Origin of the sequence: Raoultibacter massiliensis (assembly GCF_900199545.1) — a bacterium.
In the GTDB taxonomy this organism is placed as follows: domain Bacteria; phylum Actinomycetota; class Coriobacteriia; order Coriobacteriales; family Eggerthellaceae; genus Raoultibacter; species Raoultibacter massiliensis.
Genome location: NZ_LT962671.1, coordinates 1,991,851 through 2,049,521, shown reverse-complemented (window position 1 = coordinate 2,049,521; position 57,671 = coordinate 1,991,851). Strand labels below are relative to the sequence as shown.

At 59.1% G+C, this 57,671-nt stretch carries 44 protein-coding genes; 39 read left to right on the top strand and 5 right to left on the bottom strand.

Annotated elements, in window-relative coordinates; genetic code table 11:
• The first annotated feature begins 1,025 nt into the window (after positions 1 to 1,025).
• The 12 genes from C1719_RS13020 (at position 1,026) to C1719_RS12960 (ending at position 16,889) form a co-directional block, all read left to right on the top strand.
• Entirely contained in the window at positions 1,026 to 1,616 is a 591-nt protein-coding gene (locus C1719_RS13020) for a VanZ family protein (protein ID WP_245874522.1), read from the top strand.
• 242 nt (positions 1,617 to 1,858) lie between these two features.
• The gene (ade, locus tag C1719_RS13015; protein ID WP_102375501.1) at positions 1,859 to 3,673 is read left to right on the top strand and encodes an adenine deaminase; all 1,815 of its coding nucleotides are present in this window, start codon (positions 1,859 to 1,861) and stop codon (positions 3,671 to 3,673) included.
• Between the two features lie 450 nt (positions 3,674 to 4,123).
• A complete protein-coding gene (gene lepB, locus C1719_RS13010; RefSeq protein WP_245874582.1) occupies positions 4,124 to 4,678 on the top strand; it encodes a signal peptidase I in 555 nt (184 codons plus the stop codon).
• A 14-nt stretch (positions 4,679 to 4,692) separates the two neighbouring features.
• Positions 4,693 to 5,910 (top strand): DUF7601 domain-containing protein, encoded by a 1,218-nt coding sequence (locus tag C1719_RS13005; protein WP_102375499.1) that lies wholly within the window; start codon positions 4,693 to 4,695, stop codon positions 5,908 to 5,910.
• 48 nt (positions 5,911 to 5,958) lie between these two features.
• Positions 5,959 to 6,879, top strand: coding sequence for a class B sortase (gene srtB / locus C1719_RS13000; protein ID WP_102375498.1), 921 nt, complete (start codon positions 5,959 to 5,961; stop codon positions 6,877 to 6,879).
• Positions 6,876 to 7,610, top strand: coding sequence for a hypothetical protein (locus C1719_RS12995; protein WP_102375497.1), 735 nt, complete (start codon positions 6,876 to 6,878; stop codon positions 7,608 to 7,610). The genes srtB and C1719_RS12995 overlap by 4 nt, the downstream gene beginning before the upstream one ends.
• Positions 7,611 to 8,672: 1,062 nt before the next feature.
• Positions 8,673 to 10,010, top strand: a complete 1,338-nt coding sequence (locus C1719_RS12985; RefSeq protein ID WP_180963602.1) for a hypothetical protein — start codon at positions 8,673 to 8,675, stop codon at positions 10,008 to 10,010.
• Positions 10,011 to 10,113: 103 nt separating this feature from the next.
• On the top strand, positions 10,114 to 11,448 hold the full coding sequence (gene mobB / locus C1719_RS12980) for a molybdopterin-guanine dinucleotide biosynthesis protein B (protein WP_245874521.1): 1,335 nt from the start codon (positions 10,114 to 10,116) through the stop codon (positions 11,446 to 11,448).
• Positions 11,449 to 11,455: 7 nt separating this feature from the next.
• Positions 11,456 to 12,607, top strand: a complete 1,152-nt coding sequence (locus tag C1719_RS12975) for a 4Fe-4S binding protein (RefSeq protein WP_102375494.1) — start codon at positions 11,456 to 11,458, stop codon at positions 12,605 to 12,607.
• 131 nt (positions 12,608 to 12,738) lie between these two features.
• Positions 12,739 to 14,052 (top strand): cytosine permease, encoded by a 1,314-nt coding sequence (locus C1719_RS12970; RefSeq protein ID WP_102375493.1) that lies wholly within the window; start codon positions 12,739 to 12,741, stop codon positions 14,050 to 14,052.
• 151 nt (positions 14,053 to 14,203) lie between these two features.
• On the top strand, positions 14,204 to 15,343 hold the full coding sequence (locus C1719_RS12965) for an S-methyl thiohydantoin desulfurase family protein (RefSeq protein WP_102375492.1): 1,140 nt from the start codon (positions 14,204 to 14,206) through the stop codon (positions 15,341 to 15,343).
• Positions 15,336 to 16,889, top strand: a complete 1,554-nt coding sequence (locus C1719_RS12960) for a hydantoinase/oxoprolinase N-terminal domain-containing protein (protein WP_102375491.1) — start codon at positions 15,336 to 15,338, stop codon at positions 16,887 to 16,889. Before C1719_RS12965 ends, C1719_RS12960 begins: the two co-directional genes overlap by 8 nt.
• Positions 16,890 to 17,026: 137 nt before the next feature.
• Here the strand turns inward: C1719_RS12960 and C1719_RS12955 are convergent, their stop codons facing one another.
• Positions 17,027 to 18,997 (bottom strand): flavocytochrome c, encoded by a 1,971-nt coding sequence (locus C1719_RS12955; RefSeq protein WP_102375490.1) that lies wholly within the window; start codon positions 18,995 to 18,997, stop codon positions 17,027 to 17,029.
• A gap of 168 nt (positions 18,998 to 19,165) precedes the next feature.
• On the opposite strand from C1719_RS12955, the gene C1719_RS12950 reads away from it, so the two are divergent.
• The 7 genes from C1719_RS12950 to rhaD all read left to right on the top strand — a co-directional run bounded on the left by C1719_RS12950 (position 19,166) and on the right by rhaD (position 28,174).
• A complete protein-coding gene (locus C1719_RS12950; RefSeq protein ID WP_102375489.1) occupies positions 19,166 to 20,638 on the top strand; it encodes a response regulator transcription factor in 1,473 nt (490 codons plus the stop codon).
• A gap of 253 nt (positions 20,639 to 20,891) precedes the next feature.
• Positions 20,892 to 22,508, top strand: a complete 1,617-nt coding sequence (locus C1719_RS12945) for an FAD-dependent oxidoreductase (RefSeq protein ID WP_102375488.1) — start codon at positions 20,892 to 20,894, stop codon at positions 22,506 to 22,508.
• A gap of 104 nt (positions 22,509 to 22,612) precedes the next feature.
• Positions 22,613 to 24,028 carry a response regulator transcription factor gene (locus C1719_RS12940; RefSeq protein WP_102375487.1) on the top strand — a complete coding sequence of 472 codons (1,416 nt, stop codon included), beginning with the start codon at positions 22,613 to 22,615 and terminating at the stop codon, positions 24,026 to 24,028.
• A gap of 606 nt (positions 24,029 to 24,634) precedes the next feature.
• Complete coding sequence (locus tag C1719_RS12935) at positions 24,635 to 25,486, top strand: transporter substrate-binding domain-containing protein (RefSeq protein WP_102376078.1); 852 nt, start codon at positions 24,635 to 24,637, stop codon at positions 25,484 to 25,486.
• Between the two features lie 171 nt (positions 25,487 to 25,657).
• Positions 25,658 to 26,311, top strand: coding sequence for an amino acid ABC transporter permease (locus C1719_RS12930; protein ID WP_102375486.1), 654 nt, complete (start codon positions 25,658 to 25,660; stop codon positions 26,309 to 26,311).
• Positions 26,312 to 26,341: 30 nt separating this feature from the next.
• On the top strand, positions 26,342 to 27,115 hold the full coding sequence (locus tag C1719_RS12925; protein ID WP_219717914.1) for an amino acid ABC transporter ATP-binding protein: 774 nt from the start codon (positions 26,342 to 26,344) through the stop codon (positions 27,113 to 27,115).
• A gap of 84 nt (positions 27,116 to 27,199) precedes the next feature.
• Positions 27,200 to 28,174, top strand: a complete 975-nt coding sequence (gene rhaD, locus C1719_RS12920) for a rhamnulose-1-phosphate aldolase (protein WP_102375484.1) — start codon at positions 27,200 to 27,202, stop codon at positions 28,172 to 28,174.
• On the opposite strand, the gene C1719_RS12915 is transcribed toward rhaD, so the two are convergent.
• Positions 28,137 to 29,591 carry a helix-turn-helix transcriptional regulator gene (locus C1719_RS12915; RefSeq protein WP_102375483.1) on the bottom strand — a complete coding sequence of 485 codons (1,455 nt, stop codon included), beginning with the start codon at positions 29,589 to 29,591 and terminating at the stop codon, positions 28,137 to 28,139. The two genes, rhaD and C1719_RS12915, sit on opposite strands and share 38 nt — an antisense overlap.
• Positions 29,592 to 29,872: 281 nt before the next feature.
• On the opposite strand from C1719_RS12915, the gene C1719_RS12910 reads away from it, so the two are divergent.
• Positions 29,873 to 31,492: an FAD-binding protein gene (locus C1719_RS12910; protein WP_102375482.1), complete on the top strand. Its 1,620-nt coding sequence runs from the start codon at positions 29,873 to 29,875 to the stop codon at positions 31,490 to 31,492.
• Positions 31,493 to 32,106: 614 nt separating this feature from the next.
• Here C1719_RS12910 and C1719_RS12905 read toward each other — a convergent pair.
• Positions 32,107 to 33,807 carry an FAD-dependent oxidoreductase gene (locus C1719_RS12905; RefSeq protein WP_180963601.1) on the bottom strand — a complete coding sequence of 567 codons (1,701 nt, stop codon included), beginning with the start codon at positions 33,805 to 33,807 and terminating at the stop codon, positions 32,107 to 32,109.
• A 214-nt stretch (positions 33,808 to 34,021) separates the two neighbouring features.
• Here C1719_RS12905 and C1719_RS12900 point away from each other — a divergent pair, with 214 nt between their 5' ends.
• On the top strand, positions 34,022 to 35,413 hold the full coding sequence (locus C1719_RS12900; protein ID WP_180963600.1) for a response regulator transcription factor: 1,392 nt from the start codon (positions 34,022 to 34,024) through the stop codon (positions 35,411 to 35,413).
• A gap of 220 nt (positions 35,414 to 35,633) precedes the next feature.
• Here C1719_RS12900 and hpf read toward each other — a convergent pair whose 3' ends face one another.
• Positions 35,634 to 36,209 carry a ribosome hibernation-promoting factor, HPF/YfiA family gene (gene hpf / locus C1719_RS12895; protein WP_102375479.1) on the bottom strand — a complete coding sequence of 192 codons (576 nt, stop codon included), beginning with the start codon at positions 36,207 to 36,209 and terminating at the stop codon, positions 35,634 to 35,636.
• 284 nt (positions 36,210 to 36,493) lie between these two features.
• Here hpf and nhaA point away from each other — a divergent pair, with 284 nt between their 5' ends.
• The 11 genes from nhaA (at position 36,494) to C1719_RS12840 (ending at position 51,155) form a co-directional block, all read left to right on the top strand.
• Positions 36,494 to 38,143, top strand: a complete 1,650-nt coding sequence (gene nhaA / locus C1719_RS12890; RefSeq protein WP_180963599.1) for a Na+/H+ antiporter NhaA — start codon at positions 36,494 to 36,496, stop codon at positions 38,141 to 38,143.
• 375 nt (positions 38,144 to 38,518) lie between these two features.
• Positions 38,519 to 39,742, top strand: a complete 1,224-nt coding sequence (locus C1719_RS12885; protein ID WP_180963598.1) for a helix-turn-helix transcriptional regulator — start codon at positions 38,519 to 38,521, stop codon at positions 39,740 to 39,742.
• Positions 39,743 to 39,976: 234 nt separating this feature from the next.
• Complete coding sequence (locus C1719_RS12880) at positions 39,977 to 40,576, top strand: cytochrome c3 family protein (RefSeq protein WP_102375477.1); 600 nt, start codon at positions 39,977 to 39,979, stop codon at positions 40,574 to 40,576.
• A gap of 56 nt (positions 40,577 to 40,632) precedes the next feature.
• The gene (locus tag C1719_RS12875; protein WP_102375476.1) at positions 40,633 to 42,306 is read left to right on the top strand and encodes an FAD-dependent oxidoreductase; all 1,674 of its coding nucleotides are present in this window, start codon (positions 40,633 to 40,635) and stop codon (positions 42,304 to 42,306) included.
• Between the two features lie 158 nt (positions 42,307 to 42,464).
• Positions 42,465 to 43,826, top strand: a complete 1,362-nt coding sequence (gene glmU, locus C1719_RS12870; protein WP_102375475.1) for a bifunctional UDP-N-acetylglucosamine diphosphorylase/glucosamine-1-phosphate N-acetyltransferase GlmU — start codon at positions 42,465 to 42,467, stop codon at positions 43,824 to 43,826.
• A 118-nt stretch (positions 43,827 to 43,944) separates the two neighbouring features.
• The gene (locus tag C1719_RS12865; protein ID WP_102375474.1) at positions 43,945 to 45,303 is read left to right on the top strand and encodes an AAA family ATPase; all 1,359 of its coding nucleotides are present in this window, start codon (positions 43,945 to 43,947) and stop codon (positions 45,301 to 45,303) included.
• Positions 45,304 to 45,432: 129 nt separating this feature from the next.
• Positions 45,433 to 46,404, top strand: a complete 972-nt coding sequence (locus tag C1719_RS12860; RefSeq protein WP_102375473.1) for a ribose-phosphate diphosphokinase — start codon at positions 45,433 to 45,435, stop codon at positions 46,402 to 46,404.
• A gap of 30 nt (positions 46,405 to 46,434) precedes the next feature.
• Positions 46,435 to 47,001, top strand: coding sequence for an aminoacyl-tRNA hydrolase (pth, locus tag C1719_RS12855; protein WP_102375472.1), 567 nt, complete (start codon positions 46,435 to 46,437; stop codon positions 46,999 to 47,001).
• 5 nt (positions 47,002 to 47,006) lie between these two features.
• Positions 47,007 to 48,371, top strand: a complete 1,365-nt coding sequence (locus C1719_RS12850; RefSeq protein ID WP_102375471.1) for a sodium-dependent transporter — start codon at positions 47,007 to 47,009, stop codon at positions 48,369 to 48,371.
• A gap of 68 nt (positions 48,372 to 48,439) precedes the next feature.
• Positions 48,440 to 49,816, top strand: a complete 1,377-nt coding sequence (locus C1719_RS12845; protein WP_102375470.1) for a DHA2 family efflux MFS transporter permease subunit — start codon at positions 48,440 to 48,442, stop codon at positions 49,814 to 49,816.
• Positions 49,817 to 49,952: 136 nt separating this feature from the next.
• Positions 49,953 to 51,155: an amidohydrolase gene (locus C1719_RS12840; protein WP_102375469.1), complete on the top strand. Its 1,203-nt coding sequence runs from the start codon at positions 49,953 to 49,955 to the stop codon at positions 51,153 to 51,155.
• An 80-nt stretch (positions 51,156 to 51,235) separates the two neighbouring features.
• On the opposite strand, the gene C1719_RS12835 is transcribed toward C1719_RS12840, so the two are convergent.
• Positions 51,236 to 52,171 carry a CPBP family intramembrane glutamic endopeptidase gene (locus tag C1719_RS12835; protein ID WP_102375468.1) on the bottom strand — a complete coding sequence of 312 codons (936 nt, stop codon included), beginning with the start codon at positions 52,169 to 52,171 and terminating at the stop codon, positions 51,236 to 51,238.
• A 213-nt stretch (positions 52,172 to 52,384) separates the two neighbouring features.
• Between C1719_RS12835 and C1719_RS12830 the strand changes: the two genes are divergently transcribed.
• The 7 genes from C1719_RS12830 to C1719_RS16105 all read left to right on the top strand — a co-directional run.
• Entirely contained in the window at positions 52,385 to 53,107 is a 723-nt protein-coding gene (locus C1719_RS12830; protein ID WP_102375467.1) for an ABC transporter ATP-binding protein, read from the top strand.
• Between the two features lie 9 nt (positions 53,108 to 53,116).
• Positions 53,117 to 54,721 carry a hypothetical protein gene (locus tag C1719_RS12825; protein ID WP_102375466.1) on the top strand — a complete coding sequence of 535 codons (1,605 nt, stop codon included), beginning with the start codon at positions 53,117 to 53,119 and terminating at the stop codon, positions 54,719 to 54,721.
• Between the two features lie 10 nt (positions 54,722 to 54,731).
• Complete coding sequence (locus C1719_RS12820; protein WP_102375465.1) at positions 54,732 to 55,127, top strand: GntR family transcriptional regulator; 396 nt, start codon at positions 54,732 to 54,734, stop codon at positions 55,125 to 55,127.
• Positions 55,128 to 56,246, top strand: a complete 1,119-nt coding sequence (locus tag C1719_RS12815; protein WP_102375464.1) for a DUF1648 domain-containing protein — start codon at positions 55,128 to 55,130, stop codon at positions 56,244 to 56,246. It begins immediately after the preceding gene.
• Positions 56,247 to 56,335: 89 nt separating this feature from the next.
• Positions 56,336 to 56,623 (top strand): type II toxin-antitoxin system RelB/DinJ family antitoxin, encoded by a 288-nt coding sequence (locus tag C1719_RS12810; protein ID WP_102375463.1) that lies wholly within the window; start codon positions 56,336 to 56,338, stop codon positions 56,621 to 56,623.
• Positions 56,604 to 57,047: a type II toxin-antitoxin system VapC family toxin gene (locus C1719_RS12805; RefSeq protein ID WP_102375462.1), complete on the top strand. Its 444-nt coding sequence runs from the start codon at positions 56,604 to 56,606 to the stop codon at positions 57,045 to 57,047. Before C1719_RS12810 ends, C1719_RS12805 begins: the two co-directional genes overlap by 20 nt.
• A 373-nt stretch (positions 57,048 to 57,420) precedes the next feature.
• Positions 57,421 to 57,671 (top strand): MATE family efflux transporter (locus C1719_RS16105; RefSeq protein ID WP_245874519.1); only part of this gene is annotated, 251 nt, incomplete at its 3' end.

Sequence of the window (57,671 nt, the reverse complement as noted above, 5' to 3'; positions counted from 1 at the left end):
TTTAGGTAAAGCGCCTGGTGAAATAGTTGAACAGGGTCTCTCTATCGTTGAAGAAGCGATCGGAGTGGCCTTCGGGTGTCTTTCTGGACGGCGTGTTCGCCGTTTGGGTTTGCGCGGGAAAAGACGGGTTCGGGTACAGGTATTTGCGGTTCGGGCTCTTGCCGATAGAGGTGCTGATGGCCGTTTGCGTGGGAGCTTCTGAAAACGCTAGGTCAAGAGTTCGGCTTTGGAAGCGTCCTCTTGGGGGAGGGTTGCTTGTTGCGCGATTCGGCTTTCGCAGGCATTTTCGGCGCCCAATCCGCAATTTTCTGTCTCGAGATCAAGGCTTTTCTGCGCGGAACGGATTGTCGGCAATAGTCTGCGCCCAAAGCGATGCGGGCGCGGCTTACGTGAGGAATGGCGCAGTTCGCGTTGGGCTGGTGGTGCGGGTTGTGCCCAGGGTGCGCGCGGCTTGGTGGGAGGTTGGAACGAGGGGCCTGCGCGCCGTTGATTTCGTATCGAAATGGCTGCTCGTGAGAAAAAATGCTGTCTGGGTACAGATTATTTCGGTTTTGTACGCTCTTTTCGCTCGGGCTGTTCTGCTTTTTACCATCGAGGAAAAGGGTAAATCGGTAAGGTCGGAAGGGTACCTGGTCGATGGGTTTCCTGTCAGCATGTTTGCGATTCTCAGGGCGGAGCGGTAGGCCCCGAGCATGCAAAACCGAAATAATCTGCACCAAGGTCGTCTTTTTTCTCACGAACGGGATGGTGGCAGGCTGACGTTCGCTTATGCAGGCGAGCTGGAGGTGGCAGGCTGACGTTCGCTTATGCAGGCGAGCCGGAGGTGGCCGGGCGCTTCGGTTGCGCGGGCGGTTTGCCGGGCATCGGTTGCTGGAATGACCTGCCGGTAGCTGAGTATCTGGTTGTGCGAATGGCCTGCCTCCGTCTGGATGCTTGCTCGGGGATGATTTGGCAATGCTGGCGCTTGATTGCCAAGCGGCGTTGGCCGGCCGTTTGGACCAAAGCGCTGTGGTAAGCTTTATCCCATGAAGATGAAAAACGACATACGGTCTGCAGGCGCTTCCGATGGCGACTTCGGACATGTTGTCGCGGGCGATTCGGGCAACGGCGCTACGGGCGTTGGTGGGGATGCTGCGGGTGACGCTGTCGATGGCGGCATGGGCGAGGGTGCGTCTCGCGCCGGTCGTTTCCGGCGCGCACGCATCGTCAGCTGGGCGCTTGTCGTCCTCTGGGCGGGCCTCATCTTCCTCATGTCGGCGAATACGGGATCGAACCTCAACAACGACCTGGGATTTTTCTCGAGTATCTACCAAGCGCTCAAAGACGTGCAGGCGCAGTTGCTCGGCCCCGATGCCGACGCCATCAACTCGATCGCTCATTTCTGCGAGTACGCCGTCTTCGGCGCGCTGCTTGCAAACGCGCTGCGGTTCCATATGCCGCTGCGTCGCGCGTGCATCGTGGCGCTGGTTTGCGCGAGCGCCTATGGGGCAACCGACGAATTCCACCAGTACTTCGTGCCGGAGCGCATGTGCGATCCCGTCGACTGGGCGGTGGACACGCTCGGCGGCGCGCTCGGTTCGGCGTTGGCGTTCGCGGTGCTTCGCAAACGGAGCTAGACCTTCGCCTGCGTCGGCGGCCCGACGCTTCGCCGGCGTCGACGACATTTGGGCGACCGTCTGAATGCCGTGCGCCTTGCTTGCTCGATGCTCCCCCCCCCCGGGGGGGGGCGATTCCTGCGCGACGCATCTGCGGTCTGTCGAGAAGATGGGCGAGCGCGCATTCTCATTGACGAATCGCCCGCGCTCGCGTAGCGTTCGGGGTATCGGATTTCGAACCACTTCGAGCGAAAGAGGCTGCCATGATCAATCGTTTTTGCAAGCATCAACTGTGGGAAGTCGCGCCGACGCTTTCGGCGGTCGCGCAGGGCATTCAACCTGCTGAAACGGTTATCAAGAACGCAAAGCTCATCAACGTGTGCACAGCTGAGATCCAGGAGGGCATAGATGTTGCCATTGCCAAGGGGCGCATTGCCTACGTGGGCGAAAACGCCGATCACTGCATCGGCGACGAGACGACGGTGATCAAGGCCGATGGGTCCTATATCGCCCCCGGCTTCTTGGACGGGCACATTCACGTGGAGTCTTCGATGCTCGGCGTGGCCGAGTATGCGCGCGCAACGGTGGCGCACGGCACGACGGGCATCTACATGGACCCGCACGAAATCTGCAACGTGCTCGGGCTCGATGGCGTAAGGATCATGGACGAGGATGCGCGCCGCGTTCCTCTGAAAACGATGATAACCACCCCTTCGTGCGTGCCTGCCGTGCCTGGGTTCGAGGATACCGGCTCGGCCATCGGTCCCGATGACATCGCTGAAACCATGACGTGGGATAGCGTTGTTGGCCTCGGTGAGATGATGAACTTCCCGGGCATTCTTTCGGGCTCCGAGCACGCGCACGGCGAAGTGGCCGAAACGCTTAAGGCGGGTTATTCCGTCACGGGTCACTATTCGCTTCCCGAAACCGATCGCGGCTTGAACGCTTACATTGCATCCGGCATCTGCTGCTGCCATGAATCGACGCGCGCGGAAGATGCGCTCGAGAAGATGCGTCGCGGCATGTACGCGATGATGCGCGAGGGAAGCGCCTGGCACGATCTTGCCGCACTCGCCCCCGTGGTAGCCGAAGGCAAGGTCGACAGCCGTTTCGCCGTGCTCGTATCTGACGACAACCATCCCAACACGCTTGTTGAGAAGGGTCATCTCGACTACTTGATCAGGCGTGCGATGGAGGAGGGTATCGATGCCGTTACCGCCATCCAGATGTGCACCATCAACTGTGCGACCTGCTTCAAGATGAACGACGATTTGGGCAGCATCGCGCCGGGCAAGTGCGCCGACATCGTGTTCCTCAAGGACCTCGATAGCATAGAGGTTGCCCGCGTGCTGATTGATGGCGAAGTGGTGGCCGAGAACGGACGGGTTCTGTTTGCGCCCGAGCCATTCGAGTACCCTGAGTGGGCGGTGCACTCCGTCCATGTCAAAGACGCCATCACGTCCGCTTCGTTCGCCATCGCCCCGCAGGGGCTTGCTGCCGACGCGGCCGAGGCGAAGGTGCGCGTGATCGGCGTTATGGGCGGCCGCGTCGACGATGAGGAGCGCCACCTGACGGTTCCCGCGCACGACGGCCTCATCGAGAGCGACGTCGAGGCGGACATCCTCAAGACGTTCGTGTTCGAACGCCACCACGAGACGGGCACGTTCGGCTACGGCCTCACCCAGGGGTTCGGCATCAAGCGGGGCGCAATGGCTTCGACCGTCGCGCACGACGCGCACAACCTGCTCGTGGTCGGCACGAACGACGAGGATATGGCGATGGCCGCCAATACCCTGATCGAATCCGACGGCGGCATGGTTGTTGTGGCAGATGGCGAAGTGCTCGGTCACGTGCCGTTGCCGGTTGCGGGCCTCATGAGCGAAAAGCCCGCCGAAGAGGTGAGTGCGCTTGTCGGCCGCCTCGAAGAGGCGTGGGCCGAAATCGGCTGCACCATGCCTTCGCCGTTCATGACGATGGCGCTCATCCCGCTTGCGTGCCTGCCCGATCTGCGCCTGACGAACCGGGGCCTTGTCGACTGCAATACGTTCTCGTTCGTAGATCTGCTGGTAGAGGAGTAGCTCGGCTGCCGTGCGCGGGCGCCCCGGGGCGCCCGCGCAAGCCGAGGAGCCCGATCGAAAGAGCAACTCTGTCCCTATGCGAGACGTCCTTCCTTTGCGAGCAAGACCCTGCGGGGCCTGCTTCAGACGAGTGCGCTTCCGTAAGCGCACGATAAGGCGCGTGCGGGGGCTTCTGCGAAACAACCGCGCTGCATACTGAACGAAGGCGGATCGACATCCCGATCCGCCTTCGCCTTTCTGCAACGCAAAGCCTTCCCCTCACAGATAATTCATAAGAACTTCAATAACGCTAAGACTCTGAACTGGGAATATATCTACAATTATCACCGCTACAGTAGGATTTGTGGAGTCGGCCGATCCACTATGTAATAAAATACCGAATTCGAGTACACTGAGTGACCTTGAATAGGTAATAAGTTTATTAATTATGCAGGTGCCCCTTTGCAAACGGTGGTTGCGGGCATCGTGGAAGCGATAGATAGGGTGGCGGTGGCCGAGACGAGCAAAAAGCCCAACAAGCTCTTGCTGGAGATCTTGTATCTGGTGATCAAAATCGCCGTTGTGGTTCTGCTGTTCGCGCTGGCGTTCACCTTCGCGTTCGGTATAGAGAAGGCGGAGGACAACTCGATGGCTCCGTCTTTCAAGGGGGGCGATCTGGCTCTGTTCTCCCGTTTCGATGATTCCTTCGTTTCAAGCGACGTCGTCGTCATCGACTACGAAGGCGATGCCCAGCTGCGCCGCGTCGTCGCCGTGGCGGGAGATACCGTCGACATCACAAGCGATGGCCTGGTGGTCAACGGCGCCCTCCAGCAGGAGCAGAACGTCCACACGGACACGCTGCTTTACGAAGGGGGAGTGACGCTTCCCCTTACCCTCAAGGAAAACGAGGTGTTCGTCTTGGGCGATAACCGTCTCGAGTCTCTCGATAGTCGCATGTACGGTCCGGTCGATACAAGCATCATTGCCGGTAAAGCCATATTCGTTGGAAGAACGAAAAATCTATGAGGAAAGGTGAAGGCATGGAAACTGCAAGAAAGAAGAACGGGGTAATCGCTATCGCGATGGCGGCCCTGCTGTCGCTCGGGCTGCTGCTCGGCGGCGTATCGAGCGCGTTTGCGGCCGATATCCCGAAAGACGGCGGCAGCTCAAGCGAGACGATCACGGGGGTGTTCGGCTCCGGGGCGACCATAACCAAAAAGCTGATGATCGCTCCTAACGTCGAGGCGCCGGATGCGGGATTCGCGTTCGATGTGGCGCTGAAAAGCGTGTCCGATCATGCCGATAGCGAGGTTTCGACCAACGCTGCGTACGATTCGGTGCGCTCGTGGTCGACCGCTGCGGTCAACTTCGCCGGGATGAAAAACACCACCGGCGATAGCATGATGAAGCAGACGTCCGCCAACATCCCCGCTGCAACTGCGTTTCCGCATGCCGGCGTGTACACCTACCAGGTGACCGAGAAGGCGGTAAGCGCATTGGGAGTGACCAGCTCGGGCGAAAACTACACGATGAACGTATACGTGAAAAACGGCGCATCCACCCTCGAGGTGTATGCAGTGACCGTCATCCTGACATCGGATATCGGCGACGACAACAAGAAGGTCGATCCCGAGCCCGGCGACGACAACGGCTTTATCTTCGTTAACAGCTATACGCCGACGACCACGCTGTCGGTTCAGAAAACCACCGACGGCGATTTCGCGGATAGGACGCTCTCGTTCGGATACACCGTAACGATCACGACCCCCTCGAACACTCCGGCGAATTCCGAGATCCGCTACATCAAAAACGGCGATCCGGCCGACAGCGGTGCGACGGTGGAGCCCATAGGTCCGGGTGCTACCACCAAGACGGTGACGATGGACCTCAAGCACGAAGATGCGATCAACTTCTCCGGCCTTCCCGCCGGCACCGTCTACACCGTGACCGAGGCGCAGAACCCGAACTACCGGCTTACGGCGAGCGTTACCGAGGGCGGTACGGGAGCGAGCAACGTGACGGTTGAAAGCGGCAGCGTAACCGTTGGCGACTCCCGCCCTGTTTCGACCAACCTTGTTGCCACCACCGGCACCGGCGAGAAGCCGAACGTCACCGCCGTGACGGGTACGTACCGTGCGATCGAGATTACCGGACTTGTCACCGAGAACCTGCCGTTCATCCTCATCGGCGCAGCGGCTATCGGAGGCTTGGCGTTCTTCTTGGTCAGCCGCGTCCGTCGTGCGAACGAAGAAGACTAACCGCCAAAAATCCGTCCGAGCGATCGTCGGAAAGCGAAACAGAACGCTATGAGCAGTAAAAACGATACAAGCAGCGCGATCGGCCTTAAGGCCATCCGCACTCTGGACAAGATCGTGGACAACGTCTTGCTGGTCGCGCTCGTCATCGTCTTGCTCTTCAGCGTCTACATCGTATACGACAACAGGCAGACGGTGCAGACCGCGAGTGCGTCGAGCTTCGAGCAGTACCGGCCGAGCGAAGAAGAGTCATTTGCCGGGCTCGTCAGCGAAAACGACGAAGTGTTCGGATGGGTGAGCGTATACGGAACGGGCATCGACTACCCGATCGCCCAAGGCGAGAACAACTACAAGTACGTGAGCACCGACGTGCGCAACAAGCCGTCGCTTGCGGGGAGCATTTTCCTCGACGCGAAGAACGATCGGGCGTTTACCGATTTCAACAGCATCATCTACGGGCACCACATGGCGGAAAGCGCCATGTTCGGCGACATCGACAAGTTCGGTGCAACCGAGTACTTGGAAGAACATGCCTACGGCGAGCTGTACACGGCGGTTACCGACACCTATTACGGCGTCGAATTCTTCGCCTACGTCATGGGCGACGCCTATGATTGGAAACTGTACGATCCGGCAATCGCGGGCGAGGCCGAAGCGCAGGCGTATGTGGACTACCTCGATTCGATTGCGGTCGCATCCCGCGATGTGGATGTGTCGGCGAGCGACAGGATCGTGCTTTTGAGCACGTGCGCGTCGGAGCCGACGAACGGAAGGCACGTGATCGTCGGCAAGCTGACAGACGAGCGGTTCGAAAACACGTTCGGAACCGAGCGGGCGGACCAAAGCGGGCTCGCAAGGATCGATGCGCTAAGCAACGTTTCGCTGGTCGTCGTCTCCCTGATCGTGATAGTGCTTGCCTCGGTACTGGTATACGTGCTCAAAAGAAGGAAGGATGCAATTACGGCTCCATGATGCGGTTCGGCGTCCATAGGCAACACGGCAGGAAGCGCATCGCTGCGCTTGCGGCGTCGTGCGTCGTCGTCGCGGTGGCGCTGCTGGGCTTTCCGCCACACTCGTTTGCCGATGCCGATCGAACGGGAGCGCTCGAGCTGACGGTGTCCCAGGAGGTGAGGGGGCGCGCAGCCGATGCAGACGTAACGGTGCGCTATGAGCTCCGTGCGGACGATCCGGGCTCGCCCATGCCCGACTCGTCGCCGGCATACGGGTTTTCGCTAACGAACGACCAGACGCTGGTTCTTCCTGCGATTCGGTTTCAGTCAACGGGCACTTACACGTATGCGCTTGACGCGATCTCGGCTGCAGGCGGGGCTTCGGGCGTCGAACTCGACGCGAATCGCTATACGATAGCGGTTCACGTCGTCGATCACGGGATCATCGGCGTCGAGATGCAGCCGATCTTCAAAGACGCCGACGGGTACAAGACCGCATCCCTTCGTTTCGCGCACACTGCACCGGCGGCACCGGTCGACCCGGCTGATCCGATCGGTCCGGAAGGCTCGGCGAGCCCGGGCGACCCGATCGGCTCAATCGGAATCGGATCGTTCGCGCCGAAAACGGGAGACCAGATCGTCGCCGCTTCGTTGCTGTTGCTTTTATTGCTGGCGGCGGCAGCGGTGGCGGCATCGGAAGTCCATCGCAGGAGAAAGCGAGGTGAGGGCCATGGCGACAGCGTGCAACATTAGGAAAGCGGCAGTGCGGTTTTTGGCGGTCGTGCTCTCCGCGTGCCTTCTGACGCTGAGCGTTCCCTTCACGGGTGTGGCGGAGAATTCGGCGGCTTCGCCGATGGCGATCGGCTCTTTTGCGGCTCAAACGGCAAGCGGCCAAGGAGAAGCCGGCGAACCGTTGGATCCCGAGGGCGAAACGGCGGCTCCCGTTGGTGATGAGTCGGAAGGCGCCGACCCCGAAATCGACCCTGAGATGTCTGAGGTGCCTGAGGTGCCCGAGACGCCTGAGACGCCTGAAGAACCCGAGGCGGTTCCCCAGGGCGATATCATACCGCTTGCCGCCGTATCGGTGGGAACCTACCAAGAACTGGTGAACGCCATCTACTCCGCCACCACCGTAGACATTACCGTGACCAAAAACATCGTACTCGAAAACACCTTGTGGATTTCGGGGCGGACCGTCAGCATCACCAGCGCGCCCGGCGTTACCCTGTCCTTGAGCAACGCAAGTCCCTTCAACGCCACGCCCTCCGATTCAAGCGTTGGCCGCCACTTCGGCGTCAACGAAGCGGGAAGCCTGACCATTGCCAATCTCGTCTTAGACGGCACGGGGGCAAAGGGCAACGCGGGGGGCATTTACACCGCTGACGGCGCAACGCTCAGCTTGACGAACGTCACGGTTAAAAATTGCGCCAGCAATGCCGAAGGCGGGTCCATCCGTGCGGACGGATCAACCGTTACCTTGACTAATTCGACGATCACCAACAGTGCCAGCAAGGCTTCGGCTGGCGGAGGCATCTGGGCGCAGAACACCGCGCTGAACCTGATCGGTGCCACCATCAGCTACGCTACGGCCGCGCAGAACGGCGGAGGCATCTGGGCTTTCGGCGGCACGACGCGTTTGGGCGGCTCTCTTGCCAGCACTGTAGCCAACTGCACCTCCGGTGGAAACGGCGGCGGCATTGGGGTGCAGAACGGCAAGGTCACGTTAGACAGCTCTCCGGGAAGCTCCGTCCTCGATACCAGCGCGGCAAACTACGGCGGGGGATATTCGCCGACTGGAGCGGCAGTACCGTTGTCGTGGCTTCCGGCTCTCGAATCGACGGCGGCAAGGCGCCTCATGGCGGGGGCATCTTTGCGGGCGATGCGAAAATCGAACTCTCAGGCTCGATTTCCAACAGCCATTCCGGATACGGCGGATGGGGCGGAAACGGCGGGGGCATCTACCTCGGCGGCTTTGCCGGCTTGAAGATGTCGGGTGGAGCCTCTATCGCCGGTTGCTCTGCCGGCATCAACGGCAACTCCGATAACGGCGATGCGGGCATGGGCGGTGCGATCTACCTGCAGCCGACGGCGAGTGCCAGCATCGCGAACGCGACGCTTTCGAACAACGCCGCCACGTACTACGGCGGAGCTGTCTTCACTACCAACTACAGTGGTCTTTCAACGGATGCAACGGTATCGTTCTCGGGCAACACGGCGCGCTTCTACCGCGTTCCCGCCGACGCCGTCATCGATGATCGGGGCGTCTACCCCTGCACGATTGCGGGGGCGATATCGGTTTCCGGCGGCGATTTCGATGGCAGGATGTCGCCGCTCAACAACTACGACATCAGCTACTTCAGCTACAAGGTGACCTACAAGCCGAACGGCGCAACGAACACGTCCGACGCCTACTCGGTCCATACCGAAATACCCTTTTCGTATCTGAACGAGTCTGGTGCGAAGGTATACACGATGCTCGACAACCCGAACCCGAAGTTCACCTTCGAGAAAGAAGGCTCGAAGTTCGCGCTCTGGGCGAACGCCGAAGTGTATGCGCCGGTGGCGGGGGCGGGATGGTTCACGGCGCTTGAGCCCGGCGACGGCATCGAGCTGTACAGTTGGGATTTCAAGTCCGATACCTACCCCGAGCGGGTGTACAGCGCCTTGTGGCAGAAGGAGATCGTCGTTACCAGCCAGGTGGCCGGCGACTTCGTCGACAAGACGAAGAAGTATACCGTCACGGTGTCGTCGCACGAAGTGTGGACGGCCGAGGGGCAACCGCCTGCGCTTATCAGCTCGCAAACCTACACGCTCGACGGCGGGCAGTCATCGGGCGTGTTCACGTTTTACGACGATTCGACGGTTACGATAGAGGAGGACGTGTCCTCGCTTTCAAGCAACTACACCATCTCCCACCGGCTTGACAGCAGGCCGGCAGAGGAGGGCTCAATCTGGAGCGGGAAGATCGCGGGGGTTCCTGCTGACGGTTCCTTCCCGATACGGCATGCGTTCACGTTTGCAAACGAGTATCGAAACCCTCCGGTAACCGGTGTCGAAGACGAGTTTCCGGCTCTGGCGTTCGCGCTCGGCGCCGGCGTGCTGATCGCCCTCGTGGCAGGCGCGTCCTATCTGAGAAAGCGGTTTCGAGACTGAGCGGCACGCTGTGTTCGAAAACACGCTGCGCCGCTCTTGCAAAAGGGTTCTCTGCCGGGCTCGCAATGGTATACTCTCCCTGAACGAAGAGGAAGGCATGGCCATGGCTGTAGAGGTACCGAGTCCCGCCGTATCGATCGTAGGGCGGCACAATTCCGGAAAGACCACGCTCATCGAGCGGGTTATCGCCGAGCTCGTCGCGCGCGGGCATGACGTGGGCAGCGTGAAGCACCACAGCCACGTCGGCTTCGACATCGATTATCCGGGCAAGGATTCCTATCGCCATCGAGCTGCCGGTGCTTCCGAGACGGTCATCGCGGCTCCCGGCCAAATGGCGCGCATCAAGACCGTCGAAGGCGAGGTGGAGTGCGACGAGATCCTGCGCACCATGCCCGGTCACGATATCGTCATTGTCGAGGGGTACCGCAAAAGCGGCCTTCCCACCATCGAGATCATGCGCTCGGGCAACGATGCCGATGCGCGCGTAGCCCAGGTGTTCGCCGAGGGCGCACGTCTCGGCTGGCCGCTCGGCACCGATTTCACGCAGATGACGCGCGGTATGGTGCCGGTCGACGAGCACGACGGCGACGAGATTCCCATGCACGGCGAGGGCGACAACCCCGTTACGGAGCATTTTCCGACCCAGGCGCCGGACTACGATGACATATCCAACAAGCTGCCGATGGCCGGTACGGAGGCCATCGTAACCGATATCCCCGATGCCGCGGAGGCTGCGAAAATCTATGGCATTCCCGCCTTCGCCCTCGACGATGTTGCGGGTTTGGCCGAATTCATCGAGATGACCTATGTTCGGCCCCGACTGACCGTTGTCATCCAGGCTGGTGGCGAAAGCCGCCGCATGGGCCGCAGCAAGGCGACGGTCCCGTTTTTGGGTCGTCCGCTGATCTGCCGTTTGGTCGAGCGGCTGGGACCCGTAGCCGACGATCTGATCATCACTACGAACGAGCCCGACAATCTGGTGTTTCTCCATAGCGAGTTTCCCGATCTGCGCATTCAGCTCGTATGCGATGCAGCCGACTATCGCGGTGCGCTGCCCGGCCTCTACACGGCTTTGCAGGCAGCGCGCAACCCCTATGTTGCCATCGTGGCTTGCGATATGGTGTTCGCTTCTGCCGCGCTTGTCGTTGCCGAAGCGCTGGAGATGAAGCGCACCGGAGCCGACGTGGTGGTTCCTGCGAACAAGCACGGCTACGAGCCGTTCCATGCCATGTACAACCGCATGGGATGTTTGCCCGCCGTGCGCAAAGCCCTCTCGCGCGGCGACCGTCGTGCTCAATCTTTCTTCGACGACGTGAACGTGCAGGAGCTTCCGCAGTCGAAGGTTTTGGAAGTCGAGCCTATGGGAGGCTGCTTCGTGAACGTCAACACGCCCGAAGAGCTTGCCGCCGTTGAGGCGACGCTCTCGGAAAAGGAATAGAGTCTGCATGCCCAATCTGAACGATATCGTAGAAATAGCCGAATCGCTTGAAAGCAAGGCGGTGTTCGCGGCTGAAGAGCGGTGCGTTGTGGTGCGCAACCGCAACGCGAAGTGCCGCAAGTGCGTCGAGGCATGCCAGGCGGGGGCGCTCGAAGTCGGCAATAACCGCCTGACCTACCATGCGCGCGCCTGCGTTTCATGCGGAGCCTGCACGGTGGTCTGTCCGACCGAAGCGCTCATTCCGATGAGGCCGCTTGACGAGGACCTGGCTACGGCGATCACGCAAGCCTGCGTGCTTGCCGATGGCATGGCGGTGTTTTCGTGTGCTCGCGCCGCGTCCAAGCGCAAGGCCGATCCCGATCGGTTTGCCGAGGTGCCCTGTTTGGCGCGCATGGAGGAGAGCGTGCTCATGAAGCTTGCCTCGTGCGGGGTTTCGCGCCTCGTGCTTGTGGATGGCACTTGCAAAACCTGCAAATACCGCGCATGCAATCCCGGCATCGACGCGACGGTCGCTTCTGTCAACGGGCTGCTCGAGGCCGAGGGCATCGAGCTTCGCGTGGAGCGCATGTCGGAATACCCCGAAGAGCTTCTCGTCGAGGAGACGACGGGGTTGTTCGGCGTATCGCGGAGGGGGTTTTTCACGCAGGCGAAGGATGTGGCGAAGGATGCGGCCGAAAAAGCCGCGGTCACGGCGCTCAAGAAAGAGCTCGAGAAGAAGGCGCCCTCGCTGCGCGATCGGCTCAAGATGTCAGATAAGGGATCGCTTCCGCAGTTCAACGCCGTGCGGCGCATGCGCGTGCTCGATTCGATGGATTCTATCGGTATGCCGATCGTTCCCGAGATCGAAACGCGGCTCTGGGGCAATGTCGAGATAGACGACAAAAAATGCTCGTCGTGCTTCATGTGCACGACGTTCTGCCCGACCGGAGCGCTCAAGAAGAGCGAGTTCGAGGCCGAGGATGGAAAAACGCGCTACCTCGAGTTCTCGGCGGCTGATTGCGTGCAGTGCCGCATGTGCGAGGATATCTGTCTCAAATCGTGCATTACGGTTTCCGACGTGGTTTCGACCGAGGAGCTGTTCGACTTCGAGCCGCGCATGATCGAACTGCCTGAACCGCCGAAGAAGGCGGGTATCATCTCGAACCTCAAGCGGCGCTAGGACGGGGCGGTGTCGGTTGTTGCCCTTGCGCTGGAATCAAGGTGGAATTGCCGATTGCGACGGTTCCGCACGCGTGTTGATCGGTCGGCTTGCGTCGCATGTGCGGACAAAAGCCTAAAGAAGGAGGATCGATGGAAGCCAAGCAGGGCCTTGACGGCTCCATGCTGCAATTGCAGGTAAAGGATTCGGAGCGGAAGGGTTTTTTCTCGATCGCGCCCGTGCCCATCGGCAACATGTTCAGCGCTTCGGCTTTGCTTGTGGGGGCGACGCTCGGGGCGGGGCTTTCCCTTGCCGATAGCCTGCTCGCCATCGTATTCGGCTTCGGTTTCGTGATGTGCTACATGTGTCTGGTGGTCGTGGAGGCTGCCGATACGGGGCTTCCTACGGCGGCATTTGCGGGCGCCGCACTCGGCAAGGCGGGCGCGCGCTACCTCGTTGCGATCATCGTGGGCGTCGCGTGCCTTGGCTGGTTCGGCATCCAGGCGGCCGTGTGCGGCGCTTCCTTCTCGCTTATGATGAACGATCTGGCAGGTATCGACGTGCCCGTCTGGGTTTCGACGGTTTTCTGGGGCGCCGTCATGGTGGTGACGGCGGTTTACGGATTCAACGGCCTGCGCTACCTCGGCTACGTTGCCGCCCCGCTGCTTGCGATCATCTGCCTGTACGGCACGGTTGCTTCGGTGTCTTCGGGGCAGGGGATCGGGTATCTGCTTTCGTACGTTCCTGCGCCCGATGCCGCCATCGGCCTTGTTGCGGGTGTGAATTTCGCCATCGGGCTCATCGCCATGCTGGGCACGACGGCGGGCGATTTCATCAGGTATGCGCGAGATCGCAAAACCGCCGTGCTCACGTGCCTTGCAGGGCTTCTTCCTGCGGGCATCGTGGTTCTCATGATGGGCGCGGTCATGTCGATTTCCACGGGGGAGGCGAACATCGCCGTCATCATGGCGTCGTTCGGGCTGCCCGCCGTAGGGCTTGTCGCGCTCGTGCTTTCCACCTGGACGGTCAACGCGAGTAACGTGTATTCGGCGGGGCTCGGTTTTTCGGTCATGCTCGGCCGCGAAACCGATAACCGCAAATCAACCACGGCGGTTGCGGGGCTTATCGGCATCGCGTTCGCAGCCGCGGGCATCCTCGATCACCTCACGGTTTTTCTCAACGTTCTTTCGGCTTGCGCGCCCGCCCTTGCGGGTGCGATGATCGCCGATTACTGGATCGTCAATCGCGGCGACAAGAGCCGCTTTTGCATTCGGCCGGGCTTTCGGGCTTGCGGCATCGCAGCTTTTGCGGCCGGTACGCTGGCGGCGCTCGTTACAGGCGGCACGTTCGGCATGATTCCCGCGCTTGCGTTTCTCGACGTGCCGTTTTTCATCGGACCCGTGAACGGGATACTCGTGTCGATTGCCATGTTCGTAGTCGTTCGGCGTCTGGTAGAGGTAAGATAGAGCCCGATTGCCGCAAGACGGTTCGGTTGCGCGGAAAACCGGTGCAAGAAGCCGAGTTGCTCGGGGCTTCGCGAATGGCGTTTGGGCGGTTCGCACGCAGAAGGTGGACGGTTCCCGATTGTTCGGGACGTTATTCCTGAAAGGATTGCATATGAGAGAGCTGGGCATACAGGAAATCGAAGACATCGCCCTCGGTGCGGCGCTGCTCGGTGCGGGCGGGGGAGGCGATCCCTATATCGGGAAGCTCACCGCGATCGGGGCGGTGAAGGAATGCGGGCCGGTGAAAATGATCGGCATCGACGAGGTTCCCGACGGCGCCTTCATCATGCCGGCGGCTTCCATGGGCGCTCCGTCCATCCTTGCGGAGAAGGGCGTGGGCGCAAACGAATTCGCGCAGCTTTTCGATATGATCTCGCGGTTCTACGGCAAGGAAATCTACGCGACGATGCCGATAGAAGCTGGCGGCGTGAATTCCATGTTGCCGATTGCGGCCGCGGCGCGCCTCGGCATTCCGATGGTCGACGTCGACGGCATGGGGCGTGCGTTTCCCGAGCTGCAGATGGTCACCTTTACCATCGGCGGTGCGTCGGCGACGCCGATGGCGTGGATCGACGAGAAGGGCAATTCGGGCATTCTGTCCACCATTACGAACAAGTGGACCGAAAACATCGCACGCTCGGTGACCACCGAGTGCGGCGGTACGATCACGATCTCGCTGTTCTGCATGGATGCCGAAACGCTGCGCAAGTACGGCGTGCATGGAATCGTAACGCGCTCCGAAGAGATCGGCCGCGCCATCAGGCTTGCGAAAGACAACGCGGGCGACAAGACCCCCGAAGAGTACTTCCTCGATTTCGTTGGCGGACATCGCCTGTTCAAGGGGAAGATATCCGACGTGCTGCGCGAGGTGCGCGGTTCGTTCAATTTCGGCAAGGTCGTGCTCGACGGCATCGGGGAATACAAGGGCGGCGAAGCGCACGTCGAATTCCAGAACGAGAATCTGTGCGCGGTGGTCGATGGCGAGATACTTGCCACGACGCCCGATCTCATTTGCCTGGTAGATACCGAAACGTTCAGACCCGTGCCGACAGACGCGCTCAAATACGGCAAGCGCGTGCTGGTCGTCGGCCTCGAATGCTTCCATCTGTGGAGAACCCAAGAGGGGCTTGATCTGGTGGGTCCGCGCTACTTCGGCATCGACACCGATTACATTCCGATCGAAGAACGCTGCAAGGGCGGCAGATTCGCCGTCGATGCAGCTGTTTCGGGGAAGGAGGCCGGCAATGTATAAACTCGGCATCGATGTCGGCGGCACGAATACCGACGCTGTCCTGATCGACGAAGACCTCTCCATCGTCGCGGCCGTGAAGCATCCCACCTCCGTCGACATCACGCAGGGCATCATGGGCGCCATGGACGCCGTGCTCGAAGCGAGCGGTATCGACCGTTCTCAGATCAGCCAGGCCATGCTCGGCACGACGCAATGCACGAACGCGATCGTCGAGCGGAAGGGCTTGGCCCCTATCGCGGTGCTGCGCATCGGCGCCCCGGCTACGGTGGGCATTCCCCCGATGGTCGATTGGGCCGATGACATTCGCGCGGTCAGCGTTGCCGAGACCATCATCGAGGGCGGCTTCGAATACGATGGCAAGCGCTTGGCCGAATTCGACGAGGCGGCATGCCGTGCGTTTTTCGAGGGCGTCAAGGGCAGGGTGGAAGCCGTGGCTATTTCGTGCGTGTTCTCGACCGTGCGCAACGATGACGAGCTTTCGGCCGCACGCATTGCAACCGAGGTTCTGGGCGATGGCGTGCATGTTTCTATTTCAAGCGAAATCGGCTCGATGGGCCTGATCGAGCGCGAGAATGCGACTATTCTGAACGCAGCGCTCTACGATGTTGCCAGACGGTTCACCGAGGGTTTTGCGGAAAGCCTTGCCGACAAGGGCGTGACCAACGCCGATGTGTATCTTTCGCAAAACGACGGTACGCTTATGACCATGGAGTACGCGCGTCGCTATCCCATATTCACCATCGCCTGCGGACCGACGAACTCCATTCGGGGAGCAAGCTATCTTTCTCATATGGATGACGCTATCATCATCGACGTGGGCGGGACGACCACCGATCTTGGCGTGCTTGCACATGGGTTTCCGCGCGAGAGCGGCGTAGCGGTGACGATCGGTGGCGTGCGCACGAATTTCCGTATGCCCGATGTCGTGTCGATCGGCCTTGGCGGCGGTTCGATCGTACGCGAGCGCGAAGACGGCACCGTGACGGTCGGACCCGATTCGGTGGGCTATGCCATCACGGAGCGCGCTCTTGTGTTCGGGGGCGATACGATGTGTGCAACCGATATTGCCGTGCGGCTCGGCATGGCCGAAGTGGGGGACGCCTCGCTTGTCGCGGGCATTTCCGACGAGCTTGCTGAAAAGGCGATGGCTGCGATACGCGAGCTGGTGGAAGAGGGCATCGACGTCATGAAGGTTTCGAACGACGATATCGACGTCGTTCTGGTCGGCGGCGGCTCGATCATCCTGCCGACCGATCTGACGGGTACGTCGAAGGTCGTCAAGCCCGAGCACTCGGGATGCGCGAACGCCATCGGCTCCGCGATTTCGAAGGTGAGCGGAACTTACGAGGCGCTCGTCGACTACGACGAGGTGCCGCGTGAGGAGGCGCTTGCAGCCGCGCGCGCCGCGGCAATCGAGGAGGCCGTTGCTGCGGGGGCCGTTCGCGGAACCGTCGAGATCATCGACATCGAGGATGTTCCGCTTGCGTACTATCCCGGCCACACGAACCGCGTGAAGGCGAAAGCCGCGGGCGATTTGGGCAAGTAGCCGTGTAACGGGCTTCGCTGTGCGTTTGCTTGCACCGATGCAAACGCACAGCGCAAGCGACCGAGCAAGGCGCAGGCAGGGGCGGAGCGACCCAGGCATCGTTGCATGCCCGGGTCGCTTTTTCTTGCTTGGGTACGTTAAGCTTCCATTGCGGCGTTGTAGCCGGCTATGCGTCCGAATACTACGGTGTCGGCAACGGCGTTTCCGCCCAAGCGGTTGCCGCCGTGGATTCCGCCTGTGACTTCGCCTGCTCCGTATAGGCCTTCGATCGGATTTCCCTTGCTGTCGATGACGTGGCATTCGGTATCGATCTGTATGCCGCCCATGGTGTGGTGGGCGGAAGGCGCACGGTTGAGCGCATACCAGGGGCCCTTTTCGAGCTTGGTGCTCAAAAGTTTCCTTCCGAACTCGTCCTCGCCGGATTCTACGGCTGCGTTATAGGCATCGACGGTTTTCTGAAGGGTGTCTGCCGGCATATCGATCATCTTCGCCAGCTCGTCGAGCGTGTCGGCGACGAACGCGTCGCCTGTGGAAACGCATTTAGCCAAGGGGACGCCTCCGTTCATGATCATCTCGTCGGGATCGGGGTAGGTGTCTCCGCTCTGCACGATGTACATCATCTTGTTCGTTTGCTCGAAGATAGCGAGGCAGAGCTCGTCGCGACGGGCATCCTCGTTGATGAAGCGTTCGCCCTCCTGGTTTACGAAGATGCTTGTACCCACCGAGTACTTAAGCGCCCAGTCTGCATCGCCGTTGCGCATGCAGGCGGAATGCAGCAATTGGATCTGGTCCATATCGACGAGGTTGGCACCGGCGTCTCGCGCCATGAAGATGCCGTCGCCCGTTACCCCGGGCATATTGGTCGACTTGAGCGAAGAGCCGAGATCGGGCCATTTCTCGCCTTCGCAATACTCCTGTCGCAGCTCGACGTTGGCGGCGAATCCGCCCGTGGCGAGGATGACGGCTTTTCCCGCATTGAAGGTGTACTCGTTGCCATCGCGGTCCGACGCGGTTACTCCAACTACCTTCGATCTATCCATGATCAGGCTTTTTGCTTCGGCACGATGTGCGATTTCGACAAGATCGCCAAGGGCGTCTATCTGCTTTTCGTAGGCATTGAAATAGCTCGAACCAAGCACTCCCGTTGGGCGGTGGGTGCGCTGCCAGAGCGCGCCGCCGGCTTGGTCGACCTCGGGTTTGTACTCGACTCCCATACTTTCCAGCTCGTGGATGGAGTCGAGTGCGTTGCCCGTGAGAGTTCTGATCAGGGAGATGTTTCCGATTTTGTCGCCTCCGTTGTAGGTCTGCAGCGCGTGCCATTCGGGCGTATCGAACAGGCTGGTGCTTCCCGAGGCGAGATATTCGTCGTACTGAGCTTTGACATCTGCCTGCAGCTGGGCGTGGACCTCGTTTGCGGGATCTTCGTCAAGGGCGGCTGCAACGGTTTCTCTGAGCGTGTCGGTCATCTCGATGCTTCCTTGAGCCTCGGGGTCGGCGGAGTTGAAGATGCCGCCGCTGACTCGCGTGTTTCCGCCAAGGTAATCGGCTTTTTCGAGGATGATGACCGATGCGCCTTGCTTCGCTGCGCTGATTGCCGCCATCGTGCCTGCTCCGCCGCCGCCCACGACGATGACATCCGCCGTCTTCTCGATGCTCTGGGGTTCAGGCTTGTCTTTCTTCGATGATTTGAGCGCCGACGCGTTGCCACCCGCCTGTTCGACGCAATCTTGAACGGCGTTGATGATCGCCATGCTCGATAGGGTGGCGCCGCTGACCGTGTCGACCGCAAGGCTCTGCTCGTCGATGATGGCTTGCGGAACTTTGGTCAAAGCCAAATCCGACACTCCGACGGTTTCGTAGTGTTCTCCGATGGCGATGTCGGTGATGGCGTCTTCCGAGAAGGTTACGGAGACTTCGACGGCGCTGTTTTTGCCGTCAAAGCTTGCGGTGTAGGTTCCCGCGGTATAGGACTGGGTTGCCGTTTGCGAGTCGCCGCCGCTCGGCGCGCAGCCCGACAGGCCCATTGTCAATGCGCTTGCGGCGAAGATGCTTGCTCCGCCGATAAACGTGCGGCGTGTCATTCCCCGTACAAGGTTCTTCTCGGTCATGGTTTCTCCGATCTCGTTGGTTCTGTGTGTTTCCGCGTCTCGGGTTGCGCGGCGTCATGCCGGCAGCCGCCTCCTTGCGAGACGACGACAACCTTACGAAATGCGATCGGGGCGCAAGCGCTTAATGGCGCTTAAAATGATTTCGATTGGTTGTTTAAACGGCTTAAAATGGATAAGATGCTAAACTTCAGGTGCGATCGCACCGGTGCGCATCGCACCTGCGGGAGGATGGTCGAAATAAACATGCCGAGGGGAATGCTGGCTTCTTTCGCCAAAGAGGGCGCCGTTGTTTTGTATGCGGGCATCGGCGTCGGCATCTACCGATGCGTCCATGAGTGGCCCGTTTGGCTGAGCGGGTTTTTCGGCGTTGCGGCAATGCCCGAGCCGTTTGTCTCGGGGGATTTCTACCTCATCGTCGATTGCGGAAAGATAATCGGCGTGCTTTTGTACATGGCGCTTTGCTATGCGCTCGATCGCAGCAGGACGAAAAGCACCCTGCGTTTGCTGCCAAGTGTCGTTTTGGCAGTCTGCGGAGCGATTCCTTTGCTGTCGCTGCTGGGCATTCCGATCGGGGAGCAGATTGTCGTTGCCAGCTTCGTTGGGCTCGGTATCGGGTCGGGTATGCTGTTTTGCCAATGGGTTGACGTCTGCGGGCTGCTTGCTCCCATAAGGGTGGTGCAGGTGCTTGCCGTCTCGTATATCGCGCGTGCTTTGCTTTTGCCGGCGATAACCGGAATGGGCCCGATTGCGGGTAGCGTGCTCGCTCTGGTTTTGGCGGGTTCGTCTTTCGCGCAGGTGCGTTTCTGCGTTGGGAAGTCTGCTGCAACGGGGTTGGCGGAGTGCAAGGTGCCGAGCGCGCGTGACCTTGCCGGCTTCAGGGGGCTGTTTCTCTGGGTGCCGGTGTTCGCTTTTGCATACGGCATGGGCGTGAGCTCGACTCATCTTGCCCACGCTGCCATCGAAACGGGGTTGGGTAAAATCGTTCCCGCTTTGCTCGTTCTCGCGCTCTCGGTTAAGCTGGGGGATCGTTTCGACAGGGGGGTTCTGTATGCGATTGCCCTCCCTCTCATGACGGCGGGTTTGATCAGCATCGAGTTTCTCGGCGCTGCTCCGTCGGTTTCCCAGATGCTGCTCAGCGCTGCGATGGCAAGCTTTCGGCTGCTTGCGTTTTCCGAGGTATGCTCTTTTGCGTACAGCAAGAAAACGTCTGCAATGTTCATCGGGGGTTGCGTTCGGATCCTTTCCCTTACGGTGAACGATACGGCCGTATGCCTGACGAGATTGAATCCGTCGTTTTGGAATTACGAGATCGTCACCCTTGTTGTCATCATGGCGGCCATATTCGTTGGGACGCTGGTGTATCTGCCGCGGATAAGCAATCGGCGGGAGCATCATCCGCTTGGCTTTTCCGGCGAGGAGGCGAAGCGGAGGAATCTCGAGGAAGCCGCTGCCTCTGCGGGGCTCTCGCAGCGGGAGACTACGGTTTTCCAGCTTATGGTCGAGGGGAAGACGACTAAGGACATCGGGGAAGAGCTGTTCATATCCAAAGGCGCGGTTCGCGCCCATACGAGCCGTATATACGATAAGTTCGGCGTCCATTCTCGCGAGGATTTCGACGCGCTGTTCCGGGGATCCCGCTAAAGCGTTCGCCGAAATCGGCACCTGCTAGGCACGCCGCCGTTCGTCGGCCGACGCCCAACGCCTGATCAAACGATCGGGTTATAGCTTGGGTTATGCATTTAACCCAAGAATTCCCTCATGCCCGATGCGCCTTTTCGGGGCAGCGGCGATCATCTTTGCTGCCGTCGAGCCGATGCCCGCCGACCTTGCGGGGCGATGAGCGCTATCGGAGCTTGCCGGCGTAGTGTACCTATACGTGAGGAAGGGAAGCAGCATGGAAGTAACTCGTCGCGATCTATTCAAACTGGGGAGCATTGCCGCAGTTGGGGCAATCGGAGGCAGCGCGCTTGCGGGATGCGCGCCGCAGGCAACCTCTGCGGAGGCCTCGAACCAGTCTTCCGCCAACGACCAGACCCCTGAATTTCTGAGGCAACCCGATCCCATCACCGAGTTCTCCGAAACGAAAGAGTTCGATGTTGTGGTCATCGGTGCAGGAGAGTCGGGCTTGGCCGCCGTTCATACCGCGCTTGAGGCGGGGGCGAAGGTCGCTTGCGTGCAGAACATCGGCACCGCTCAAACCACTGGAAACATGGGCGCGTCGGTCGATACGACGAAAACGGACGAAGCGGGAGTCGAGGCGTGCGTTGCGTACTTGCTTGAGAAAAACGCTTATCGCAGCAATCGCAAGCTGCTCGAGGCATGGGCGAAAAACTCCTACGAAGCGATCACGTGGTGGGCCGACACGGCGGCTCGGGGAGGAGCGGAATCCAAGCCGTTCGATTCGTCGAAGGAATACAACGGATACACCTTCTACCTGCATGCGAACACTTACAACCATCTCGAGGGGGCTCATAACGACGCCGCGCTTGCCATCGCCGAGAAGCTCGCTTCGGATGGCGCCGAATTCTTCTACAACTCGCCTGCGGTGCAGTTCTACAAGGAAGGCGACCGCGTTGCGGGTGCCGTTTGCGAAACCGAAGGAGGATACACGCTGTTCAAGGCTTCGAAGGGCGTTATCCTTGCGTCGGGCGACTGCTCGGGCAACGAGGAGATGCGCAACTACTACTGCCCCGATTTGCGCGGATTCAAAACGATGTCGACATTCCGCGACGGCATGGGCATGTGCGCAGGCATGTGGGCGGGTGCCCAGATGACGCCTATCAACCATAGCAAGATGGTGCACGGCGGCGGTGCGCTCACGCGCTTGCAGGTGCCGTTCCTCAACCTCGATATCCATGGCGAGCGGTTCATGAACGAGGTTTTGAGCTTCGCCTATCTCAATAACCTTATGCGCGACTACCTCGCGGAATACGACTATCAGAATTCGATGGCCGCAAAGTTTTTCACCGTCATGCCTGCCAATTGGTTCGAAACCGCGCAGAAGTGGGCTGAGGAAGATCCGTCCGAAGTGCAGCTCGGCGTGGGCAATATGACAGTGCCCGACGAGAGCAAGTTCGTTTCCGGAAACACGCTTGAAGAGCTTGCCGCCAACATCAATGCGTACATGGAAAAGGAAGAGTGGGGTATCGATCCCATCGATGAGGCGACTATCGTTGCATCGATCGAGCATTACAACGAGGTTTGCGCTTTGGGAGCCGATACCGAGTTCGGCAAGCGTGCGAAGTACCTCGTGCCCATCGAGGAAGGCCCGTTCTATGCGGTTCCCCGTGGTGCAAACAGCGTCCCGGCCGTTCTTGGAGGCCTTATCGTCGATGAGAACCAGCAATGCCTCGATGCCGAACGCCAGCCTATCGAGGGCTTGTTCGCGGTCGGCAATGCTTCCGGGCAGTTCTACGGAGGCGTCGATTATCCGATGGATGTCGAAGGGCTTTCGGTCGGACGCGCGATCACGTCGGGTTACGTGACCGGTCGTCACGTGGCGAGCCTGTAGGCTCCAGCGGATCGGCGCGCCGTCCTTTTCGTTCGAGCATCGCCTAACGGCTTCGCAGCAACGGTTGTTATCGATCGAGGCTGCGGAGCCGCTATAATGTGCGCATGGCTTTGCTTTCGAAACACGGGGACTCCCATCGCGTCGATCATCTCGAGCAGATGATCCCCTACTTGTTCGCGCTCGGTTGCGCGCGCGTCTGGATGACGCTGACGTTTGCCGCTCCTTTGTACTCGGCGCCCGTGCCTTTCGATCCCCATACCGTTTTCGACTACGGCTATGCAATTGTTGGGATATCTGTCGGCCTGCTTGCTCGGCGCATAGCGCCTTTGCAGGAACAGCGCTGGACCAAACCCCTTACGCTTGCTGCGATGCTGGTATCGTCAGCGTGCGTTTTGGCGGCACCGAGCCTTCCCTTGCAGGCCTCTGCGCTCTCCGTCGTTGCTGCCGTTTCGGGTTCTTTGGGGTTCTGCCTCATTTTGCTTATGGTGACAGAGGCCCTCGTTCCGCTCAGCTTGATTCGCATCGCCTTGTATACGGCAGCCTCTCGATTTATAGCCGTTCCTCTCGTGTACCTATGCGAAGGTCTTGATGAAGCGAGGCTCGGCATCGTGGTTGTCGCACTGCCGATCATCGCACTCGGGTGCGCGTCGTTCGCCTATAAAAGTACGCCCGAAGCCGATCGCCCAAAGGGCGCATATCCGAAATTCGCGTTTCCCTGGAAGCCGGTAGCCCTCTTCGCCATCTATTCTTTTGTCTACGGTTTGCGGGAGCATCAGCTGGCGGCGGGCGCAGGCATGCATTCGTCTCTTTCGACGGCTATTATCATGGGGGCGTTTTTCGTGGTGGTCTATCTGTTCTCGGGTCGTTTCAGCGTGAGCGCGCTCTATCGATCTCCGATGCTGCTCATGGTATGCGGTTTGCTGCTGATTCCGGCAGAAGGCCTGCTGGGCACAGCCGCTTCGAGCTATCTCATCTCGATGAGCTATACGCTCATGTCGTTGCTGATAGCTTTGCTGCTTTACGATCTCTCGAAACGGCTCGGCATTGCTATCATTGCGCTTTCGGGCTTTACAAAGGCGGTGACGCTGTTCAGCGTTTGGGGCAACGATTGCGCAAGCCTGCTTGCCGCGACGCCGTTGTCGGATCAGACGCAGGATATAGTGATCATGGTTGTTGTTGTGATGCTTGTGCTTGCTGGGACGCTCATCTTGCTTTCCGAAAAAGAGCTCGCATCCAAGTGGGGCATTCGCATGCTCGAGACAGGCGATCTTTCGGAGGAAAGCCTGCGCAGCGAGCGCATATCGGAGCGGTGCAGCGAAGTTACCAAGCAGTATCGGTTGAGCCCGCGCGAGGATGAGATCGTGCGACTGCTTGCCCAGGGGAAAACCAATGCCGCAATCGAGCGGGAGCTCTTCATTGCAAGCGGAACGCTCAAGGCGCATATCCAGCACATATACGTGAAGCTGGGAATACACAGCCGCAAAGAGCTTGCCGAGCTCGTTGATGCGGGGGCGCGTTAAGCCGCGCCTGGGTTCACCTTGCTCCTGCCGCAGCATTCGCGGCTCTGGGCTCGCGAAGTGCGATCGGAATAGGTAATCTCTTATAATGCACACTTTTCCGCGAAATGTTGCGTTTTGACGCTATGGAAGCGCTTTGCCGCTTGCGCGAATGATTGGGAAGAGGTGTTTTCCCAGTTGGGCAGACACTCGCTTCCACCGAAAGAACGACTCCGTCGAACAAGCGCAACATTTCGCGGAAAAGTGTGCAGCGAGATGCAGCCGATGCGCCTCACGCCGCGGAACCGATGCGTCGCACGCCCGCCGACTACCGCCGCACGCCGCGGAACCGATGCGCCGCACGCCCGCCGACTACCGACGCACGCCGCGGAACCGATGCGTTGACTTCTCATCATTTGCGCTTGCCTGTGCTATACTTCAACTACTTTAGCACAGTAAAGAAGTAGAGTGCTAAAGTGCTTGCATGAGCGATTTCCAAAAAATTCGAACGGGCAAGCGCAAGAAAAGGAAAGGGTGCAGCATCTGTGCGGGGCCGAACGAATCGGCCTAAGCCGAAAGCGGGTCGCCGTCCCAAATGGATGCGAGAGAAAAACACGGAGGATGCAAGACATGAAGAAGAAACTTTTGGCTATCCTGAGCGCAGCATGCGTGCTGTGCCTGTCGATGGTTCTGCTGGCGGGCTGCTCTTCAGGCGGCGACGGCGCATCGCAGGGAAGCGAAGGCGGCGACGCGGCTGGATCCGATGCCTTCACGCTGACGGTCGGTTTCGACCAGGGCTATCCGCCCTACGGCTTTGTTGGCGACGACGGCAACTTTACCGGCATCGACCTCGATATGGCGAAGGAAGTCTGCGAGCGCAACGGCTGGGAGCTCAAGCTTGAGCCCATCGACTGGGATGCGAAGGATGCGCTTCTCAACAGCGGCGGCATCAACTGCATCTGGAACGGCTTCACCATGGAGAACCGCGAGGACGACTACCTGTTCTCCGAGCCCTATATGCTCAACGAGCAGGTTGTCGTCGTGAAGGCCGACAGCGGCATCGCCTCGCTTGACGACCTTGCGGGCAAGACCGTCATCACGCAGGTCGACTCTGCGGCGCTCGACGTGCTGAGCGACGAGGAGAACGCCGACATGGTCGCGCTCAAGGGTTCGCTCAAGGAGCTCCAGACCATCGGCGACTACAACAACGCGTTCATGCAGCTCGAGTCGGGCATGGTCGATGCGGTGGCTTGCGACCTGTCCATCGCCGCGTATCAGATGGCGGCGAAGCCCGATGTGTACGTGCAGCTTGACCCCCTGTCGACCGAGCACTACGCAGTCGGTTTCAAGAAGGGCGACGACGAACTCGCCAAGACGATCAGCGATACTTTGAAGGCCATGTACGAGGATGGCACGATCAAGGAATTGTGCGACAAGTACGCCGAGTATGGTGTATCCTACGACAACTGGGTTCTGAAGTAGGAAATGCCCGGCTTCGTCGGCTCGGGCAGGTGCGCTTTGCGTGCGGCTCGAACCGATGGGCATGCGGGTGCGGCGGCAAGCATCGCTTCGATGCGGAACCGCTGATGATAGGTGCGAAAGCGGGCGAAGGCGATAGCCTTCGCCCGTAGCTACGTCTAGAAAGGCTGAGCGGTGGAATTTGGAACGATGATGGAGATACTGCTGTCGGGCCTGTTGTTTACGGCTCAGATATTCTTCACGACGCTCATCGGATCGCTGCCCCTCGGCGTGATCATCGCGTTCGGGCGCATGAGCAAGATCAAGCCGATCGCGTGGATCACTCGCATTTACATCTCCATCATGCGCGGTACGCCGCTTATGCTGCAGCTCATGGCTCTTATGTTCGGCCCGTACTACCTGTTCGGACTTCAAATGGGGCAGGATTGGAAGTACATCGCCTGCTCGATCGGCTTCATCATCAACTATGCGGCGTACTTTGCCGAAATCTACCGCAGCGGCATCCAGTCGATACCGCGCGGCCAGTACGAGGCGGCTTCGGTGCTCGGCTATTCGAAAACCCAGACGTTCATGAAGATCGTTCTTCCCCAGGTTATCAAGCGCATTCTCCCTGCGATGGGAAACGAAATCATCACGCTCGTCAAAGATACGTCGCTTGCATTCGTGCTCGGCGTCATGGAGATGTTCTCGCAGGCGAAGGCGCTTGCGGCATCGCAGGTGAGCATGATTCCGTATCTGATCGCCGGCGTGATCTATTGGGTACTCAACTTCATTGTGGAGATGATCCTTACCCGCATCGAGAAGAAGCTCAACTACTATCACGATTAGGTTTCGAGGAACGCGAGGAGAACCGCTATGATGCAGGATGCAACCGTCGTATCGATCGAGGGCGCCCGCAAGAGCTTCGGCGAAACGGCCGTGCTCAAAGATATATCGCTTGCCGTGCGCAAAGGCGAAGTCGTCGCGGTCATCGGGCCTTCGGGCGGCGGGAAGTCAACGCTTTTGCGCTGTATGACGCTTCTTGAAACCCTTGACGGGGGGACGTTGTCCTACGGAGATCTGACCGTTGCGGAAAACGATGCGGCGGGTCGGACCGCGTACGCGGGCAAAGCCGTCCAGAAAGAGGCGAAGACCCGTTTCGGTCTCGTGTTTCAGAATTTCAACCTGTTCCCGCACTACACCGTCATGAAGAACATAACCGATGCGCCCATCCACGTGCAGAAGCGCCCGAAGGAAGAAGTTGAGGCGCATGCGCGCACGCTGCTTTCCAAAATGGGCCTTACAGGCAAGGAGGACATGGTGCCCTGCGAGCTTTCGGGGGGCCAGCAGCAGCGCGTTGCCATTGCCCGGGCGCTTGCGCTCAATCCCGACGTGCTGTTTTTCGACGAGCCCACAAGCGCGCTCGATCCTGAGCTCACGCAGGAAGTGCTGAAGGTTATCCGCGACTTGGCGGCCGAGCATATGACGATGGTGATCGTCACGCACGAGATGAACTTCGCGCGCGACGTGGCCGACCGCATCATTTTCATGGAAGGCGGCGTGATCGTGGAAGAGGGCGATGCGAGAAGCCTGGTGAACGATCCGAAGCACGAGCGTACCAAGGCGTTTTTGTCGAGGTGCACCGAGGAGTAGGCTTTCGGTGCGGTTTGTGCGGTACCATGGGTGAAACGACCCGCGGAAGCCAGCGGGTTCGGCACTCGAGACCGAGGAGACCGCATGGAAAACCAAACCTCCCAGAACCCCCAAAACCCCCAGAGTTCCCAGCCGTCGGGAGCCCAAAGCTTTTTCGACGATGCCGCACGCCTTTTCGACAAGGGAATATCCAAAGCCCGCACCGTTGTATCCGAGACCTCCATCGAGCAGCGCTCGTTCGTCAAGGCTTTCGTGCGCCTTTGTCATGACGGCTGGCTTCAGGGCTGGCACGAGAGCAACGGCGGCAACCTTAGCTATCGCATGCGGCCCGAGGACGTTTCGGCTTGCCGCTCGTTTTTCAACGAGACGCCGGGCGAATGGGTCGCCATGGGAATCCAGGCTGATAGCCTGCGCGGCGAATTCTTCCTGGTAACCGGAGCGGGACGCCATTTTCGCAGCATACCGCTCGATCCGTCCGAGAACATCGGCATCATCGAGATCAATCAGATGGGCGATGCGTGGCGTCTCGTGTGGGGCATCCCCGGCGGCCGACCGACCAGCGAATTCTCCAGCCACTTCATGATCCATGCCGTGCGCAAAGCGGTGACGGCGGGAGAGAACCGCGTCGTATACCATGCGCACACCCCGAACCTCATTGCGCTGACGCTGCTCGATCAGCTCGATAGCCGCGGCTTGTCGGTGACGCTTTGGAAGAGCATGACCGAGTGCGCCATCATGGTTCCGAACGGCATCGGCGCGGTGCCGTGGATGGTGCCGGGCAGCCAGGAGATCGCCGTTGCCACGAGCGCTGCGATGGAAACGCATCCGGCAGTCGTCTGGTCTCAGCACGGCACCTTCACGACGGGCCCTGATTTCGACGCGGCGTTCGGCCTTATGCATATCCTTGAAAAAGCCGCGGGCATCTATCTTTCCGCCCGCGCTGCAAACGGAGGCGATCAGATCGATTTCGCGGTATCCGACGACGATCTGCGCGCGATGGCCGAGCAACTCGGCCTGCCGATCAGGGCTGAATACCTGGGGTGGTTCCGGAGCAATTAGGGTTGATCCCCACGAGCTCGAAGAGCTCGTCGCGCGAGTGAAGGCCCATCTTCTGGTAGATGTGCTTGATATGGGTCTTCACCGTGCTTTTGGCAACGTAGAGTTCCTCTTCGATGGCGGCCGGCTTCTTTCCCATGCACAGAAGCAGAAGGATCTCTTCTTCGCGCATCGTCAGATCGTACTGTTTCGCGAGTTCTCGGCATTTCATGCCGATACGGTTTTTTTCGAGGTACGCATCGCGATTCTTGTCGAGCGGTTGCTTGAGCAGGACGCCCCAGGGTGACGAGAGCTGTTTTTCGGAAAAGAAGAACCGGGTCACGATGACGATGATGACGGCGATGATGACGGTTGTGGGCACGAACGCCGCGCTTTGGGGCATGTCGGCCACCCAGATGAACCGGCTCGCGCTTATCCCAGCTTGCACGGCGATCAGCCTGACGGCCCTCTCTATGCCGAATATCCACAGCGCGCAAACGCCGTAGCGGTACGAAAGGTTGCTCAGTATCACCACGATGAGAATGGTGTAGAGGGTGTAGCTTGCAACTGCGCAGACATCGGTAAGCCATGACCCGCCTGGAAGGAGCAGCCCGAACGGCACGAGTGAGAGCAGCATGAGCGGCATCGCAAGTTTCCAGATGAGGGAGAAGTCGAACGTCTCGCGCCGTAGCATGATCCCCAGATACACGAACAGCGCCGCGAAGAGATCCCCCTCGCCCGAGCTGTAGCTCAGATAGCCGTGGAACACGCTTTCGTGCAAGCCGAATGCGAACGAGTACAGGCAAACGACGAGGATCGGTTTCCAGGGAAGCGAAAACTTCCCCCAGCTTGCGTGCGGGTATTCGTCTTCGGGAAGCGTTTTGTACGATCGCCAAAGGCATACGAGGGAAAGGGCGGGGATGATGCAGGTGCCCGCCCACAGCCAGTAGAAGGCGAATCCCTTGAACACCCATAGGATAAAGACGCTTACGATGATTCCCGCCGAGTAGTACAGGGCAACGCGCAGCGGGTTGATGCACCCGTAGAATTCGGACCAGAGCATCAAGATGAGTCCGACGCCGAGCGCGCCGAGAAACAGGGCGGGGGTCGTGAGCGTGGCTGCGAGCTCGGGGTGGAGCGCCGTGTAGAATCTCATACATGCGCACGCTATCATAAGCAGCCCGGTCAGCGGGAAGATGAACGGCTTCTTGCAGAGGGGGACGATCCAGCGGGAAAGTCCTGCAAGGCAGAGCAGGAACACGGCTGTGACGATGTCGAAGTAGCCGTACGTGCTGAAGTCGACGAGGGGAAACGCAGCGCTGTCGTTGACGGTTCCCGTCCAAACGCGGAATATCCCCATGCCCAAAAAACAGAACGGGGTCGGGGGAATCTTGTCCCACAGCGCATCGAGCAGTTTCTTTCTGCCAGCCTCCCGGATCACGCGAACCTCCCTGTATCGCGTAAATCAACTCAAGAGATTATAGAACAGATAAGGTACTCCATAGGGCAGATAAGGAGAAATCCCCCCACATTTGCCCGCAGGGGGGAGAAGCTGATTTTGAAATCCCCTCGGGTGAGACGGTGTCGGACGATGCGCGGGTTTCCCCTCGGTCCTACGATGGGGTCAACGGTTCGGACGCTCAAGCGATACGAGCCGGAAAACCAACGGCTCGAACACGGGATCCAGGGGCCGTCCAACACATCGATACAAAGGAGGGAATCATGAAGGAACCGATTTCAAGAAGGAACTTCCTCAAGGGAGCACTCGCGACGGGCACGGTTGTGGCGGGCGCGGGACTGGTTGGTTGCGCAAGCGGCGGGGCCGATCAATCGGCGAAAGCCGATACGGCGGGCGCGGGTGCCGGGGGCGCCGAGCAGGGTCGCTGGAGTTGGTCTGTGAAGCCCGATCCCATCACCGATATCGCCGAGACCATCGAGTGCGATGTGCTTATCATCGGCGCCGGCGCTGCGGGCGTTCCGGCGGCGATGTATGCGGGCCTCGAGGGGATCGATGCCGTCGTCATGCAGAAGGAGGCGGTCGTTCAGACCAACGGGCAGGGCTTCGGCACGTGGAACAACGAATGGGGTACCGAGCAGGGCATCGAATGGAACATACCCGCGACCATGCAGGCGTTCGCCGATCTTGCCAACGGCAAGGCGAACCTCACCCTCGTGCGCAACGTTCTCGAGCGCACGGGCGAGTGCTCCAAGCTCATCATCGAAAACATTCCCGAGCCTAAGCCATCTCCCGCCATCGTCGACGGCTATGTGGCGTACCGCTGGCTCTACGACAACGACAACTCCACGCGCTACAAGGCGTTTGCCGATCTGTACAAGGCCATGGGCGAAAAGGCCGAGGAAAACGGCGTGCGGTTCCTCTACAACACGCCGGCGGTTCAGCTGGTCGTCGACGATGCGGGCGCGGTCACGGGCGCAATCGGCGAGCAGAAGGGCGGCGGATACGTGCAGGTGAACGCCGCGAAAGGCGTGGTGCTCTGCACGGGAGACATATCCGATGACGATGAGATGCTTGAGGCGTATTGTCCCATCATGCTCGATATACCCACACTGCACGCGGTTCCCTGCAATACGGGCGACGGCCATAAGATGGGGATGTGGGCAGGCGCGAAGATGGATCTTCCCTCGGTCGGCCTCATGATGCACTTCGACCCGAGCCCGCTGCCGCAGGGAGCGGCGCCGTTCTCGGCCGTGCCGTGGTTGCACGTGAACATCAACGCCGAGCGGTTCACCAACGAGAACGTCGGCTACCAGCACCTCGCCACGGCGGTCGCCATGCAGCCCGAGCACCGCGCGTTCCAGATCATCGATTCGCATCTGCTCGAGCATGCGACCGAGTACACCAACGGCGGGCGCCCCGGCGATGCGAAGGCGCTCGAAGCGGGCGTCGAAGCGGGTCAGATTCTCAAGGCCGATACGATCGACGATCTTGCCAAGCAGGCGGGGCTCGACGCAACCAAGCTCAAAGCAACCATTGATCGCTACAACGAGCTTGTCGACAAGGGCTACGACGAAGATTTCGGCATGGATAGCAAGTTCTTCGTGTTCAACGGCATCAAGGACGCACCGTTCTACGCCATCGAGCGCATGCCCGCGAAGCTTGCCGTGTGCGGCGGCCTTGCATGCGAGGAGCACTGCCAAGTTCTCAACGAGGCAGGCGAGCCCATCGAGGGCCTGTACGCCGCCGGCAACGTGCAGGGTTCGTTCTTCGGATACGACTACCCGGTGGTCGGGTTCGGCGGGTTCTCGCTCTCCCGTGCGGCGACGGGCGCCATTCTTGCCGTCAAGCAGATGATGGGAACCTTCGACGAGCCCATTGCGTAAGAGAGTTTTCGACGGGTCCGGTGCAGTGCGATGCTGTGCGCTGAACCGGACCTTATGGGTTCGCGTCAGACCGGGGTGAGAGTGAGGCCTGCATCGAAAGATATGGCCCCTGTCGGGTTTCGGGGCATAGAGCAGTGCCTTGCAGACTTGCTTCGGTTCAGGCGGCGAGATGCTTTCCAGCCGGCCCCAATCTGTCGGGGCCGGCTGCGTTTCGAGGCCTCGCCTATATTCCAGGAGCGGGTCTCGCGCGGAAAGCTCGGGTCTTTGCGTTTGGGGCGGGGTTGCCGCTTCCAAATGCACGTTTTTTTCCGAAATGTTGCGTTTCGGCCCGACAGCCAAGCCATCCGCCGTTCCGCGGTTTTTGCCATCTGGGGAAACGTTGGCTCGGCAGCACGAAAATCGATCCTGGCTCGCGAATGCAGGCGTTTGGCGCAACATACCGGGAAAAAGTGTGCACTCGGGACCGTGTCTTTGTCGAACTGGAGGCGAGCCTTTGTCTCGGGTTGCGTTTTCGGGTTGCATGTCAAAGGCTGCATCCATGGGTTTCGCTGTCTTTGAGCCTGCGATGCGCAGAAGAAGGGACCGCGAGTTGCGGTCCCTTCTCGCTGGTTGAGCTAAGCGCTGAGTGCGTTTTTAACCGCCAAGCGTGCAAACGTGAGATTCTTTCCCGCATGCAGCCCCCCGTAATACCAAGGATAGCTCATGCCGTAGAATCCCCCCTGGTCGTTGCCGACCGCATAAAGGCCGCGGATCGCGTTTCCTTCGGAGTCGATGACTTCGAGATTTGTGTTTACGCGAAGACCGTCAAGGGCGGCAAGCCCCGTTTCGCCCGTGATCATATGCATGGCGTAATAGGGAGGCTCGGTTACGCCGACCATGCGGAAGCCGATCTTGCCGAAATCATCGTCAACGCCCTTTTCGCAAAGCTCGTTGTAGCGGTCGAGCGTTTTCTTCAGAGCCTCAGCCGTGATGTCGGGGCTCTTCTCCTGCATCTTCGTTGCAAGTTCGTCGAGGCTGTCGGCTTGAACCATGTTGCCCGATTCCAGCTGCGGAGCCATGTACATCTCGTAGAAGTTGTCGGCATCCGTCGGCACGAGCGTGGTGCAAACGGCGCCGGGGGCGGGCACCATGCGCGAGCAGATCGTGGTATGGTACTTCGTCATCGCGTCCCAGTAGTTGGCGTCGAAGATGTTCCACCAGTCGTTGCCGGGGTTCATGGCTCCGGCGTTCGCCCCGAAGTCGTAGGGGGCGTCTTCGTTGCAGAACCTCTCGCCGAACTTGTTGACGCGCAGCCAGGGTTGGCTACCGGGGGTCCATCCGCCGCCTTCGATGCTGCGGTCGGAACTCATGACCCATGCGCATCGGCCGTAGTCGCCGCCTGCCCATACGCCCATCTTGAACCCGTCGCCGCCGTTGTCTTGGGGATTGCTGGTCAGATTCTGCGATTGGTTGGGATTGAGCTTTTCCATAAGGTAGCGATTACCGGAATAGCCTCCCGAAGCAAGTACGACGCCCTTGCTCGCGGTGAACCTCACGTAGTCGCCCGCCTCGTTTTTCGCGATGACGCCCGTTACCCGGTCGCCCTCTTTAACGAGTTGGACGGCCGGGGTTTTGTACCGAAGGTCGAGCCCCAAGCTTACCGCCTTGTCGAGCAGAACGGGGTGGGTGAGCCTGGTACCCATCTTGTTCGGCTGCATTTCCTTGTAGGGTTTTTCCACGGGGACGTGCGCAACCGGCGGGCTTGCGTGCTTTCCGCCCGTGTCTTTGTTGTCCGTTTCGACGGCGAATTCGAGCGTGCCGCTTTCCTCGAGCTCGTCGCCGTACCAGTCGATCGCTTCGCCGCTGTTGTCGTACCAGAGGTTGATAAGTCTTTGGTCGGCACGGTGGTTGGCGTACCACATGAGGTCGTTCACTATCTCGTTTCGGTCGAATGTGAGTCCAAGCTCGTTTTGGTAGCGGCTGCCTATTCCCGCGAACCAGTTCGGTGCGGCGAAGAAGGTGTCTCCCTTTTCGAGGAGGACCGTCTTGGCGCCCTCCTCGACCGCCGTCAGTGCAGTGGGAATGCCGCTCGTGCCCGCTCCAACGATAACGATGTCCGCCTCTATCGTTTCGGCGATCTCGCTCTCCTCGATGGGCGCAGGCGGCGCGGTCCAGTCTTCGCCTGTTGCCGAGGCGGAGGACCCCCCAGCGGAACCCTGTGCTGCCTGTGGCTGTCCGCCGCATCCCACGAGTGCTCCTGCGCCGAGGGCGGCGCCCGTTGCAAGCATTCCCGTGATGAAGCTGCGACGGTTGATCGATGTCGTTTGCATCCCCATGACGTCTCCTTCCGAAGGTGTTTGATGACGGAGAGATCGTTGCATGGGGAGAGTCGATCTGACATCTACCCAAAGGTGACATTTGCCGAAACGGGTAAAATATACCAAAAGGGTATAGGTATCTAAGATAAGATGACCATAAACTAGATGGATGTTTTCAGGCGAGGCGGGAGGTGCGACGGCGAACGTGGATGGTGGCAAGCGGTTATCGAGATTGGCGGTCAAACCTTGGCGCCTGCTCGGATTCGGGTACTATCAAGCGTGGATATATCTGGCAGTGCTCAGTACGGTTCTTTTCACCGATCCCGATTTTTTCTCGAACCATTTGCAGTTTACTCGCCAGTATTTTTCGCTGAGCGTCGCGGTTTGCCTGTTCTGCCTGATCTTCGTCAGTCAGAAGCTCGACATACTCAGCAAGCGGCATTATCTTTTGGTGGCAGCGGCTTCGTTGACGGCCATGGGCACGGTTTTGATCTCTCTTCCGTTGCAAGATCCGGATTTGCATTTTGTTGTAGTCGTTGTCGGAATGACGATGACGAGCATAGGCAATGCGTTTCTCATCGTAACGTGGGGCGCCCTGTGGAGCAGGATGGATACCGATCGAATGGGTCTGCACCTGGTAGTTTCGAATGCATTCGCGGGCTGCTTGTATCTTGTCGTCACCTTGCTCCCCAGCTTTATCGCAGTGATGCTTACGGCGGCTTTGCCTCTTTGCTCTGCGTTTACATTGCTGGCAAGCGAGGATGAGCCGCTCAGGCAGCAGGAAGACACCGCCGCGAAGCCGAAGCGGCTTTTGTGGAAGGCTATTGCCGCGATGGCGGTTATCCCTTTCGTCTTCGGAATCGCCCGCGCGTTCTCTTCCCCCGTTGAGGCTGCTGATTTCAACGGACTTCAGCACATGATCGTGTTGGGCATGACGGTTTTTGCAACTGCAGTTGCCCTTTTCGTTACCTTGGCGCCGAAGCAGCGTATCGTCATTCGTCTTTACCGGTTCGTTGTCCCCCTGATGGCGGCAGGCTTTATTGCCCTACCGTTTATTCCGAGCGAATATCGGTGGATGGCCTTTTCGGCTATCATGTGCGGATTCTATTCGTTCGAGGGCCTTGTGTGGCTGCTTCAGCCCGAGTACGTGTTCAGAACGAAAACATCGACGATCAAGGTGTTCGGATGGGGAAGATGCCTGTTCCACTTCTTCGGTTTCGCGGGGGCGACGTTCGGATTCTACGTTATCGATCAAGGTATGGCCCTATCCTCGATACCGGTACCCATCTGCCTGGCGCTCGTGTTGGCCTTGATCGTCTTATCGACGTATGTGTTCACCGAGCATGATCTGCGGCTGTTTATCGCAAAGCCCAAGCCGGCTTACGAATCCGATGACGCTCACGTGTATCGCGCCATGAGCGCAAAGTACGGATTGTCCGGCAGGGAGGGCGAAATCCTTGCAATGCTCGGCAAGGGGAGGAGCGCTCCGTTCATCGCAGATTCGCTGTTCATATCGAAGGGGACGGTAAAAACCCATACCCGCCATATTTACGACAAGATGGGGGTTCATAGCAAGCAGGAACTGCTTGATCTGATCGAGGGCGAAAGCAGGGGATTCCGCTAGTTGGGTCGACGGTGCGATTCGTTGCTTGGGAAACGGGCGCACTAAGGTCTCCCTGGCCGTTTAGGCGGAAACCCCATTGTTTCTTGAGATTGCGAGAGATGGGTGCCGCGATGACATCGGCGCTCGGACGAGGCTGCGATGCGCAGAAGAAGGAACCGCATCGTTTCGGATGCGGTTCCCTGTAAAATCGTTTTCGGTGCTTGTCTGGCGAGAGGTGAGTTTACTCCTCGGTCTGCTTCAGCAAGCCGTAGCCGCCATCGTCGCGGCGGTAGAGCACATTCACGAGGTTAGAATCGCGATCGGTGTATGCGAAGAAATCGTGGCCCAGAAGGTCGATCTTTACGAGCGCCTCTTCTTCGGTCAGGGGTTCGAACTCGATTTCCTTCACGCGGACGACTTCGTCATCGGAGAGTTCTTCCATGAGCTCGTCGAGGCTTGCTCCTGTGGCGGGAATGGGATCGGCAGCGATCTTTTCGGCACCGGCGCGGACTTTGCGATCGACGACGCGGGTCTTGTACTTGCGCATCTGACGGAGAACCTTCGCTGCGGCAACGTCGATGGCCGCATACATGTCTTCTTCGCTTTCTTCAACGCGGATGATGTGGCCTTTGGTGCGCAGGGTGACCTCGCATACGGCAGGACGCGGGTTCGCCGGGTTTTTCTCGACGAACAGGACTACTTCAGCAATGAGGGGATCGATGTCCATAACTTTCATGGAGTTCCCGATTTTTTCTTCAGCATACTGACGCAGTGCTTCGGTTACAGGCATTTTGCGTCCGGTGACGGTAATGCTCATGGCACTCACCTCTTACGATCGTGGCGAATAAAAAACAGCTTGGTCAGGACGTTTTCAGGCATGCAGCGATGCTTTTCGATCGACACAAACCCAAACCCGACTCCTTCCGTCAAGCTGATACGAACAGGATAGCGCATTGTCAGAGGGTTTTGGTCGCGTGCACAGAAAGCAGTTGAAAAATTGTAAACAGTTTATCGATATTCGAGATTGGTGCTTGATTACGCGATAGTATACTTTCACGGACAGATCAGCTAAGATGCCTATAAGCCGACAGTGGGGTTCATATGACGGGAAACAGTGCGGGAAACGAGGCGGGGAAAGACTCGCTGTTCATTCAGGAAGTTGCCGGACATCAAGCGCTTTACAAAAGGATAATCCAGCTGTTCCATTCGTCGACCAAGGCGGCTGCGTTCATGCTGATCGCCGCCATCGCGGCGCTCGTCATCGCCAATACGGCGTTCTACGATCAGTTCTATGCATTCTGGCATACGGAAGTGGGATTCTTCTTTGGCGAGGCTAAAGCCGAGATGTCGCTGGCGCATGTGATCAACGACATCTTCATGGCGGTGTTCTTCCTGCTCGTGGGACTCGAGATCAAGTACGAGATGACGGTGGGCGAACTCACGAACATCCGCCAGGCGCTCCTTCCCATCGTGGCGGCGTTTGGTGGCGTGTTCTTCCCGATCATCATCTACCTCATCTTCAACGCGACGAACCCCGAGACGGCCCACGGTTGGGGCGTTCCCACCGCGACCGACATCGCGTTCGCACTTGGCATCATGGCACTTCTGGGCAACCGCGTGCCCAACGGCATCCGCGTGTTCTTGAGCACGCTTGCGGTGGCCGATGATATCATCGCCATCCTCGTCATCGCCATCTTCTACGGACAGAGCCCCTCCGCCTTCTGGCTTGCCGCGGCGGCGGTCGTGTTCGTGGCGCTCATCGTTATGAATCGCAGGCACGTTTATTCGCTGACGCCCTACATCCTCGTAGGCATCGTGCTGTGGTACTGCGTGTTCATGTCGGGTGTGCATTCGACTATCGCGGGCGTGCTGTTGGCTTTCGCGATCCCCTCGGGCTCTCGCGTCAACCTCAAGAGCTTCATTTCTTGGTCGGGTAACCGCATCAAGGAAGCCAAGGAGCTCTATGAGCCGAACGACCCGGTCATCGGCCAGAAGGATTACATCGAGACGGTGTCGCGCTTGAGCCGCGTCGCCCGTCAGGTGGTGCCGCCCGCAACGCGTCTTGAGAACAAGCTCTATCCGTGGGTGTACTTCGCCATTCTGCCCCTGTTCGCGCTCACCAACGCCGACGTGTCTTTCGTCGACGGCAGCCTTGGGAACATCTTCGCCGACCCAGCGCTCTATGGCGTGTTCTTCGGCCTTTTGATTGGCAAGCCGGTTGGCATTATGCTGTTCAGCTTCATCATCGTAAAAACCAAGCTCGCATCGCTTCCCGAACATGCGAACTGGGGGCATATGTTCGGTGCGGGCATCTTGGGAGGCGTCGGCTTCACCATGGCCATCTTCGTGGCGAATCTCGCATTCGACGATCCCGCCATCGTGACCACGGCAAAACTTGCGATTCTCTCGGCTTCGCTGATCGCGGGCGTGGTGGGCTTTCTCGTGCTGTTCATCCAGGCGAACGCGGCGCGCAAAAAAGGCGTCGCCTACATAGCCACGGCACCCGACGGCGCGGCTCATCCTGCTTCCGATAAGGAATATATGGAAGCCGGCAAGCGCATGCTCGAAGAGATCGAGAGCCCGCTTCTCAAAGAGGAGATCGAAGCCGCGCAGCGCGAAGGCGACGGGTATGCCGAGATCGTCGTTGAACTTGGCATCGACGGCGAGCGAAGCGATCGGGCGGCGGCCGAGGGATCGGACGATCCCGACAGGCTCGACGGAGCGGGGCCGGATGAACGCAAGCGCGACTAGGCGTTTGCGGGTTGTCTCGAAATGCATATCGTCGCGCGCCTGTTTGCCCCTCGTATCGTTTTAGTGGATAATAATGCTAGGATGGGTGGACTTCTGAGCGACTTGCAATTCGCTGTGTCTTGGGGTCGGCTTTGGTGCGGGATTGAGCCAATGGGATGAGACGGGGTAATGCCGAAAAAGCCTAGTCTTAATATTTCGATAAAATCGTTTGAGTGGGATTATCTCGGGTTCGGATTATGCCGGGCGTGGATTACCCAATGGATGCTGCTGCCCATTCCGATGCTGAGTACCTGGAAGATCAGTGCGGAGCTCCTGTACTTCATTCCGGCTGCCTGTGCTTGTCTGGTCCTTGCCTTGTTTCTCAGGGGCAAGGATATGCGAAAGTCCCGAACGTTCATCCTGATTGTTTCCGCCCTGTTATCCTGTATCGGAATAACGCTTATTGCGATTGGCTCTTCGGGTAAGTTCGTGGTGCCTATGGCGCTTGGTCTGCTGAGCGTTGGAATTGCCGCCGCATTGCTGCAGACGCTTTGGGGCGATCGGCTTTCTTGCTTGCCGTCGAATCAGGCAAGCTTCTACACCGTTTGCGCCTTCCTCCTCTCTGCGTTTCTTTCGATTTTTGCGTGGTCGGCTGGGTCGCTCGGCACGGCATTGTTGCTTTTTTGCGCCTTGCCTATCGGGTCGTATATTCTGCTGTTTCGCGGGTTCCGCTCGGGCGAATGGGAGGAGGCTTGCACTTTCTCTTGGACCGAAACGACGAAAGAGACCCATGATCCGGTGCATTTAGGTCGGTTTTGCATTTCGATCCTCGTGTTCGTGATCGTTTTCAACTTCGCATATCGTCAGTTGCTGCCCGGTGCTTCTTTCGAGGGGTCGGGCCATCCCCTGAGAAGCATTGCGAACATCGTTGTTATGGCGGCTTTGCTTGTGGTCGTCGTTGCGACGGGGCGTTTTAACCGGATGGGGCTCTATCGTCTTTCGTTCCCCGTCCTAATCGGTGCGTTGCTGCTGCTTCTGTTCATTCCCGCCGAATACGCTTTTGTCGCATCGACCACTGCTGCGATAGGTTACAAGCTTTTCGATGTCTTGTTTTGGTGCGTTTTGGTCGAAATCGTTCATGGCGATAGAAAGAGCGCATGGAAGGTCCTTGGGTTCGGCATGGCAGCGAATCTCGGGGGGATGGGCCTTGGCATGGGTGCTGGATGGCTTTTCGAGCTGCTTCCCAATGCGGCAATGCCCGATCTGCCCGTTGTCGTCTGCCTCCTCATGTTTTCTTTGGTGATAGTGGTGATTCTCATTCTCCCGGAAAGCTTGCTAGCGCAATTCTCCTTTCACGAGTCGAAGAAGGGCAAAGGGCCTCTTGCCTTTTCTTTTGCGGATCGATGTGCGGCGGTCGCCGAAGATCATCTGCTGACCGCACGGGAGCGCGATGTCCTTAATCTTCTTGCTCAAGGCCGCACTCAATCTGTGATAGCCAGAAAGCTCGGCATCGGCGAAGGAACGGCGCATACGCATATCGTGCATGTGTATCAGAAGCTCGGCATCCATTCGCAGCAGGAGCTGATCGATCTTGTCGAAGGCTTCGCCGCGGATAGATAAGTTGCCTGCGGGCGTGCGGTTTTCGAGAAAACACGTGATCAATCGATTGGCGCGCAATGAGCGTCGATGGGCGTTTTCGCCGGTGAATCGTTTGTTGCGCAGCGCTATACCCCAAATGCTTCTCTCTACCTCTCGGGTATATCTTTTCCAAACGTAAAAAATCAACCTCTTAAGAAGTTTACCGACTCGCCTCGATCCCTTTTCATGTTCCCAGCGAAACGGGGGGAGGTGAATATGAAACATCGTATTGCGGGTATATGCGCCATAGCGTTTTTGGCAAGCGTGGTTTCTTTGGGTGCAGGTTGCGCTCCGCAGCAATCTGAATCGTCTTCCGACGATCGGTCCAAGCAAGAGGCGAGTGCAACGCCTGTGCAGGTAGATTGGTCCATGGAAAGCGATTGCGCTCAATGCCATGCTTCCGAGTCAACGTCGATGACGGGATTCGATTGCTTTGCGAAGGCGCATGCGGACGAAGGGTATGTATGCGTCGATTGCCATGTTGACGAAGCGGCTCTGTCCGACGTCCATAAGGATAGTGCGTCTGGGAATCCGGCAACGAAGCTGGTCAAGACGGAGGTGGGCGAAGACATCTGCCTCTCGTGCCATGGATCTCTCGATGAGATTGCGGACAAGACGGCCGATGTTGCTTTGGTTGACGATAAGGGCACAGCCGTTAATCCGCATGCTCTTCCGTCGAGCAAGGACCATGATGCGCTTGCGTGTGCAGACTGCCATGTATCGCATGAGGAAGCCTCTGCCTTGGATGAAGCTCAAAGCCTCTGCGCCTCTTGCCATCATTCCGGCGTATTCGAATGCGGAACGTGCCATAGCTAGGCTGCGGCACGTAGCAAAAAACTGCCGACCGGCAGTTTGTCTACAAGGAGGAAAGAATGGGAACTACCACAAAAACAGATGTATCGCGTCGCTCGTTTCTTAAGGGAGCAGCCCTTGCCGGCGCGGGTTTGGCTGCGGCAACGGCTCTCGCTGGGTGCTCTTCTGAATCGCAGTCTGCGACTCGGGCCGAGTATTTGCCCGAGGTTTGGGATTACGAAACCGACATTCTCGTAATCGGTTATGGTGGAGCGGGGATGTGGACCGCACTAACGGCTGCCGACGAAGGGCAATCCGAGGTGTTGATTCTTGAAAAGGCGCCGGTTCGCGGTGGCGGGAATTCGGCCATTAACCTCGGCGAATTCACCATTCCCGTTGACGAAGAGGGGTGCGCTACGTACATCAAGGCGTTCAGCCGCGGATTGACCCCCGATGCGATGGCCGACGCTTGGGCGAAGGAAGCCGTGCGCAACGGCGAGTATGCAACGAAGTGGGAATTGCCTTGGGAGCAGAACGAGGGAACCCTTGCAAGCAGGTATACCGAAAGCTGCGAGTATCCGTTTCTGCCGGGGGCCGATTCTATGGAGATCGGATCGATCGAGGGTTATGGAATGAACTTCTGGGACATCATGGACGCCCATCGCCAAGAACTCGGCATCGAAGTGCTGTTCAGCGTTGAAAACGAAGAGCTGATCCAGAATCCGGAAACCAAAGAGATCCTCGGATGCTATGCCGACTACGATGGCAAGCGCATTGCCATCAAGGCGCGTAAGGCGACGATGATGACGATCGGCGGTTTCGAGTTCAACGAAGAGCTGAAAAACGAGCACTTGAAGGTGTATCCTGCTCTCGGGTTTTATGGATGGCCGTACAATACGGGCGACGGCATTAAAATGGTGCAAAATGTTGGCGCCCAGCTTTGGCATATGAACTGCATGATCGGCGGTGCAAACCCGAACTTCCAGGATGAGGAGTACCCTTACGCCATCCAGCTTTCACCCAAAACCGATAACTACGTTTGGGTTGACAGAATAGGCAGGCGCTGGCGAAATGAGAAGGCGAGCAGCAGCCCGCATGTTGGGTGGCACCAGTATTTGGCGTTTGATGACGGCATTTGCGATTTTCCGCTGATTCCTACGTGGGCGATCATCGATCAGACGGCGTTCGATGCGGGGAGGCTCGGGCCCGATCCTACGGCCAAGCTTGCGCGTGGCATGTACGCCCCGACGCTTCCCGATGAGGTGGGTCGCTATCCTGGTTGGAGCGAGGATAACAAAGCAGAGCTCGATCGCGGATGGCTGAAAATGGGCAATACGATCGAAGAGCTCGTTGAAGAGATGCACAAAGTCGATCCCGATATGATGGATGCGGAGACTCTCAAGGCAACGATTGATCAGTTCAACTCATACTGCGAAGCGGGGAGCGATCCCGATTTCGAACGCCCTGCTGAAAGCCTCCTGCCCATCTCAAATCCCCCGTATTACGCGTGGCCCATATATCCGGGAGGATGTTCGACTTTGGGCGGGCCGAAGAAGAACGAGAATGCGCAGGTTCTCGATACGAAGGACGAGGTTATTCCGCGTTTGTACGCGGCGGGGTGTTTCGGGAACTTTGCCGCCCATACCTACGGGATCAGCGGAGGAAACAATGCGGAGAATATGGTGTGGGGCAGGATCGGCGCCCGCCATGCCGCTGCTCTCGAGCCGTGGGACAAAGAAGCCTCGCAGGGCTAGCTCAAGCGATGCTTCGAAACCGGGGATGAATCGACATGCTGGCATTTCATCGTATTGCGTTGCGGTATACTGATTTCGTCTAAGGAGGTCGGGTGCGGTGCGCGCTATACCGTGCACCGCACCCGACTAAACGTTTACGTTGATGGAGGATCGCCTCGATGGAACCGCGCGCTATCGTTCTCGCCGCAGGAGCCGGCACTCGCATGAAGTCAAAGAAGCCGAAGGTTGCTCACGAACTCTTGGGAAAGCCGCTCGTGCGGTGGGTCGTTGACGCTGCGCGCGCAGCGGGTATCGGCGAGGTGGTCAGCGTGGTCGGCCACGAGCGCGAACAGGTTATTCCGCTTGTCGAGGCCGACACGCAGATCGTTGTGCAGCACGAGCGCAGGGGAACGGCCGATGCGGTCGCCGTATGCCGCGATGCGCTCGCGGGCTTCGATGGGTCGCTCGTGGTTCTTTCGGGCGATTGCCCGCTCATCACTCCCGAAACCATCCGCGCGCTCGTCGAGGAGCGCGAGCAGAGCAATGCGGCGGTCGTGGTTCTCACCATGAGCATGGATGACCCCTTCGGCTACGGCCGCATCGTGCGCGACGAGACGGGCGCGGTCGAGCGCATCGTCGAGCAGAAGGACTGCTCGTCCGATGAAGCCGCTATCACCGAGTGCAACTCGGGGTTCTACTGCTTCGACGCGAAAGCGCTGTTCGAAGCGCTTGAGCAGGTGGGAAGCGATAACGCGCAAAACGAGTTCTACCTCACCGACGTGCTCGAGATCTGCCGCGAGGCGGGGCGCCTCGTGTCGGCGCTCGTCACCGAAGATCCCGCCGAATGCCTTGGCATCAATTCGCGCGTTCAGCTTGCCCAGGCCACCAAGTTCATGCAGCGGCGCATCAACGCGCGCCATATGGCCGAGGGTGTGACCTTGGTCGACCCCGAGCTTGTTTGGATCGGGCCCGACGTGACGATTGCCCGCGATGTGGTTCTCGAACCGCTCACCTTCCTGCTTGGCTCAACTTCGGTGGGCGAAGATTGCGTTATCGGTCCGAACTCGCGTTTGACCGATACCGTGGTGGGCGAGGGTTGCGTTGTCGACGAGACCGTTGCCGTCGAAGCCACGATCGACGATGGCGCAACCTGCGGCCCGCGCACCTACCTGCGCCCCGGAGCGCACCTGTGCGAGGGCGCGAAGGCGGGCACGCACGTCGAGATCAAGAAGTCGACGATCGGCAAGGGCTCGAAGGTTCCGCACTTAAGCTACATCGGCGATACCGAGATGGGCGAGGGCGTGAACATCGGCGCCGGCTCGATCACCTGCAACTACGACGGCAAGAACAAGCACAAGACCACGATCGGCGACGGCGTGTTCGTGGGAAGCGACACGATGCTCGTTGCCCCCGTGAGCCTTGGTGACGAAGCGGTTATCGGTGCGGGATCGGTCATCACCCGCGATGTGGCTCCGGGTTCCCTTGCTCTCGAACGTTCCAAGCAAGTCGAGATTGCCGATTGGAAAGCGCGGAAGTTTTAGCTTGGCAATGGCGGCCTTCGCAAGCGTGCTCGTTTCACGATGGATGGCAAATCTTCTTCGTATAACAGAGAAGATTTGCTAGTATCTTATCCGTCAGACGGAGAAGATCGGAGTTTTTATGTACGAGTCCCTTGTTGCTGAGTACATAGGATTTAGCATTCCGCCCTTTGTTCCGCGTAGGAACATGGATTTCGACCTGCCGAAACCCAAGCAGCATAACCTCATTTACTCCATAGTGGGGGTGCGCAGGTGCGGCAAGACGTTCTTTTTATATCAGCTTATGGATCGGCTCATGCGCGAGGGTGTTCCGCGGGATCGAATATTTCATTTCACTTTAGACGACGAGCGGGTCATGCCGTTTTCCGAGCGGACGTTGTCGGATCTGCTCGATGCGTACTACAAGCTGGTTCCCGAAGCCGTTGAAGGCTGTTACCTGTTCCTCGACGAGATACAGGAAGCGCCCTGTTGGACTAACTTCGTGCGGCGCATATCGGAACAGCGAAAGGTTACCATCGTGCTTACGGGCTCGTCTTCGAAGCTGCTTTCGAAAGATATTCCCACGCATCTTCGCGGTCGATCCCTGTCGAAAGAAATATGGCCTTTGGGCTTTGACGAATACTGCGATTTTCGCGGCGTCGTTCATGAGGGCGTGGAGTCGTTGACTGCCGAGGCGGCGGGTCGCCTTGAGGTGGCTTTTTTCGAATACCTTCAGGTCGGCGGTTTCCCTGCCGTTCAAAACATGTTGCCGCTCGATCGGGTGCAACTTTTGCAAGGCTACGCTGCGGAGATCGTGACGAAAGACGTTCTCGAGCGCTTCGAAACCACTTCGATTCGGGTTGCGGAGCGGTTCGCCCGTAACGCCTTACGTTCGACGGGTCTGAAATTTTCGGTGAACAACCAGTTGAAAGACATTCGAGCTGCCGGTATGTCGGCCTCCAACGAGAAACTGTATGCGTTGCTGGACGATTTGGAGGACGCCCATCTGGTCTTCAGGGTTAACGACTACACTCTTTCCATCAAGGAGAATCCCAGGTCATCCTCGAAGGTGTATTCGGTCGATCCGGGTTTGGCGCTCGCCGTTGCGCCGGCGAGCCATCTGGATGTTGGGCAACGCCTGGAAACAGCGGTTTTCGTGGAGCTGAAACGTCGATTCGGAGCGGACAGGACGAACGTAATCGCGACGTATAGCGCCGTTGATTGCCCTGAAGTCGATTTCATCGTCGGCGATGTGGCGCTAGGGGACCAGCATCAGCTGCTCCAAGTGGCGGTCCGTACAGGCGCCGAAGCAGGGCTTGGGCTTTCGCCGGATCGGCTGCCAAAGAAGTACAAGAGCGAAATCGGCAATCTGGAGACAGCGATGAAACGGTCCGGGCTCGATACCGGGGCGGTGATCACCTTGAGCGAGGAGGCCGAATTCCCGGTAAGCTCAGGCACTGTGAGGCTCGTCCCAGCTTGGAAGTGGTTTCTCGGGCGGTAGGCTCCATCGCCTGTTCGGCTGCCGATGGTGGAAAAACCACGATAGTTGGCCATTGCTGCATCACAAGCAGATGACTTGCGGATACAATACAGATCGACTAATTAATGCGGAGTCCGAAGGAGCGCGTCGATGACCGAAATGCAGAAGAGTATGGCCGTTTTCTCCGGTTCGGTTAACCCCGAACTGGCCGATCAGATTGCCGATGAGCTTGGCATCACGCTCGGTCATGTGAAACTCGAACAATTCGCAAACGGGGAAATCTATGCGCGTTACCTTGAAAGCGTACGCGGCGCCGATGTGTTCATCGTGCAGTCGGTGGCGGGTTCTCAGGTCAACGATGCCCTTATGGAGCTTCTCATCATGACCGACGCGGCGAAGCGCGCATCCGCCCGCACCGTTACCGCGGTTATCTCGCATTACGGCTATTCGCGTCAGGACCGCAAGGCGGCCGCCCGCGAACCCATTACCGCCAAACTCGTCGCCAACCTTATGACGGTTGCCGGCGTTGACCGCACGATCACCATCGATTTGCACCAGGGGCAGATCCAAGGCTTCTTCGATACCCCGGTGAATCATCTGACTGCGCTGCCCATCCTCGCCGATTACTTCAAGGCCAAAAACCTCGACATGGACCGCTTGTGCATCGTGAGCCCCGATGTGGGTCGCGCGAAGGCCGCGAAGAAGCTCTCCGACATCATGGAAGCCGATCTCGCCATCATGCACAAAGGCCGCCCCGGCCACAACCAGGCCGAGATCACAGCGCTCATCGGCGATGTCCGTGACAAGATCTGCATCATCAACGACGATATGATCGATACGGGTGGAACGCTCGTGGCGGCGGTTTCGACTCTCAAGGCGCAGGGTGCCGATACGGTGTACGTGTGCGCAACGCATCCGATTTTCAGCGGCCCTGCCTACGATCGTTTGGAAAACTCGGAGATCGAAGAGGTTGTCGTGTGCAACACGATCCCCGTGCCGCTTGAGAAGCAGACCGGCAAGATCAAGGTCGTTTCGGTTGCGCCGCTGCTTGCGCGCGCCATCGCGAACGTGTATGGCAACGGATCGGTATCCGAACTGTTCGATCCTGATTTCGCGCTGTAGGCCGCTCGGGATCGCCGACTGGTAGCTCATATGGCTGATACGTATCTGATAGCGGGATTGGGCAACCCCGGAGACGAGTATGCGCATACTCGTCATAACGCCGGATTCGATACGATCGACCTGATCGCCGAAAAACTCGGGGCGCGGTATTGGAAGACGGAAGGCGGCGCGCTGACGGCGAAGGCCGTTCTTCACGATGTCGATCTGGTGCTTGCCAAACCTCAGAGTTTCATGAACACATCGGGCGGGCCGGTCAAACAGCTTATGAACGCTTACGGCGTCGATGCCGATCATCTGATCGTCATTCACGATGAGCTCGATATCGACCCGGGAACCGTGCGCGTGAAGTTCGGCGGCGGACATGCGGGTCATAACGGCTTGCGCTCCATCTGCGATAAGCTCGGCACGCGCGATTGGTTTCGCGTCCGTATCGGCATCGGCCGCCCGCCTGGACGGATGAACGTGGCCGACTACGTGCTCTCGTTGCCGCGCAAGGAGGCAAAAGACGATTTCGACGTTGCCTGCGCGCGCGGCGCCGAAGCGGTGTATTCCCTCATTGATCACGGGCTTGCGAAAACGCAGCAGGACTTCAACTGAACGCCATGGCGTCGTCGGCTCCTGAAGGCAGCGCTTCTGAGAAGTCAAAACCGCGTGACGGTTTTTCGAACCGTGCCGCGTTCATCATCGCCTGCATCGGATCGGCCGTTGGCATGGGCAACATCTGGCTGTTCCCGTACCGCGTTGCGGAATTCGGCGGAGCGGCGTTTCTGATCCCGTATTTCATCTTCGTCGCCCTCCTCGGCTTCTCGGGCGTGCTCGGTGAAATGGCGTTCGGGCGCGCTATGGAATCGGGCCCTGTCGGGGCGTTTGCGAAGGCATGCAAGATGCGCGGCGGCCGTATCGGCGAACGTATCGGGCGCGCCATAGGGTTTCTTCCCATGCTCGGTTCCCTGGCCCTTGCGATCGGGTATTCGGTTGTGGTGGGTTGGTTTCTCAAGTACCTTGCCTCGTCGGCTTCGGGCGAACTTGCGGGCGTTGTCGATACGGGTGCGTACTTCGGCGCATTGGCGGTTGATTTCGGCAGCGTCAGCTGGCATTTCATCGGCCTTGCGCTCACGTTCGCCGTTATGCTGTTCGGCGTGTCCCGAGGCATCGAGCGGCTCAACAAAGTCATGACGCCGCTGTTCTTCGTCCTCTTCGTCGTGCTGCTCGTGCGGGTGGCAACGCTTCCCGGCGCGGGAGCGGGATACGAATACCTCTTCATTCCCCGATGGGAGGCGCTTGCCGATCCGACAACGTGGATATTCGCGCTCGGCCAGGCGTTCTTCTCCCTTTCGCTTGCCGGAAGCGGAACGCTGGTGTACGGAAGCTACCTCAAGAAGGACGTCGATGTGGTTTCGTCGGCGAGAACCGTCGCCGTATTCGATACGATTGCGGCCCTGCTTGCCGCTATGGTCATCATCCCCGCTGTGTTCGCATTCGGCTTCAGCGCCGCATCGGGGCCGCCGCTCATGTTCATCACGCTGCCTGCCGTGTTCCAGCAGATGCCATTCGGCTCGTTTGTTGCGGTCGTATTCTTCTTCGCTGTGCTGTGCGCAGCCATCACGTCTCTTGTTAATCTGTTCGAGACGCCGATAGAAGCGCTCCAAAGCCAGTTCGGGCTTTCGCGCGGGGTTGCGGTCGGCATCGTTGCCGCCATTGCGGCCTTCGTGGGCGTGTTCATAGAGAGCACTTCGTCCGTTGGCGCTTGGATGGATGTCATATCCATATTCGTCATCCCCTTGGGGGCCCTGCTCGCTGCTATCATGTTTTTCTGGGTCTGTCCGAAGGGGTTTGCCCGCAGCCAGGTTGAACTGGGTCACGGCAAACCTATCGGCAGATGGTTCGAGGTTTTGACCAAGTACGTGTTCGTGGGAATCACTGCGCTGGTGTACGTGCTGGGCATTTTCTTCGGCGGCATAGGGTAGGATGTGCGCAGCCGGGCGGGCGTTTTGCGCGGCGCGCTAGGATTTTGAGGATGGGACATGCAAGGGCTATGGCTGGGAAAACGATCGTAAAGGGCGAGCGGGCGCAGGTTTATGCGCTCTTCGCCATCGTCATGCTTGCCGGTGCGTTGGGGAATCTCTCCCAAACTGCGGTGAACGCCATGATGCCCGATATCCTTGCGGAGTTTGGAATCGACGTCGGGCTCGGCCAATGGCTTACCACCAGCTACATGCTCGTGCTCGGCATAACCGTACCCGTTGCGACCTTTTTCTCGCGAAGGTTTTCGGTGCGCCGGCACGTGCTCGTCGCACTGGCCCTTTTCTGCGCGGGAGCGCTGCTCGACTCGGCGGCAACGAGCTTTTGGATGCTGCTTTCGGGTCGTGTTCTCCAGGCTGTTTCGGCGGGTTTGCTCATGCCCCTCATGCAGACGATCGCCATGACCCGATTCCCGATGGATCGCCGATCGACGGCCATGGGCATCGCGGGGATTGCGATGGGGTTCGCCCCCAACATCGGACCCACCATCGGCGGGGCGATGGTGTTCTCGTTCGGATGGCGAAGCTTCTTTTACTTGCTGCTTGCCTTGATGCTGCTGTTGGTGGTTGCGGCTGTTCTATGCATTGCGTCAGGGCGGGCTGCCGACGGCGGGGCGAAGCTCGATCTTGTTTCGCTCATGCAATCCTCGCTCGGGTTCGGCGGACTGCTGCTGGCTTTTTCCAACGCAAGCAGTTTCGGTTTGGCCAGTGCGCTCATCTGGGTGCCGCTTGCGGTAGGCGCGCTGTTCCTTGTTTTGTTCGTGCGTCGGCAAAAGCGCGTCGATGACCCGCTTATCGACATGAGCATCTTCGAATCCCGCCAGTTTACCAGCGGGTTTATGGCGCTTAACTTCCTGCATGCTTCGTTTATGGGCATTACGTTGGTGATACCTTTGTATATCGAGGGGCTGTGCGGGGGCACCTCCCTCGATGCGGGAATAGTGCTTCTCCCCGGAACGCTTGCCGCGCTGTTCCTCAATCCGATTTCCGGAGCGCTGGTTGATCGGATAGGGATCAGGCCCGTCGTCATGGTGTCGGGCGTGCTGCTTGCCATCGGTTCGATCATCATGGTGTTCGTCGACGAAAGCACGCCGCTGTACATGACCACGATTTTCCAGGCGATCCGGGCGTTCGGCGTTTCCGGGCTCATGGCGCCGCTTATCTCATGGAGTTTGGCCGACCTGCCGCGCAGCACCGTTACCGACGGAAGTTCGTTTTGCATAGCCGTGCGTCAGGCATGCGCATCGCTCGGCACGTCGACGATGGTGTTCGCTATCACGGTCGTTTCGGCAACCGCTGCGGCCCCCGCTCTCGCATACCAGATTGCGTTCGCCTTTTCGGCGGTATTTGCGGTTTTGACGTTCGCGTACATCGTCGTGCGCGTGAAATAGCCCTGCAGCGCTGGGAGCCGCGGGCGGTGCGTTCGGGCGTGCGTCGCGCCTTGTCTGCATGCCGCCTCCCGTCGAGTCGCGTCCGCCGAGCGCGCCGCTATGGTAAGCTGAGGAAAAAGAGAGCGATGGACGGGGTATGGAACAGCAGACGGCAGATAAGGTGAAAGCGCTCGGCGCAAGCATCGAACCGCAGATCGTCGATGATCGGCGCTACTTTCATCGGCATCCGGAACCGAGTGGCAGGGAATACGCAACCTCGGATGCGATTTGCGCAAGGCTCGATGCGCTCGGCGTGCCGTATCGGCGTGTGGCGGAAACGGGCGTGATCGCATCTGTCTATGGGACGGCAGACTTGCCGGCGAAGGGGGATGAGCGCTGCATAGCTCTTCGCTGCGATATCGACGCGCTTCCCGTGACCGAGCGAACGGGTGCGCCGTACGAGTCGGAGAATCCCGGCATGATGCATGCGTGCGGGCACGACTGCCATATCGCCATGATGCTCGGAGCCGTGCGGATCCTGCGCGATCTCGCCTCCGAGTTTTCGGGCGAAGCGCGCATTCTGTTCCAGCCGGCCGAGGAGATATCCATTGGATCGACTAAGATGATCGAGGCGGGTGCGCTCGACGGCGTCGACACCGTATACGGTGCGCATATCTGGAGCGAGCTCGATGCCGGTCTTTTTTCCTGCGAGGCGGGGCGCCGTATGGCGCATACCGACTGGTTTCGCATCGATATCGAAGGTGTGAGCGCACACGGTTCCATGCCGCATAAGGGCGTCGATGCCATCGTCGTGGGTGCCGAGATGATCGATGCGTTGCAGATTCTCGTAAGCCGCGACATCTCGCCGTTCGAGCCAGCAGTCGTGACGGTGGGGGAATTCCACGGAGGAGAGGCGCGCAACATCATGGCCGGCTCCGCTTACCTCACCGGTACGGTACGCACATGGAGCGACGAGCTTCGCCGCGAGCTGCCTTCGTGCATCGAGCATATTGCCGAAAAAACGGCCCATACGTTCGGCGCGGTCGCACGAGTGACCTACGAAGAGGGCAACGCCGGACTTTCAAACGATGTGAAGTGCGCCAAACGAGCCCAACTGGCCGTGGCGGAAGTGCTGGGGGCGGGAGCGCTCGGCAAGTACCGCGGCACGCTTTCGGGCGAGGATTTTTCGGAGTATTTGCGGCTTGTGCCCGGCGTGTTCGTGTTCATCGGATGCAGAAACCCCGAGGTTAAGGCCAATCATCCGCAGCACAGCTGCTTTTACGAGGTTGACGAGAGCGTGTTGGCGAAAGGCTCGATGGTTGCCGCGCAGTACGCTATCGATTTTCTGCAGGGAAGGTAAGGAGAAGGCTCTCCCGGGCTTCGCTTGGGATGCCGGCGCCGATGCGTGCAACTGCGCCGGCATCTTTTTTGCGCGAACCGCTATTCCGCTACGGGGCTGCTCGCACGCTTTTCCTCGCGCCGCATGAGCGCGCAGCAGACGATGGCCGCCACGATGAACCCGATGCCTCCGAGGATGCCGATGGGCATGGGGCCGATAAACGGGTTTCCTCCGGAAAGCGAGAAGAGGGCGGCGGCGCCGACGAATCCGTTGACGGCGCCGTGGCCGATGACAGCAGGCAGGCAGCTTTTCGCCTTAAGGGAAAGATAGCTGAACAAGGTGCCGATCACGATGCAGAAGATGCACATCGCGAAGATGCCGAGAAACGGCCAGCCCGGATATCCCACACCGTAATTATGCCCGATCACCGTGAGCGGCGCATGCCACAATCCCCAGATCACACCAGTGACGAGAACGGTCGGAACGAACGAGAGCCTCTCGTTGACCTTCGGTACGAGATACCCCCGCCATCCCCATTCTTCGCCGAAGCAGGTCAGGCAGTTGAGGACGGGGGAAAGCACGATGCCCACGCCGATCTGCACCCAAAGGATGATCTGCATGACGTCGGCGGGCAGCTCGGCGCCGCCTTGCGATGCGGTCGAGCTCTGCAGCAGGGCCATTGCGGCCGACATGGTCGGATCGAAATCACTGGGAAAGATGAGAAAGTATACGGCGGCGCCTGCGATGGTGAGGGCGGCCGGTCCGAACCAGGCGATGAGGTAGTACTTGAACGTATGCCGGAAATCGACCGGCTTGATCATCGCGTTCTTGAAGCCTTCTTTGGTGACGAGCCGCGTGATCAGCACGCCGATTGCGGGAACGAACATCATCGATCCGATGATGAGCTGCACGGCGACGGGCGGTGCAGCCAGCGCTCCTCCCATCGCCGTGCCGGTTGCCAAGGGCACGACGATGAATATCTCGAGCGCGTAGGTGATGGCGAAGGTGACGGCAAGATAGATGATGATGCGCTTCATGGTGATCCCCTGCTTTCTAAACTTGATGGAGTCGCTTGCATTACTGTTCTATCTGTTATAGCATAAATATAACAATTAAGCATTTGGCATGCAAGGCCGAATCGGAGGAATGCCCGAGAAAGCAAGCACGCCTCAGGTTTCGGCAAGCAAGCTGGAAGAAGTCGCGCGCCTCGTACCCTGGCGGCGCCAAGACGATGGAAAGAAGGAACGACAATGGAAGATCGCGTACCGGTACTCGCAGTAAGCCATTTCACCAAGACGTTCGGCGAAAAGCGAGCCGTCGACGATGTGAGCCTTACGGTCATGCCCGGTGATATATACGGGTTCGTCGGCCACAACGGCGCGGGCAAGACAACGCTCATCCGCTCGATCGTGGGCGTTGCGGGCTTCGACGGCGGCACTATCAACATCGAAGGCATGTCGGTTGTCGACCAGCCCATCGCCGTCAAGCGGATCACGGCGTACGTGCCCGACAACCCCGATGTCTACGATTTTCTCACCGGCATCCAGTACCTCGATTACATAGCGGACATCTTCGAGGTGCCTGCCGCCGTTCGTCGCGAGCGCATCGAGCGCTATGCCGACAAGCTTTCGCTCACGTCGGCGCTCGGCGATCTCATCTCGTCGTACTCTCACGGCATGAAGCAGAAGGTCGTGCTCATCGGCGCACTTCTCCACGAGCCGAAACTGCTGGTGCTCGACGAGCCTTTCGTCGGCCTCGACCCGGAGGCATCCTATACTCTGAAAGGACTCATGCGGGAGCTGACCGAACGGGGCTCGGCGATATTCTTTTCGAGCCATGTGCTCGAAGTGGTCGAAAAGCTCTGCAACAAGGTCGCCATCATCAAGGCCGGCAAGCTGATCGCCGACGGCTCGACGGAGCAGATCGTGGGCGACAAGAGCCTCGAAGACGTGTTTCTCGGATTGGGAAAGTAGGCGGTTTTCATGGGCAAGCTCAAGCTCCTGCTTAAAATCCAGATTCTCGGTACGTTCGGCCTCAACAAGGCGCTCCATACCGATCGGGCGAAGGCCAAGCGGTCGATCGCGCTTTTCGCTCTTGCGGCGATCGCCGTCGGCGTGCTGTGCGTCGGTTACAGCATGGGGGTCGCGTTCAGCCTTGCGGAGTTCGGATTGGTCGATAGCGTTCCCTTCGTGGCGGTGCTCGTCGGCTCGCTTGCGGGCGCGATGGCGGCGTTTTTGAAAACCAACGGCGTCCTTTTCGCATTCAAGGATTACGATATCGTGATGTCCCTCCCGGTAACGACGATGGAGGTTGTGCTGTCGCGCCTTGCCGCGCTCTATGCGATATCGTTGCTGTTCGGGGCCGTCGCCATGTTCCCCGCGTTCGGTGTGTACGCATCGTATGCGGGGGCGACGGCGGGATCGGTTGCCATGATGGCGCTCTCGGTGTTTTTGGCTCCGCTTCTGCCCATGGCGATCGCCGTTTTGCTTGCGGTGGGCATTTCGGCTTTGGCTGCCCGCATGCGCCATGCCAACATCGTGACGGTGGTTCTGTCCATCGCCGCCGTTTTGGTCATCGTTGTCGTTCCCTATGCGATGATGGGTCAGGCGGGCGGCGACGATGCCGCATTCGCTTCGCTAGTGGCGCAGCAGCTTTCGATCATGGTGAGCGTGCTGCCTCCGATCGCATGGGCGAGCGAGGGCATCGCGGGTGCCAACGTCGGTCTGTTCGCCGCATTCGCTGTGGTTTCGGTCGTGTCCGCCGTAGCCGCCATAGCGCTGATCTCGAATCGGTTCGCGGCTATCAACACGCTGCTGATGGCAAGTCGCCCGCAGGGCACGTTCTCGTTCGACGAAGGGAAGCAGGCGAAGGCAGGTGCGCGCAACAAGCTTCGCACGCCGCTTGCAGCGCTGTTGTCGAAGGAGGCGGCGCGTCTCGTTTCAACGCCGATCTACCTTATGAACTCTTGCATCGGCTATGTGCTCGTGCTGGTTGCCGCCGCAGCTGCCGCGGTTGCCTCTGCTCTCGGCATGCTTCCCGCCGAATTGTTCGAAGGAGAGATTGGCCCGCTCATCGGCAGTTTTCTTCCTTGGGCGATGGCGTTTTTCGTCGGCATTTCCTCTACGACGGCGGCATCGGTTTCCCTTGAGGGCAAAAGCAGATGGCTTATGTACACGGCTCCCGTTTCATCGCGGACGATTCTTGCTGCAAAGGCGCTCTTGAACCTGGCTATCGCAATTCCCACCATTGTGGTCAGCGGCCTTCTGCTTTCGTTCGCCTTCGGCGTCGATCCCGTATCGGCCGCGCTCGTCGTCGTGGTTCCCGTCGCCGTTTCGGTGTTCGTTTCGGTGTTCGGTCTTGCCGTCGATTCGCGCAGGCCGCGCTACGATTGGAAGAGCGAATACGAACCGGTGAAGCGCTCGATCGCCGTTATGGTCACCATGCTTTCGGGTTTCGTTATTGTGGCGGTCGGCATGCTGGTGACGGCTTTGACTGGCTCGATCGGTGCTATGATTCTCCCGATCGTTTTGATCGTTGTTTCGTGGTTGCTGTTCAAGAGCATCGCATCGGCGCCGTTGCAGGAATAGGGGTGAGCGCATGATCGTCAGAATCGACCAGAAGTCGAACGAGCCGCTGTATCTGCAGCTGCGTTCCCAGATCATCGCATCGATTGCCTTGGGCGATCTCGAACCGGGCGATGCGCTGCCCTCCGTGCGCTCGCTTGCAAGCGATCTCGGCATCAACTTGCATACGGTCAACAAGGCGTATGCGGTGCTTCGCGACGAGGGCTATGTGGTGATGCGCGGCCGCTCGGGCGCCTACGTAGCTGATCCGGCGGATCATGCGCCCGCCCAAACCGAGGCGGGGCTTGTCCGCATGGACGAGGCCCTGTTCGCGCTCGCCCTGGAATACCGTGCGCACGGTGGCTCGGAGGAAGAGTTCGTTGCGAGGGCTGCTGCGCAGGCCGAGCGCGCGTATAGGGAGGAGTGCTGAATGGATGTCGTAATGGACGCTACCGTGATGATGGGCCTGACTATCGCTCTTGTGCCGGTCGTCGGCGTACTCATGGCGCTCACGCCCTATCTCATGAAGAAAAGCGAGTGCTTCACCATCACGATTCCCGAATCAGCGGCGAGCGACCCGTATCTCAAGGGTCTCAAAAGGCGCTATCTTGCGCTCATGCTCGCATTGACCGCTGCACTTACGGCGGCAGGGGTGGCGCTTGTCGTTCTCGACAACCCTTCGGGTGTTTTGGCGGTCGTCATTGCGGGCACGCTGCTTACGTGTGTCATCGGATATGCGCTCATGCTGTATTTTCGCAAGAAGGTTTCGACGTACAAAAAGCAGCGGGGATGGCGGGCCGAGGCGCAGGAGGCGGTTGCCGTAGTGGGGGAGCGCGACGTCCCTCGCGCCATCTCGCTCAAGTGGAACCTCCTGTACGTGCCCGTACTGCTCGTAACGCTCGGCGTGGGCATCGCCGGATACTCGAACATGCCCGACATGATCCCTATGCAGGTTGGGTTTGATGGGGAAGTGAGCAGGTGGGCCGATAAGTCGCTGTCCATCGTATTCATGCCGGTGCTCATCCAGCTGTTCATGATCGCATGCTTTTTGTTCTCGCATTGGAACATTCTGCGCTCCAAACGTTTGTCCGAGCCGGGAGCCCCTGCGACCTCGGCGCTTGCCTACGGCATGTTCGCTCGCGCGCAGAGCATCTACTTGCTGGCGATGGGGCTGGTGATCTGCATTGCGCTCATCCTCATGCCGCTTTCGTTCGCAGGGCTCGTTACGCTTATGCAGAGTGCGGTCGTCATCATGGTCGTATGCATCTTCATCGTCGTGGGCGGCATTGCCATCTCCGTCGTGTACGGGCAAGGCGGCGCTCGCTTGTTCGCCCGCATGGGCGAAAGCGAGGAGATTCTTGCCGACGATGACGAGCACTGGAAGTTCGGCGTGTTCTACGTCAATCGCGACGATCCGAGCCTGTTTTTGCCTGCGCGCTTCGGGGTGGGTTGGACCTTCAACTACGCGCGCCCCGCTATCTGGGCCATTATGGCTGCAGGGCTGGCGATCACCATCGCGTTTGTGGTTGCTGTCATGTCGTTCGGGTAGGGCGCCGCGATCCCTTCTCCGCACTGTCTTGCCGTGCGGTGGCGTTTCTGCTAGTATCGTATTACGTGTAATACGATAAGGGGGCATCCATGGAGTCCGTTTTAACCGTTCGCTTGGACGACCGAATGAAAGAGCAGGGTATCGCCGTTATGAAGCGGTGCGGGTACACGCCCTCGGAGGCGGTTCGCCGGCTGTTCGACTATGCGGTTAAGAACGACGACCTTCCGTTCGACGAGCGGGAGAAGCCGAGCAAAGAGGAGATCGGAAGGCTCATCGCGGCGTTCGACGAGTGCCACACCAAGCGTCCGATCAACATGACCGACGACGAGATCCGGGAGGCAAGGTTGGGGGAGCGCTATGGATCTGGTGCTCGATAACAACATCGTGCTCGATCATATCGGGCGACGTGAGCCCTTCTACGCACTGTCGCGCAAAGTATGCCTGCTCGGTATCGTCGAGGCTGCGAACACCTACATCAGCGTGAACGTGCTCACAGACATCTACTATCTGCTGCGCAAAGATTACGGCAGCCAAGGCGCGCAGGACATGATCGAGCGTAGCCTGTCGTTTCTGCGCCTCATCGGCATCACGTCCGAAGATGCTGAAAAAGCGCTCGCGTCCCGATGGGACGATTTCGAGGACTGCCTTGTTGCGCGCTGCGCCGAAAAGATCGGTGCGGATTACGTCGTCACGAGAAACGTGAGGGATTTTGCCGATTCGGCGGTTGAAGCCGTGACCCCCGAAGAGCTGTTCGGCCGGCTCGAGAAGCAAGGCCTCGTGTTCGAAGAGATCGAATGGTGATTCACCTAGGCGAGGTATCTGCTGCTTTGATCTTCGATATGCGATGCGATCTTACGCATTTGCGCTAGAATGGTTGGGCGCGACGTTTAGCGGCTTGCTGCCGAAAGGGGATTGCGCAGCACTCGAAAAGGAATGTCATGAAGCTTTGCATCGGCAACGCTCTGTGCGAATGGAAGATGATGAGACATCGCGCAGGGCTTTCCCGGTAGGATCGATCCTACCGGTTTTCTCATCGGAGCCGGTTTGCGCCGCGAACGCGCTACGTCTTCGCATATGCGATGGCGTTGCGTTCGAGCGGTGCGGCATCTCCGATGGTCGAACCTCGAAGCCGCAGGCGAGTCTCGTCTGCGGCTTTTGCTTTTCGAGGAGAGACATGAAAACAAAGGAACAGGACTTCACCCGCGGCTCCGTGATCAAGCAGCTCGCTGCCTTCACATTGCCGCTGTTCGCTGCCAATATTCTGCAATACTGCTATCAGGCTGCCGACATGATCATAGTCGGGCAGGTTATGGGGAATACGGGGCTTGTCGCCATCGGCACGGCTTCCATGATCTCGTTTTGCATCAACGCGTTTGCCATAGGCGTCACCGCCGGGGGGACCGTTGCGATTGCGAAGCGCCGGGG

Coding starts and splice junctions, on each gene's coding strand:
- C1719_RS12865 (WP_102375474.1), top strand. CDS start 43,945: ATGTACGAGTCCCTTGTTGCTGAGTACATAGGATTTAGCATTCCGCCC.
- C1719_RS12805 (WP_102375462.1), top strand. CDS start 56,604: ATGGATCTGGTGCTCGATAACAACATCGTGCTCGATCATATCGGGCGA.
- C1719_RS12975 (WP_102375494.1), top strand. CDS start 11,456: ATGCCCAATCTGAACGATATCGTAGAAATAGCCGAATCGCTTGAAAGC.
- mobB (WP_245874521.1), top strand. CDS start 10,114: ATGGCTGTAGAGGTACCGAGTCCCGCCGTATCGATCGTAGGGCGGCAC.
- C1719_RS12955 (WP_102375490.1), bottom strand. CDS start 18,997: ATGACCGAGAAGAACCTTGTACGGGGAATGACACGCCGCACGTTTATC.
- C1719_RS12960 (WP_102375491.1), top strand. CDS start 15,336: ATGTATAAACTCGGCATCGATGTCGGCGGCACGAATACCGACGCTGTC.
- C1719_RS12815 (WP_102375464.1), top strand. CDS start 55,128: ATGGATGTCGTAATGGACGCTACCGTGATGATGGGCCTGACTATCGCT.
- C1719_RS12970 (WP_102375493.1), top strand. CDS start 12,739: ATGGAAGCCAAGCAGGGCCTTGACGGCTCCATGCTGCAATTGCAGGTA.
- C1719_RS12835 (WP_102375468.1), bottom strand. CDS start 52,171: ATGAAGCGCATCATCATCTATCTTGCCGTCACCTTCGCCATCACCTAC.
- C1719_RS12875 (WP_102375476.1), top strand. CDS start 40,633: ATGGGAACTACCACAAAAACAGATGTATCGCGTCGCTCGTTTCTTAAG.
- C1719_RS12830 (WP_102375467.1), top strand. CDS start 52,385: ATGGAAGATCGCGTACCGGTACTCGCAGTAAGCCATTTCACCAAGACG.
- C1719_RS13020 (WP_245874522.1), top strand. CDS start 1,026: ATGAAGATGAAAAACGACATACGGTCTGCAGGCGCTTCCGATGGCGAC.
- srtB (WP_102375498.1), top strand. CDS start 5,959: ATGAGCAGTAAAAACGATACAAGCAGCGCGATCGGCCTTAAGGCCATC.
- C1719_RS12910 (WP_102375482.1), top strand. CDS start 29,873: ATGAAGGAACCGATTTCAAGAAGGAACTTCCTCAAGGGAGCACTCGCG.
- ade (WP_102375501.1), top strand. CDS start 1,859: ATGATCAATCGTTTTTGCAAGCATCAACTGTGGGAAGTCGCGCCGACG.
- C1719_RS12940 (WP_102375487.1), top strand. CDS start 22,613: ATGGCTTTGCTTTCGAAACACGGGGACTCCCATCGCGTCGATCATCTC.
- C1719_RS12820 (WP_102375465.1), top strand. CDS start 54,732: ATGATCGTCAGAATCGACCAGAAGTCGAACGAGCCGCTGTATCTGCAG.
- rhaD (WP_102375484.1), top strand. CDS start 27,200: ATGGAAAACCAAACCTCCCAGAACCCCCAAAACCCCCAGAGTTCCCAG.
- C1719_RS12840 (WP_102375469.1), top strand. CDS start 49,953: ATGGAACAGCAGACGGCAGATAAGGTGAAAGCGCTCGGCGCAAGCATC.
- C1719_RS12810 (WP_102375463.1), top strand. CDS start 56,336: ATGGAGTCCGTTTTAACCGTTCGCTTGGACGACCGAATGAAAGAGCAG.
- C1719_RS12935 (WP_102376078.1), top strand. CDS start 24,635: ATGAAGAAGAAACTTTTGGCTATCCTGAGCGCAGCATGCGTGCTGTGC.
- glmU (WP_102375475.1), top strand. CDS start 42,465: ATGGAACCGCGCGCTATCGTTCTCGCCGCAGGAGCCGGCACTCGCATG.
- C1719_RS12995 (WP_102375497.1), top strand. CDS start 6,876: ATGATGCGGTTCGGCGTCCATAGGCAACACGGCAGGAAGCGCATCGCT.
- nhaA (WP_180963599.1), top strand. CDS start 36,494: ATGACGGGAAACAGTGCGGGAAACGAGGCGGGGAAAGACTCGCTGTTC.
- C1719_RS12950 (WP_102375489.1), top strand. CDS start 19,166: ATGGATAAGATGCTAAACTTCAGGTGCGATCGCACCGGTGCGCATCGC.
- C1719_RS12880 (WP_102375477.1), top strand. CDS start 39,977: ATGAAACATCGTATTGCGGGTATATGCGCCATAGCGTTTTTGGCAAGC.
- C1719_RS12945 (WP_102375488.1), top strand. CDS start 20,892: ATGGAAGTAACTCGTCGCGATCTATTCAAACTGGGGAGCATTGCCGCA.
- C1719_RS12845 (WP_102375470.1), top strand. CDS start 48,440: ATGGCTGGGAAAACGATCGTAAAGGGCGAGCGGGCGCAGGTTTATGCG.
- C1719_RS12905 (WP_180963601.1), bottom strand. CDS start 33,807: ATGGGGATGCAAACGACATCGATCAACCGTCGCAGCTTCATCACGGGA.
- C1719_RS12825 (WP_102375466.1), top strand. CDS start 53,117: ATGGGCAAGCTCAAGCTCCTGCTTAAAATCCAGATTCTCGGTACGTTC.
- pth (WP_102375472.1), top strand. CDS start 46,435: ATGGCTGATACGTATCTGATAGCGGGATTGGGCAACCCCGGAGACGAG.
- C1719_RS12850 (WP_102375471.1), top strand. CDS start 47,007: ATGGCGTCGTCGGCTCCTGAAGGCAGCGCTTCTGAGAAGTCAAAACCG.
- C1719_RS12860 (WP_102375473.1), top strand. CDS start 45,433: ATGACCGAAATGCAGAAGAGTATGGCCGTTTTCTCCGGTTCGGTTAAC.
- C1719_RS12965 (WP_102375492.1), top strand. CDS start 14,204: ATGAGAGAGCTGGGCATACAGGAAATCGAAGACATCGCCCTCGGTGCG.
- hpf (WP_102375479.1), bottom strand. CDS start 36,209: ATGAGCATTACCGTCACCGGACGCAAAATGCCTGTAACCGAAGCACTG.
- C1719_RS12925 (WP_219717914.1), top strand. CDS start 26,342: ATGCAGGATGCAACCGTCGTATCGATCGAGGGCGCCCGCAAGAGCTTC.
- C1719_RS13005 (WP_102375499.1), top strand. CDS start 4,693: ATGGAAACTGCAAGAAAGAAGAACGGGGTAATCGCTATCGCGATGGCG.
- C1719_RS12885 (WP_180963598.1), top strand. CDS start 38,519: ATGCGAAAGTCCCGAACGTTCATCCTGATTGTTTCCGCCCTGTTATCC.